Source organism: Mycobacterium sp. 360MFTsu5.1 (assembly GCF_000383495.1).
In the GTDB taxonomy this organism is placed as follows: Bacteria; Actinomycetota; Actinomycetes; order Mycobacteriales; family Mycobacteriaceae; genus Mycobacterium; species Mycobacterium mucogenicum_B.
The window spans coordinates 141355-198518 of record NZ_KB911470.1 but is presented as its reverse complement, the minus strand read 5'-3'; the positions used below and the strand labels follow the sequence as shown (position 1 = coordinate 198518).

Annotated in this window: 59 protein-coding genes (1 of these 59 running past the window's edge); 27 read left to right on the top strand and 32 right to left on the bottom strand. The window is 67.0% G+C overall.

The window, feature by feature from the left end; all coding sequences use genetic code 11:
• On the top strand, positions 1–161 hold the 3' end of the coding sequence (fasR, locus tag H289_RS0121930; protein WP_020102979.1) for an HTH-type transcriptional activator FasR. 517 nt of this gene lie to the left of the window's left edge; only the last 161 of its 678 coding nucleotides appear in the window; its start codon lies off the left edge, out of view; its stop codon occupies positions 159–161.
• A 69-nt stretch (positions 162–230) separates the two neighbouring features.
• Here fasR and H289_RS0121925 read toward each other — a convergent pair whose 3' ends face one another.
• Positions 231–464, bottom strand: a complete 234-nt coding sequence (locus H289_RS0121925; RefSeq protein ID WP_029105576.1) for a DUF3107 domain-containing protein — start codon at positions 462–464, stop codon at positions 231–233.
• A 325-nt stretch (positions 465–789) separates the two neighbouring features.
• Between H289_RS0121925 and H289_RS31010 the strand changes: the two genes are divergently transcribed.
• Positions 790–1737, top strand: a complete 948-nt coding sequence (locus H289_RS31010; protein WP_020102977.1) for a hypothetical protein — start codon at positions 790–792, stop codon at positions 1735–1737.
• Positions 1738–1770: 33 nt separating this feature from the next.
• Here the strand turns inward: H289_RS31010 and H289_RS0121915 are convergent, their stop codons facing one another.
• Positions 1771–2484, bottom strand: a complete 714-nt coding sequence (locus H289_RS0121915) for a ferritin-like fold-containing protein (RefSeq protein WP_029105575.1) — start codon at positions 2482–2484, stop codon at positions 1771–1773.
• Positions 2485–2821: 337 nt separating this feature from the next.
• Between H289_RS0121915 and H289_RS0121910 the strand changes: the two genes are divergently transcribed.
• Both H289_RS0121910 and H289_RS0121905 read left to right on the top strand, forming a co-directional pair.
• Positions 2822–4372, top strand: coding sequence for a DEAD/DEAH box helicase (locus H289_RS0121910; RefSeq protein ID WP_020102975.1), 1551 nt, complete (start codon positions 2822–2824; stop codon positions 4370–4372).
• A gap of 20 nt (positions 4373–4392) precedes the next feature.
• On the top strand, positions 4393–5607 hold the full coding sequence (locus H289_RS0121905) for an Rv3212 family protein (RefSeq protein WP_020102974.1): 1215 nt from the start codon (positions 4393–4395) through the stop codon (positions 5605–5607).
• A gap of 9 nt (positions 5608–5616) precedes the next feature.
• Here H289_RS0121905 and H289_RS0121900 read toward each other — a convergent pair whose 3' ends face one another.
• Positions 5617–6420, bottom strand: coding sequence for a ParA family protein (locus H289_RS0121900; RefSeq protein WP_036421040.1), 804 nt, complete (start codon positions 6418–6420; stop codon positions 5617–5619).
• Positions 6421–6470: 50 nt separating this feature from the next.
• Between H289_RS0121900 and H289_RS0121895 the strand changes: the two genes are divergently transcribed.
• From H289_RS0121895 to H289_RS0121875, 5 genes are all read left to right on the top strand, one after another.
• Positions 6471–7106, top strand: coding sequence for an acid phosphatase (locus H289_RS0121895; RefSeq protein ID WP_020102972.1), 636 nt, complete (start codon positions 6471–6473; stop codon positions 7104–7106).
• Positions 7107–7141: 35 nt separating this feature from the next.
• Positions 7142–8188, top strand: coding sequence for an isochorismate synthase (locus H289_RS0121890; protein WP_051128563.1), 1047 nt, complete (start codon positions 7142–7144; stop codon positions 8186–8188).
• Positions 8189–8201: 13 nt separating this feature from the next.
• The gene (locus H289_RS0121885) at positions 8202–8693 is read left to right on the top strand and encodes a GNAT family N-acetyltransferase (protein ID WP_020102970.1); all 492 of its coding nucleotides are present in this window, start codon (positions 8202–8204) and stop codon (positions 8691–8693) included.
• A 126-nt stretch (positions 8694–8819) separates the two neighbouring features.
• Positions 8820–10946: an adenylate/guanylate cyclase domain-containing protein gene (locus tag H289_RS0121880; protein ID WP_020102969.1), complete on the top strand. Its 2127-nt coding sequence runs from the start codon at positions 8820–8822 to the stop codon at positions 10944–10946.
• Complete coding sequence (locus H289_RS0121875; protein WP_029105572.1) at positions 10946–12343, top strand: mechanosensitive ion channel family protein; 1398 nt, start codon at positions 10946–10948, stop codon at positions 12341–12343. The genes H289_RS0121880 and H289_RS0121875 overlap by 1 nt, the downstream gene beginning before the upstream one ends.
• Positions 12344–12348: 5 nt before the next feature.
• Here the strand turns inward: H289_RS0121875 and H289_RS0121870 are convergent, their stop codons facing one another.
• Together H289_RS0121870 and aroQ are read right to left on the bottom strand one after the other, a co-directional pair.
• Positions 12349–12738, bottom strand: a complete 390-nt coding sequence (locus H289_RS0121870) for a hypothetical protein (protein ID WP_020102967.1) — start codon at positions 12736–12738, stop codon at positions 12349–12351.
• A complete protein-coding gene (aroQ, locus tag H289_RS0121865; RefSeq protein WP_020102966.1) occupies positions 12735–13178 on the bottom strand; it encodes a type II 3-dehydroquinate dehydratase in 444 nt (147 codons plus the stop codon). Before aroQ ends, H289_RS0121870 begins: the two co-directional genes overlap by 4 nt.
• Before the next feature lie 39 nt (positions 13179–13217).
• Here aroQ and H289_RS0121860 point away from each other — a divergent pair, with 39 nt between their 5' ends.
• From H289_RS0121860 to whiB1, 3 genes are all read left to right on the top strand, one after another.
• On the top strand, positions 13218–13613 hold the full coding sequence (locus tag H289_RS0121860) for a YchJ family protein (RefSeq protein ID WP_020102965.1): 396 nt from the start codon (positions 13218–13220) through the stop codon (positions 13611–13613).
• Positions 13614–13665: 52 nt separating this feature from the next.
• Positions 13666–14625 (top strand): diacylglycerol/lipid kinase family protein, encoded by a 960-nt coding sequence (locus H289_RS0121855; protein WP_020102964.1) that lies wholly within the window; start codon positions 13666–13668, stop codon positions 14623–14625.
• Between the two features lie 250 nt (positions 14626–14875).
• Positions 14876–15130, top strand: coding sequence for a transcriptional regulator WhiB1 (whiB1, locus tag H289_RS0121850; RefSeq protein ID WP_020102963.1), 255 nt, complete (start codon positions 14876–14878; stop codon positions 15128–15130).
• Between the two features lie 224 nt (positions 15131–15354).
• On the opposite strand, the gene H289_RS0121845 is transcribed toward whiB1, so the two are convergent.
• Entirely contained in the window at positions 15355–16848 is a 1494-nt protein-coding gene (locus H289_RS0121845; protein ID WP_020102962.1) for a sensor histidine kinase, read from the bottom strand.
• 27 nt (positions 16849–16875) lie between these two features.
• Positions 16876–17091: a biotin/lipoyl-binding carrier protein gene (locus tag H289_RS0121840; RefSeq protein ID WP_036421130.1), complete on the bottom strand. Its 216-nt coding sequence runs from the start codon at positions 17089–17091 to the stop codon at positions 16876–16878.
• Positions 17092–17228: 137 nt separating this feature from the next.
• Between H289_RS0121840 and H289_RS34100 the strand changes: the two genes are divergently transcribed.
• Positions 17229–17303: a 50S ribosomal protein bL37 gene (locus tag H289_RS34100; protein ID WP_085976028.1), complete on the top strand. Its 75-nt coding sequence runs from the start codon at positions 17229–17231 to the stop codon at positions 17301–17303.
• A 54-nt stretch (positions 17304–17357) separates the two neighbouring features.
• Here H289_RS34100 and rsrA read toward each other — a convergent pair whose 3' ends face one another.
• Positions 17358–17669 carry a mycothiol system anti-sigma-R factor gene (rsrA, locus tag H289_RS0121835; protein WP_020102960.1) on the bottom strand — a complete coding sequence of 104 codons (312 nt, stop codon included), beginning with the start codon at positions 17667–17669 and terminating at the stop codon, positions 17358–17360.
• Complete coding sequence (locus H289_RS0121830; RefSeq protein WP_020102959.1) at positions 17669–18295, bottom strand: sigma-70 family RNA polymerase sigma factor; 627 nt, start codon at positions 18293–18295, stop codon at positions 17669–17671. The genes rsrA and H289_RS0121830 overlap by 1 nt, the downstream gene beginning before the upstream one ends.
• A gap of 210 nt (positions 18296–18505) precedes the next feature.
• On the opposite strand from H289_RS0121830, the gene H289_RS0121825 reads away from it, so the two are divergent.
• Both H289_RS0121825 and H289_RS0121820 read left to right on the top strand, forming a co-directional pair.
• Positions 18506–18997, top strand: coding sequence for an aminoacyl-tRNA deacylase (locus tag H289_RS0121825; RefSeq protein ID WP_020102958.1), 492 nt, complete (start codon positions 18506–18508; stop codon positions 18995–18997).
• Between the two features lie 23 nt (positions 18998–19020).
• On the top strand, positions 19021–19869 hold the full coding sequence (locus tag H289_RS0121820; protein ID WP_020102957.1) for an SDR family oxidoreductase: 849 nt from the start codon (positions 19021–19023) through the stop codon (positions 19867–19869).
• Here H289_RS0121820 and H289_RS0121815 read toward each other — a convergent pair.
• From H289_RS0121815 to H289_RS0121805, 3 genes are read right to left on the bottom strand one after another with little or no spacing between them, the layout of a single operon-like run.
• A complete protein-coding gene (locus H289_RS0121815; protein ID WP_020102956.1) occupies positions 19866–20111 on the bottom strand; it encodes a hypothetical protein in 246 nt (81 codons plus the stop codon). The two genes, H289_RS0121820 and H289_RS0121815, sit on opposite strands and share 4 nt — an antisense overlap.
• Positions 20111–20995, bottom strand: coding sequence for an oxygenase MpaB family protein (locus H289_RS0121810; RefSeq protein ID WP_020102955.1), 885 nt, complete (start codon positions 20993–20995; stop codon positions 20111–20113). Before H289_RS0121810 ends, H289_RS0121815 begins: the two co-directional genes overlap by 1 nt.
• Positions 20992–21225, bottom strand: coding sequence for a hypothetical protein (locus tag H289_RS0121805; protein ID WP_020102954.1), 234 nt, complete (start codon positions 21223–21225; stop codon positions 20992–20994). The genes H289_RS0121810 and H289_RS0121805 overlap by 4 nt, the downstream gene beginning before the upstream one ends.
• 31 nt (positions 21226–21256) lie before the next feature.
• Here H289_RS0121805 and H289_RS0121800 point away from each other — a divergent pair, with 31 nt between their 5' ends.
• Complete coding sequence (locus tag H289_RS0121800) at positions 21257–22018, top strand: class I SAM-dependent methyltransferase (RefSeq protein ID WP_020102953.1); 762 nt, start codon at positions 21257–21259, stop codon at positions 22016–22018.
• Between the two features lie 2 nt (positions 22019–22020).
• On the opposite strand, the gene H289_RS0121795 is transcribed toward H289_RS0121800, so the two are convergent.
• Positions 22021–23490, bottom strand: coding sequence for a DUF7059 domain-containing protein (locus H289_RS0121795; RefSeq protein ID WP_020102952.1), 1470 nt, complete (start codon positions 23488–23490; stop codon positions 22021–22023).
• Positions 23487–24269 (bottom strand): SOS response-associated peptidase, encoded by a 783-nt coding sequence (locus tag H289_RS0121790; RefSeq protein WP_020102951.1) that lies wholly within the window; start codon positions 24267–24269, stop codon positions 23487–23489. Before H289_RS0121790 ends, H289_RS0121795 begins: the two co-directional genes overlap by 4 nt.
• A gap of 18 nt (positions 24270–24287) precedes the next feature.
• Between H289_RS0121790 and aroA the strand changes: the two genes are divergently transcribed.
• Both aroA and rsgA read left to right on the top strand, forming a co-directional pair.
• Positions 24288–25562, top strand: a complete 1275-nt coding sequence (gene aroA, locus H289_RS0121785; protein ID WP_020102950.1) for a 3-phosphoshikimate 1-carboxyvinyltransferase — start codon at positions 24288–24290, stop codon at positions 25560–25562.
• A gap of 1 nt (position 25563) precedes the next feature.
• A complete protein-coding gene (gene rsgA, locus H289_RS0121780) occupies positions 25564–26541 on the top strand; it encodes a ribosome small subunit-dependent GTPase A (RefSeq protein ID WP_029105567.1) in 978 nt (325 codons plus the stop codon).
• Here rsgA and H289_RS0121775 read toward each other — a convergent pair.
• The 6 genes from H289_RS0121775 to H289_RS0121750 form a co-directional block, all read right to left on the bottom strand.
• Positions 26538–26993 carry a hypothetical protein gene (locus H289_RS0121775; protein WP_231388097.1) on the bottom strand — a complete coding sequence of 152 codons (456 nt, stop codon included), beginning with the start codon at positions 26991–26993 and terminating at the stop codon, positions 26538–26540. The two genes, rsgA and H289_RS0121775, sit on opposite strands and share 4 nt — an antisense overlap.
• Positions 26994–27001: 8 nt before the next feature.
• Positions 27002–28255, bottom strand: coding sequence for a fatty acid desaturase family protein (locus tag H289_RS0121770; RefSeq protein ID WP_020102947.1), 1254 nt, complete (start codon positions 28253–28255; stop codon positions 27002–27004).
• Positions 28256–28348: 93 nt separating this feature from the next.
• Positions 28349–29491, bottom strand: a complete 1143-nt coding sequence (locus H289_RS0121765; RefSeq protein WP_029105566.1) for a ferredoxin reductase — start codon at positions 29489–29491, stop codon at positions 28349–28351.
• Positions 29492–29602: 111 nt separating this feature from the next.
• Positions 29603–30124: a DUF6912 family protein gene (locus tag H289_RS0121760; RefSeq protein ID WP_155944210.1), complete on the bottom strand. Its 522-nt coding sequence runs from the start codon at positions 30122–30124 to the stop codon at positions 29603–29605.
• 6 nt (positions 30125–30130) lie between these two features.
• The gene (gene ppk2, locus H289_RS0121755) at positions 30131–30964 is read right to left on the bottom strand and encodes a polyphosphate kinase 2 (protein ID WP_020102944.1); all 834 of its coding nucleotides are present in this window, start codon (positions 30962–30964) and stop codon (positions 30131–30133) included.
• On the bottom strand, positions 30964–32376 hold the full coding sequence (locus H289_RS0121750) for a WS/DGAT/MGAT family O-acyltransferase (RefSeq protein ID WP_020102943.1): 1413 nt from the start codon (positions 32374–32376) through the stop codon (positions 30964–30966). Before H289_RS0121750 ends, ppk2 begins: the two co-directional genes overlap by 1 nt.
• A 181-nt stretch (positions 32377–32557) precedes the next feature.
• Between H289_RS0121750 and H289_RS33755 the strand changes: the two genes are divergently transcribed.
• Positions 32558–33058 (top strand): Rv3235 family protein, encoded by a 501-nt coding sequence (locus tag H289_RS33755; protein WP_231388096.1) that lies wholly within the window; start codon positions 32558–32560, stop codon positions 33056–33058.
• A gap of 5 nt (positions 33059–33063) precedes the next feature.
• Here H289_RS33755 and secA read toward each other — a convergent pair whose 3' ends face one another.
• The 3 genes from secA to H289_RS0121730 all read right to left on the bottom strand — a co-directional run bounded on the left by secA (position 33064) and on the right by H289_RS0121730 (position 37566).
• Positions 33064–35832 (bottom strand): preprotein translocase subunit SecA, encoded by a 2769-nt coding sequence (gene secA, locus H289_RS0121740; RefSeq protein ID WP_020102941.1) that lies wholly within the window; start codon positions 35830–35832, stop codon positions 33064–33066.
• 128 nt (positions 35833–35960) lie between these two features.
• Positions 35961–36593, bottom strand: coding sequence for a ribosome hibernation-promoting factor, HPF/YfiA family (gene hpf / locus H289_RS0121735; protein WP_020102940.1), 633 nt, complete (start codon positions 36591–36593; stop codon positions 35961–35963).
• Positions 36594–36936: 343 nt separating this feature from the next.
• Positions 36937–37566 carry a ComF family protein gene (locus tag H289_RS0121730; RefSeq protein ID WP_020102939.1) on the bottom strand — a complete coding sequence of 210 codons (630 nt, stop codon included), beginning with the start codon at positions 37564–37566 and terminating at the stop codon, positions 36937–36939.
• A 93-nt stretch (positions 37567–37659) separates the two neighbouring features.
• Between H289_RS0121730 and H289_RS31005 the strand changes: the two genes are divergently transcribed.
• From H289_RS31005 to H289_RS0121705, 5 genes are all read left to right on the top strand, one after another.
• A complete protein-coding gene (locus H289_RS31005) occupies positions 37660–38493 on the top strand; it encodes a WXG100 family type VII secretion target (protein ID WP_020102938.1) in 834 nt (277 codons plus the stop codon).
• Positions 38494–38495: 2 nt separating this feature from the next.
• Positions 38496–38777, top strand: a complete 282-nt coding sequence (locus H289_RS0121720; protein ID WP_231388095.1) for a WXG100 family type VII secretion target — start codon at positions 38496–38498, stop codon at positions 38775–38777.
• 21 nt (positions 38778–38798) lie between these two features.
• On the top strand, positions 38799–43796 hold the full coding sequence (locus H289_RS31975) for a DUF8616 domain-containing protein (protein ID WP_020102936.1): 4998 nt from the start codon (positions 38799–38801) through the stop codon (positions 43794–43796).
• A gap of 21 nt (positions 43797–43817) precedes the next feature.
• The gene (locus H289_RS30995) at positions 43818–44738 is read left to right on the top strand and encodes an immunity 49 family protein (protein WP_081633494.1); all 921 of its coding nucleotides are present in this window, start codon (positions 43818–43820) and stop codon (positions 44736–44738) included.
• Between the two features lie 132 nt (positions 44739–44870).
• Positions 44871–45995, top strand: a complete 1125-nt coding sequence (locus tag H289_RS0121705) for a hypothetical protein (protein ID WP_020102934.1) — start codon at positions 44871–44873, stop codon at positions 45993–45995.
• 6 nt (positions 45996–46001) lie between these two features.
• Here the strand turns inward: H289_RS0121705 and H289_RS0121700 are convergent, their stop codons facing one another.
• The 7 genes from H289_RS0121700 to H289_RS0121670 all read right to left on the bottom strand — a co-directional run bounded on the left by H289_RS0121700 (position 46002) and on the right by H289_RS0121670 (position 52647).
• Entirely contained in the window at positions 46002–46439 is a 438-nt protein-coding gene (locus H289_RS0121700; protein ID WP_020102933.1) for a QcrA and Rieske domain-containing protein, read from the bottom strand.
• On the bottom strand, positions 46439–47017 hold the full coding sequence (locus H289_RS0121695) for a DUF6529 family protein (RefSeq protein ID WP_020102932.1): 579 nt from the start codon (positions 47015–47017) through the stop codon (positions 46439–46441). The genes H289_RS0121700 and H289_RS0121695 overlap by 1 nt, the downstream gene beginning before the upstream one ends.
• A complete protein-coding gene (locus tag H289_RS30990; RefSeq protein ID WP_155944208.1) occupies positions 47017–47631 on the bottom strand; it encodes a hypothetical protein in 615 nt (204 codons plus the stop codon). The genes H289_RS0121695 and H289_RS30990 overlap by 1 nt, the downstream gene beginning before the upstream one ends.
• A gap of 159 nt (positions 47632–47790) precedes the next feature.
• Positions 47791–49539 (bottom strand): MtrAB system accessory lipoprotein LpqB, encoded by a 1749-nt coding sequence (gene lpqB / locus H289_RS0121685; protein ID WP_196810066.1) that lies wholly within the window; start codon positions 49537–49539, stop codon positions 47791–47793.
• Positions 49540–49547: 8 nt separating this feature from the next.
• Positions 49548–51200 carry an MtrAB system histidine kinase MtrB gene (gene mtrB / locus H289_RS0121680; protein ID WP_029105562.1) on the bottom strand — a complete coding sequence of 551 codons (1653 nt, stop codon included), beginning with the start codon at positions 51198–51200 and terminating at the stop codon, positions 49548–49550.
• Positions 51201–51243: 43 nt separating this feature from the next.
• Positions 51244–51930: a two-component system response regulator MtrA gene (mtrA, locus tag H289_RS0121675; protein ID WP_020102929.1), complete on the bottom strand. Its 687-nt coding sequence runs from the start codon at positions 51928–51930 to the stop codon at positions 51244–51246.
• An 87-nt stretch (positions 51931–52017) separates the two neighbouring features.
• Complete coding sequence (locus H289_RS0121670) at positions 52018–52647, bottom strand: dTMP kinase (protein WP_020102928.1); 630 nt, start codon at positions 52645–52647, stop codon at positions 52018–52020.
• A 98-nt stretch (positions 52648–52745) separates the two neighbouring features.
• Here H289_RS0121670 and dctA point away from each other — a divergent pair, with 98 nt between their 5' ends.
• Together dctA and H289_RS32570 are read left to right on the top strand one after the other, a co-directional pair.
• On the top strand, positions 52746–54134 hold the full coding sequence (dctA, locus tag H289_RS0121665) for a C4-dicarboxylate transporter DctA (RefSeq protein ID WP_029105561.1): 1389 nt from the start codon (positions 52746–52748) through the stop codon (positions 54132–54134).
• A gap of 112 nt (positions 54135–54246) precedes the next feature.
• The gene (locus H289_RS32570; protein ID WP_081633493.1) at positions 54247–54555 is read left to right on the top strand and encodes a YrhB domain-containing protein; all 309 of its coding nucleotides are present in this window, start codon (positions 54247–54249) and stop codon (positions 54553–54555) included.
• Positions 54556–54558: 3 nt separating this feature from the next.
• Here H289_RS32570 and H289_RS0121660 read toward each other — a convergent pair whose 3' ends face one another.
• Positions 54559–54990 (bottom strand): Imm61 family immunity protein, encoded by a 432-nt coding sequence (locus H289_RS0121660; protein ID WP_020102926.1) that lies wholly within the window; start codon positions 54988–54990, stop codon positions 54559–54561.
• Positions 54991–55088: 98 nt separating this feature from the next.
• On the opposite strand from H289_RS0121660, the gene H289_RS33140 reads away from it, so the two are divergent.
• Complete coding sequence (locus H289_RS33140) at positions 55089–55340, top strand: hypothetical protein (RefSeq protein ID WP_020102925.1); 252 nt, start codon at positions 55089–55091, stop codon at positions 55338–55340.
• A gap of 72 nt (positions 55341–55412) precedes the next feature.
• On the opposite strand, the gene H289_RS33915 is transcribed toward H289_RS33140, so the two are convergent.
• Positions 55413–57164: HNH endonuclease signature motif containing protein (locus H289_RS33915; protein WP_502685708.1), on the bottom strand; the 1752-nt coding region annotated here is incomplete at its 5' end.

Sequence of the window (57164 nt, the reverse complement as noted above, 5' to 3'; positions counted from 1 at the left end):
CCCATCGCGCCCGGATGATCGCCGTCGGCCTCGTCGCGATCAGCGTCGACTGTGCCCGCTACTGGATCAACAACGACCGGCCGATCTCGAAGGACGCAGCCGTCGACGGCACGGTGCAGTTCGCCTGGGGCGGACTGTCACACGTTCCACTCACCCGCTGACGCGGCCCGAACAAGAAAACTGCCCCTTTCCGTTGTGGAAAGGGGCAGTTTTCTTGCGTGCGGGCGGAGTCAGTCCTTGCCGGTGACGCCGAAGCCGACCCGGCGGACGTCAGCCGCGCCGATCTCGACGTAGGCGATCTTGGCGGTCTGCACCAGGAACCGGCGGCCCTTCTCGTCGGTCAGCGCGAGCACGCCCTCCTTACCGAGCGCGTCGGTCACCAACTTCTCCACTTCCTCGGGAGTCTGCGCGCTGTTGAGGAACAGTTCGCGCGGGCTGTCGGTGACACCGATCTTGACCTCCACGCTGACCCCTTTCATTCGTTTTCAAGACTTCAGTCGAGCTGCTATCGAACTCTCCTCAGGAGGCTAGTGGACGACGGCGGCCGCGGTGGCCGCGGGCACGTTCGCCGTACGCGAACCACGCCCGGAGGTCACGACGTCGTCACAGTTGTCGGCCCGGAAACACCGCCCGGCGGCACCGCTTTTCGAGGTCGCGACAGGTCGTCTCGGCGCGCTCGACCGAACCGAGTCCCGACCGTTATCCGACGGCCAGCGAGCCGACCTCATCCGTAACTTCCGCACCATTAGCATCGACGAGGTAAGTGATACTCGACCGGGGAAAGTCGCCATGAGCAGGACATATTCGCGATATTCAACACCGTCGGGGGCGTCCACCGGCAGCTACGGGGACACCCCCGACTACCAGGGCTACGACCGCGGCTACAGCTACGGCTCCACCACCTATGGCAGTGGATACGGCAGCACCGACTACGCCGGTGACCGCAGCCACTCGTACGGCTCGTACAGCTCGTACGGCTCGTACGGCTCGGCCACCGACCTGGCCGACCGACCCACACGCGAGCACACCAGCACCTACGGCGACACCGATCGGTTCACCGCGGCCGACGCGGACTACGCCGGTGGTGACGCCGACGCGGCGTACGACTACGACGACGACGACGAGATCTACGAGTACGACGAGGGCATCGACCGGCGCTGGGTGTGGGTGGCCGGCGTCGCCGGCGCCATCCTGCTGGTCGCGGTCATCTGCACCGTCGTGATCCTCGGCGGCGGCGACAGTGGGCCCGTCACCGCGCCGATCACGCCGCCCAGCACGAGCCAGTCGGCAACGCCGACCGCCTCCGCGGCGCCGTCGACCGCGCTGCGCCCCCGCGTGACGGCGGCGCCGCCGACCGCGTCGCTGGCGCCCGAGACCGTCACGACCGTCACCCCGACCGCACCGGCTCCCACGCCGGCCGAGGCCGTCCCGCCGGTCGACCCCGCGGCCGTGCCCGCGGCACCGCTGCCGAACACGGTCACCTACCGGATCACCGGCAACAAGTCACTGCTGGACCTCGTGACGGTGATCTACACCGACGGGCAGGGTGCGCTGCAGACGGACGTCAACGTCGCGCTGCCGTGGGCCAAGACCGTCACGCTGAATCCGGGTGTCACGCTGAGTTCGGTGACCGCCACCAGCGTCACCGGTCAGCTGAACTGCTCGATCAGCGACGGTTCGGGCCAGGCGGTCGCCGTGCAAAGCAACAACACGATGATCACCACCTGCACGAAGTAATCACCACAGCACCGCGGAACCGGGTGTGTGAGCTCAGCCGAGGCCGAGTTCGCGCACCCGGTTCTTGTGTGTCTCCTGCAGGCGCTCGAAGAACTCGGTCATCTGGGTCAGGCCCTCGCCGCTGGACAGCACCAGGTCGACGAGTTCGTCGTGCTCGGCCATCACGAACTGCGCCTGTGTGATGGCCTCCCCCAGCAGCCGCCGCGACCACAACGCCAGCCGGTGCCGCTGCCGGTCGCTGGCGCTGACCGCGGCCCGCACCTCGGCCACCACGAACTGGGAGTGCCCGGTTTCCGACAGCACCGCGCGCACCACGTCGGCGGCCTCGGCGGGCAGCGAACCGGCGATCTCCAGGTAGAAATCGGCCGCCAGGGCGTCGCCGACATAGGTCTTAACGAGCGCTTCGAGCCAGGTGCTCGGCGTGGTCAGCCGGTGGTAGTTCTCCAGTGCCGGAGCGTATTTCGTCATCGCCGGGACGACGTCGACACCGCGGCGCAGCAGCGCCTCGCGCAGCACGTCGAAGTGCCCCATCTCGGCGGCGGCCATGCGTGCCAGGTTGATGCGGCCCGCCAGGTTCGGCGCCATCCGCGCCTCCTCGGTCAGCCGGTAGAACGCGGCGACCTCGCCGTACGCCAACAGGGCGAACAGCTCGTTGATACCGGGATGATCGCCGGACACCGCCGGCTGCTCCGGAGTTGCCGTCTGCTCGGGCAGCGCCTGGGACCTCGAAGGCGACGGGGAAGGCATGGCCCCAACTGTAGACCGCGACTCGCGTCACAGCCGACCGGCGATGCGACCAGCTACAATGGTCTCGGCTGTAGCCAGTTCCGGGCAAGTTCCGGATCGGGAAAAGGTCCGGCGCGGGCAACGCGCGACCGGCTGCGACCAAGGAAATGTGCGTGCACGTGTTGGCCCACCTCCATCCGCGACCGACGCGGTAGACGGTTCTCCAGCTCGCCGGAACACCCGGCTGATTTCGGCAGAACCGCCCCGAGGGCCCAAGTGTTGATCGTCAGACTCGTGCGCGCGTGGACAAACAGCGAGCACTGACTCCGATGACACTGGAAGGCATCCACGCCACCTCATGACCGCATTGACTGCAAAGACAACCGAAGAAAAAACATTCGCTGACCTCGGCGTTCGGGACGAAATCGTCCAGGCGCTCGCCGAAGACGGCAAGGCCCACCCGTTCGCGATCCAGGAGCTGACCCTCCCCTTGGCGCTGGCCGGCGACGACCTCATCGGCCAGGCCCGCACCGGTATGGGCAAGACCCTGGCGTTCGGTGTGCCGCTGCTGCACCGCGTCGCCTCCGATGCTTCGCTGCCGCTGACCGGCACCCCCCGCGCCCTCGTCGTGGTCCCCACCCGCGAGCTCTGCATCCAGGTGTACGGCGACCTGACGATGGCCGGCAAACACCTCAGGGCCGGCGGGTCCGGGGAACGCAAACTCCGCGTCGAAGCCATCTACGGTGGCCGTCCCTACGAGCCGCAGATCGAAGCCCTGAAGCAGGGCGTCGACGTCATCGTCGGCACCCCGGGCCGGCTCCTGGACCTGGCGCAGCAGGGCCACCTGCAGCTCGGCGGCCTGAGCGTCCTGGTCCTCGACGAGGCCGACGAGATGCTGGACCTGGGCTTCCTGCCCGACATCGAGCGCATCCTGCGCCTGACCCCGGATTCCCGGCAGGCGATGCTGTTCTCGGCCACCATGCCGGACCCGATCATCACGCTGGCCCGCACCTTCATGAACCAGCCGACGCACATCCGGGCCGAGGCCCCGCACTCGGCGGCCACCCACGACTCCACCAAGCAGTACGTCTACCGCGCCCACGCGCTGGACAAGGTGGAGATGGTCAGCCGCATCCTGCAGGCCAACGGCCGCGGCGCGACCATGATCTTCACCCGCACCAAGCGCACCGCCCAGAAGGTGTCCGACGAGCTCGCCGAGCGCGGCTTCAAGGTCGGCGCTGTCCACGGTGACCTGGGCCAGATCGCCCGCGAGAAGGCCCTCAAGTCGTTCCGCAACGGAGAAATCGACGTCCTGGTGGCCACCGACGTCGCAGCCCGCGGCATCGACATCGACGACATCACGCACGTCATCAACTACCAGATCCCCGAGGACGAAATGTCCTACGTGCACCGCATCGGCCGCACCGGTCGCGCCGGCAAGACCGGTATCGCGGTCACGCTGGTCGACTGGGACGAGCTGACCCGCTGGACGATGATCGACAAGGCCCTCAACCTGGACTGCCCGGACCCGGCCGAGACCTACTCCCGCTCGCCGCACCTGTACGAAGAGCTGGACATCCCGACCGACGTCACCGGTTCGATCGGGGCCTCTCGGGCCAAGCCCGCCAAGAAGTCGTCTGATCCCGAGGTCAAGCGCGAGTCGAGCGCCGACAAGGACCGCCCGGCCCGCAGCCGCAGCCGGTCCCGCCGCCGCACCCGCGCCGGTGAATCGGCCACGGGTCATGTCGAGGCGTCGGGTGCAGCCGAGGGCGACACCGCCGAAGCCGGTGCGCCGGCCGGCGACAGCCCCGCTGAGTCGAGCCACTCGGGTCGCCGCCGCCGGCGGCGTCGTCCGAGCAAGGCCGCGGCTCCCGAGGCCGCGGCCGTGGCAGCACCTGCCGCCGAATAGCCGCAGGCCGCCCGAGCCCTATGGTCAAACCGGAACGACGTACCAAAGCTGATCTGATCGCCGCCGCGGCCATCGTCGTGGTGGTCGCGGTCGGCGCAGCGCTGATCTGGTGGAACAGCGATGCGCGGGCCACCGTCAGCCGGCCCGCCGACCGTCCCGCACCGGCGTTGCACGCCGCCAAGACGGTGCCCTCGACGCTGCGCGAACTGTGGACCGCGGCCAGCGGCAAGACCACCCAGCCGTCGGTTGTCGGCGGTGTCGTGGTGACCGGCGACGGCGATGAGATGCAGGGCCGCGACCCGGCCACCGGCAACGCCTTGTGGAGCTACTCGCGCGCCCGCGAGCTGTGCGGCGTCACCACCGTGTACCAGTACGCGGTGGCGGTGTACCCCGACGGCCGCGGCTGCGGGCAGGCCAGCGCCATCGACGCGAGCACCGGACGCCGCGGACCCGCCCGCAGCAGCCTCGCCGACGCCGAGGTGAAGCTGTCCACCGACGGGACGACGATCCTGTCGTACGGCGACAGCCGCCTGGAGCAGTGGCGTTCGGACCTGGTGCGGATGATCAGCTACGGCTACCTCGACGCGGTGGTCAAACCCGGCGTCCCGGCCTCTCCCCTGTGCCGCTTGGTATCCGCCGCGGCCAGCTCGGCTTCGGTGGCCGTCATGGAGGCGTGTCCCAAGCAGAACGACCTTCGACTGACGCTGCTCAAGGCCGCCAAGGAAGAGGACCAGCCGGACGTCAAGCGGGTATCGCTGCCCGGCGTCAGCGTGGACTCGGACGCACAGGTCATCGCGGTGTCGGAGACCAAGGTCGCGGTCTACCTGCCGACGCCGCAGCCGTGCGTGAACATCATCGACGAAACCGGCAACACCATCGCCAGCACGCTGCTGCCTCATGCCGCGACGCCGGTGACGGCCACGACCCGCGTCGGCGACGTCGTCACCTGGTACACGGGCGACTCGGTGCTGGTCTTCGACAGCAACGGGCTGCGCTACAAGTACACCGTCAGCGCGCAGGGCGGGCAGGCACCGATCGGTCCGGCCACCATGCTGGCCGGACATCTGCTGGTTCCGGTGACCAGCGGCTACGACACGTTCGACGCGCAGAGCGGCGCCGGCCAGACGCACATCGCGCTCGCCCGGCAACCGGTCAACTCCGCGGTCATCCCGGCCCTGGCCGGTTCGGTGCTGCTGGAGCAGCGGGGCAGCCAGTTGGTGGCGCTGGGTCAGTGACCCGAGGGATCAGACCTCAGGGGTGAAGACGGGCAGCGCCTTGTTCTTCTTCCAGTGCTTGAGCAGTGACTGCGCCAGTTCGCGATAGGCGATGGCGCCCTTGTTCTTCCGGCCCGCGAGGACGGACGAACCCGACGCGCTGGCCTCGGCGAACCGCACCGTCCGCGGGATCGGCGGGGCGAGCACCACGAGGCTGTAGCGGTCGGCCACGTCGAGCAGGACGTCGCGGCTGTGCGTGGTGCGGGCGTCGTACAGCGTCGGCAGCGCGCCCAGCAATCGCAGGTCAGGGTTGGTGATCTGCTGCACGTCGGTGACGGTCCGCAGGAACTGGCCGACACCGCGGTGGGCCAGCGTCTCGCACTGCAGGGGCACGACGACGTCGCCTGCGGCGGTCAGGCCGTTGAGGGTCAGCACGCCCAGTGACGGCGGGCAGTCGATGATGACGACGTCGAACTGGTCGGCGATCTTCGCCAGCGCGCGCTTGAGCGCGTACTCGCGGCCGGCCCGCATCAGCAGCATCGCTTCGGCACCGGCCAGGTCGATGTTGGCCGGCAGCAGCGTCATGCCCTCAGCGGTCGAGACCAGCGCAACGTCGGGTTCCACGTCGCCGAGCAGCACCTCGTGCACCGAGACCGGCAGCTTGTCGGGGTCCTGGCCCAGAGAGAAGGTCAGACAGCCCTGCGGATCGAGATCGACGAGCAGTACGCGCTGCCCCTCTTCGGTCAGCGCTGCACCCAGCGACGCCACTGTCGTCGTTTTTGCGACCCCACCTTTTTGGTTGGCGACCGCAAGTACCCGTGTCACGGTGCCCATCCTGACACGCGGCCAAGTGGCGCCGCTCACCGTGGGGCAGAATCTCGGTCGTGAGTATTGGCGTCGACCCGGCAGGCGAACTGCTGACACACCGGCTCATCCTGCTCCGGCACGGCCAGACCGAATGGTCGCGCAGCGGCCGGCACACCGGACGCACCGACCTCGAGCTGACCGAGGAAGGCCGGCAGCAGGCCCGCAGCGCCGCCTCGGCGCTGGCCGAACTCAAGCTCGACAACCCCTTGGTGATCAGCAGCCCGCGGCAGCGGGCCGTGGTCACCGCCGAACTCGCCGGGCTGGACGTCGCCGAGACCACCGAACTGCTGGCCGAGTGGGACTACGGCGACTACGAAGGCCTGACCACGCCGCAGATTCGCGAGCAGGTGCCCGACTGGCTGGTGTGGACGCACGGCTGCCCCGGCGGCGAGAGCCTGGCCGACGTCAGCGCCCGCGCCGACCGCGCCGTGGCGCTGGCCCTGGACCACATGGCGACGCGCGACGTGGTGTTCGTCGGGCACGGCCACTTCTCGCGGGCCGTGATGACGCGGTGGATGGAGCTCCCGGTGACCGACGGCATCCGGATCTCCATGGCGGCGGCCTCGATCTCGGTGTGCGGGTTCGAGCACCGCGTGCGCCAGTTGGTCGCGCTCGGTCTCACCGGCCACCCCAACCCGTGCCTGCCCGAGTGACCCCGATTTTCGTGCTGGCAGGTCCCGATGGGGTGATGCTGGCGGACGGGCCGGCGCAGGCCTTCCCGAATCTGGACGACGCCCGGCGGGCACTGGCCGACGACGACGTACCGATCCTGGTGGGCGCCTTGCCTTTTGACCTCGACTCCCCCGCCGCGTTGATGGCGCCGGCGACCGTCACATACGCCGACGCGCTACCGTTCACCGATGATCGGCTGCCGGCGGTGCGGATCGCGGCCAGCCTGCCGTCACCCGACGAACACCGGGCCCGGGTCGCCGCCGCGGTACAGGCCCTGCGGGACCCGGCGGCGGGCCTGCACAAGGTGGTGCTGGCCCGGGCGCTCGAGCTCGTCGCCGACGACGCCCTCGACCCCTACGTGGTGCTCAGCCGTCTGGCCGACGACCACAGCGCCACAGCGTTTTTCACCGATCTCAGCGCCGCCGGTGCGCCGTACTCCGGCACCGCGCTGCTCGGCGCGAGCCCCGAACTACTGGTGGCCCGCCGCGGCGATGTGGTGACGTGCAAACCGTTCGCCGGCTCGGCGCCGCGGTCCGCCGACCCCGAGACGGACGCCGCCAACGGCGCCGCGCTGGCGGCGTCGGCCAAGAACCGGCACGAGCACCAGCTGGTGGTCGACATCATGCGCGAGGCGCTCGAACCGCTGTGCAACGAGCTCGACATCGCCGCCGAGCCGCAGGTGAGCGCCACCACGGCCGTCTGGCATCTGAGCACGCCGATCACCGGTCGGCTGCGCGAGACATCCACCACCGCACTGGATTTGGCCATCGCACTGCATCCGACGCCGGCCGTCGGCGGGGTTCCCACCGCGGCGGCGGCGCGGCTGATCAACGAACTCGAAGGCGACCGCGGGTTCTATGCCGGCGCCGTCGGCTGGTGCGACAGCGCCGGCGACGGCCGGTGGGTGGTGTCGATCCGGTGCGGACAACTGTCCGCCGACCGGCTGTCCATCGACGCCCGCGCCGGCGGCGGTATCGTCGCCGAATCGGACCCCGATGACGAAGTCACCGAGACCACAACAAAATTCAGGACGATGCTGACCGCACTGGGGGTAGCGCAATGATGGGACACCACAAATGACGACGATCATCCGCCCGGTGCGGCCCGGCGACGAAGTCGAGATCACCGCGATGATCCACGAACTGGCCGCGTTCGAGAAGGCCGCCGACCAGTGCACCGTGACCGAAGCCCAGATTCGGACCGCGCTGTTCGGCGGCGCCGAATCGGGCCAGGCCGCGGTTTCGGGTCATTTCGTCGAGGTCGACGGCCGGCCCGCCGCGTTCGCGCTGTGGTTCCTGAACTTCTCGACGTGGGACGGCGTGTCCGGCATCTACCTCGAGGACCTGTTCGTGCGCCCCGACTTCCGGCGCCGCGGCCTGGCCCGCAAGCTCCTGTCGACGCTGGCGCAGGAATGCGTCGAGCGCGGGTACACGCGGTTGCAGTGGGCGGTGCTGAACTGGAACGTCAATGCCATCGCCCTGTACGACGAGGTCGGCGGCAAACCGCAGTCCGAGTGGACGACCTACCGGGTATCCGGACCCGAACTGACGGCCCTGGCCCAGGGCTGATCCGGCCGCCGTTGACGTCCCGCGCAAATTTCTTCCCCAATTCCCTTCTGCACGTGGGCCTCGGCTGCCACCATCGGTGTTGATCCGCGGCCCGACCGATGAGGCCGGGCCGGCGAAGGGACGGCAATGCGATTCCAGCGTCGCCAACTGCTGTCCAGGGTGAGTATCCAGTCGAAGCTCGTGGTGATGCTGGTGCTGTGCACCATCATCGCGGCGACCGTCGTCGGCGTCATCGGGTTCCGCGCCGGTCGCGCCTCGCTTCGGGACTCGGTCCTGAACCGGCTCACCGAACTTCGGCAGTCGCAGTCCCGTGAACTCAAGGACCAGCTGTCTGATCTGAAGAACTCGATGATCATCTACGCGCGCGGCGCCCACACCCAGGGCGCGCTCGCGGAATTCACCGCGGGATTCGACGCGTTGGCGGACAAGCCCATCAGTCCGGCGCAGTCGCAGTCGATCACCGACTACTACACCAACACCTTCCTCAAGGAGGTGCAGCAGTCCAGCGGCGCCAAGCTGAACGTCGATCAACTGCTGCCGAGGGACAACGCCCAGCGGTACCTGCAGGCCAACTACACCGCCGTGCGGAAGGACGACGACACCGCGGTCAAGGTCGACGACGCCCACGACGGCAGCATCTGGTCCGCGGCGAACGCCCGCTATCAGGACTTCTTCCGCCAGATCGTCACCCGGTTCGAATTCCAGGACGCGCTGCTGCTCGACAGCCGCGGCAACGTGGTCTACACCGCGTACAAGGACGTCGACCTGGGCACCAACATCCTGACCGGACCATACAGCGGCTCCAAACTCCGTGGCGCATATGAGAAAGCGATGTCCGCCAACGCCGTCGACTACGTCGGCATCACCGATTTCGAGGTGTACCAGCCGGCGGAGAATGTGCCCACCGCCTGGATGATCACCCCGATCGTCACCGCCGGGCGCGCGATGGGTGCGCTCGCCCTGCAATTCCCGGTCACGAAGATCAACCGGCTCATGACGTTCGACCAACGCTGGAAGGAATCCGGCCTGGGTAACACCGGCGAAGTCTTCCTGGTCGGCCCCGACGACCTGATGCGCTCGGATTCCCGGATGTTCCTGCAGGATCGGCAGGCCTACAAGAACGATGTCGTCGCGGCCGGCACCCCGGCCGACGTCGCCGACCGCGCCATCCAGTTGGGCGGCACCACCCTGGTGCAACCGGTGCCCTCGACCACCAACAAGCAGGCCCTGCGGGGCGAGTCCGGAACCCGGCTGGCCACCGACTATCTCGGCCACGAGGTGCTGCTGGCCTACGCCCCCATCACGATTCCCGACGCCGAACTGCACTGGACCATCATCGGCAAGATCGACACGTCGGAGGCTTTCCAGCGGGAGACCGCGTTCACCAGGACCATCGTGTTGACGACGGTCGGCATCATCTTCGCGGTGTGCATCGCCGCGATGTTCCTGGCTCAGCTCTTCGTTCGGCCCATCCGGCGGCTGGAGGCGGGCGCGCAACGGATCAGCGCCGGCGACTACAACATCAACGTGCCTGTCGAGACGCGCGACGAGATCGGCGAGCTGACAGAGGCTTTCAACGAGATGAGCCGGAGCCTGACGGTCAAGGAGGAGCTGCTCGTCGAGCAGCGCAAGGAGAACGCCAAGCTGTTGACGCTGTTGATGCCCGAACCGGTCGTCGTGCGCTACCAGCAGGGCGAGGAGATCGCCCCGGAGGAGCACCAGAACGTCACGGTGATCTTCACCGAGGTCATCGGACTGGACCGGCTGCAGGCGCAGTTGACGTCACAGGGGTCACTCGCTGTGGTCACCGAGCTCGAGCGCCAATTCGACGCGGCCGCAGACAGCCTCGGCATCGAACGCGTCCGCGCGATCCGGAACGGCTACCTGGGCAGCTGCGGCCTCAACACCCCGAGGCTCGACAACGTCCGGCGGACCGTCGACTTCGCCCTGGAATGCCAACGCATCATCGACCGGTTCAACAGCGAGACCGGTAACCATCTGGGCCTGCGTGCCGGCATCGACACCGGCACCGTCAGCAGTGGTCTCGGCGGCGAGTACTCCGTCGTCTACGACATGTGGGGCGCCGCGGTCAACGTCGCGTACCAGGTAAAGAGCGGTTCACCGCAACCCGGAATCGATGTCACCGACCGGGTTTATCAGGCGCTGCAGGCCACCATGACCTTCACGTCTGCCGGCACCATGTCCGTCGACGGGCAGGACGAGCCGATCTGGCGACTGGTGGTGCCGGAATGATCGCCGACGTGCTCACCTCGGCCTGGTTCTACTGGGCCGTGGGCATCGCGGTCGGGTTGCCGATCGGGCTGGTCGTGCTCACCGAATGGCAGCACGCGCTGCGCCGCAGGCACAGCTTCCTGGTGCGGCCGGTGACCGTGCTGCGCAACTACCTGCTGCCGCTGGGTGCGCTGCTGCTGCTGTTGACCGAGGCCCGGCAGATACCGGCCGGAGCGACCTCGGTCCGCACCGTCGCAACACTTTTCGCGTTCGTCGTGCTGATCCTGCTGCTGTCCGGCGTGAACGCCACGCTGTTCCAGGGGGCACCCGCGGGGACCTGGCGCAAGCGCGTCCCGACGATCTTCGTCGACGTCGCCCGGTTCGTCCTCATCGCGGTCGGTCTGGCGGTCATCTTCTCCTACATCTGGGGAGCGAACGTCCGCGGCCTGTTCACGGCGCTGGGCATCACCTCGATCGTCATCGGCCTGACACTGCAGAATTCGGTGGGTCAGATCATCTCGGGCCTGTTGATGTTGTTCGAGCAGCCGTTCCAGATCGGCGACTGGCTGGACACCGCCGCCGCACGCGGCCGGGTGGTCGAAGTCAATTGGCGTGCAGTGCATCTGGAGACCGGCGCCGGAACCCAGATCACCCCGAACTCGGTGCTGGCCGGGGCGTCGTTCACCAACCTGAGCCGGCCGGCCGACGCGCACTCGATCACCGTGACAACCATCTTCTCGCTCGACGATCCGCCGAACCAGGTGTGCGCGTTGCTCACACGCCTGGCCGCAGACCTGCCGATGCGGCGCCCTGACGGCACCGTGTCGTCGACCCCCGCAGGTGGGCTCGAATATCAGACCACCATTCCCCTGCACTCCCCCGCCGACGACGGAGAGACGAAAAAGCTCTTCCTGCAATGGGTCTGGTATGCATCCCGGCGGGCCGGCCTGCACCTCGACGAGGCCGAGGACGTCTTCTCGACGTCAGAACGGCTGGCCGCGGCCGTCGCCGAAGTCGTCGCACCGACCCTGCGGCTCAGCGCCGACCAGCAACGCGAACTGCTGGGCGCGGCGAACCTGGAACGCTACGGCATCGGCGAACTGGTCCAACGGGTCGGCGAGGTACCCGAACGCATGACGTTCATCCTGTCCGGACGTGTTCAGCTGACCGCCGGTGGTGACGACGGCTCGGAGACCTTGATCGGAATCCTCGAGAACGGCAGCTATCTCGGCCAGAGCACATTGACCCGGCAGCCGGTCATCGGCAATGCCCACGCCCTCGACGAAGTCACCGTGGTGCACGTCGAACGCGACCACATCGAGACGGTGGTACAGCGGAATCCGGTGCTGCTACAGGAATTCGGCCGGATCATCGAAGACCGCCGGGCCCACGCCCGGCGCCTGCTGAGTGCCGACTGAAACCGTCACTCCCGCTTCGAGATCCACTCCACCGTGGACGGGCTGAACAACAACCCCAGCGTGACGATGGCGACGAGCCCGACGACGATGGCGTACTGCAGCTGGCCGGATTGGAAGACGTACCAGGCGACGCCGAGCAGCAGGAGGTTGGCGAACACCCCGATGCCGCGGCCCCACCGGCGCCCGGTGATCAGTGCCCAGCCGCCGGCGAGCACCGCCCCGCCGATGCACACCAGCCAGATCGCATTGCCGTAACCGTTGACGATGTGCTGGTCGGCGCCGGCCAACCCGCGCACCACGTACACCGCGGCCCCGATCAGGCCGAGCGCACCTTCGGCAGCCACCAGGAACCCGGCCCGGCGCACGGCCGGCGGATGGATCGTCGGATCACTCACTGCGACAACCGATCTGCCAGGTACCGCACCGCGAGCTCGTAACCGATGGGACCGGCGCCGGCGATCACCGTCTCGGCCACCGCCGACACGTAGGAATGGTGCCGGAAGGCCTCGCGCTTGTGGATGTTGCTCAAATGCACTTCGGCGACCGGCAATTCGGCTGCGGTGAGAGCGTCGGCGATGGCCACCGAGGTGTGGCTGTAGGCGGCGGGGTTGATCACGATGCCGACGCAGTCGGTGCGCGCCGCCTGGATCGCGTCGACCAGTTCACCTTCGTGGTTGCTCTGCACCGCGCGCACGGAGAAGCCCAGTTGCGCCGCGAGATCGGTGACGGCCTGCTCGATCTGCGCCAACGTGGTCGAGCCGTAGATTTCCGGCTGGCGAGTGCCCAACAGGTTCAGGTTGGGCCCGTTGACGAGGAGCAGGCGGCGATCGGTCACCCACTCACGGTACCGGCTGCGAACAGGCAGAATTGTCCGGTGCCGACCAACAATCCACCGTGTCGCTGCGATACCGGGGCCGAGTACGCCGCCTGCTGCGGCCCGCTGCACCGCGGCGAGCGTTCCGCTGCCACCGCGGTGGCACTGATGCGTTCGCGGTTCACCGCGTTCGCCCTCGGTGAGGTCGGCTACCTGCTGGCGACCTGGCATCCGGACACCCGACCGGCAGACCTCGATCTCGATGGCGCCGTTGTCTGGCGCCGGCTGCAGATCGTCGACACCGAGGCCGGCGGTGCGGACGACCCGACCGGCGTCGTGCAGTTCCGCGCGCAGTACGTGCGCGACGGCAGCCGGCATATCCTGCACGAGCGCAGCCGATTCACCCGCGGCGACGACGGCGGCTGGCTGTACGTCGACGGCGACTTCGTGGACTAGCCGCCGGGCGACCGAGTTGCCGACGGTCGCGGCGCGGATAGGCTCGTCACCCGTGCGTGCCGTGCTGATCGTGAATCCGAACGCAACCTCGACGACCCCGGCAGGCCGGGACCTCCTTGCCCATGCGCTGGAGAGCCGCGTCGACCTGACCGTCGCGCATACCGACCACCGCGGCCACGCCATCGAGATCGGGCACCAGGCCGCCGCTGACGGCACCGACGTGGTGATCGTGCACGGCGGCGACGGCACGGTGAACGAGGTGGTCAACGGCATCCTCGGGCACGCGAACGGCGTGCCGGGCGCCTCGAACACAGCCGTCGGTGTGGTTCCCGGCGGCTCGGCGAACGTCTTCGCCCGGGCCCTCGGCATCAGCCCCGACCCGCTGGAGGCGACGAACCAGCTCGTCGACCTGCTCAGCGACTACCGCCGCGGCGTGCCCTGGCGGCGCATCGGGTTGATGGACTGCGGTGACCGCTGGTCGGTGTTCACCGCCGGCATGGGCGTCGACGGCGAGGTCGTGGCGGCCGTCGAGGCGCAGCGGGCCAAGGGCCGCAAGGTGACGGCGTCGCGGTACATCCGGGTGGCGATCCGCGAGGCCGTGGGCAGTGCCCGCAAGCCCCCGCGGCTGACGCTGCACCTGCCGGACCGCGAGCCGGTTACCGGGGTGCACTTCGCGTTCGTGTCGAACGCCAGCCCGTGGACCTACGCCAACAGCCGACCGGTCTGGACCAACCCCACGACGACGTTCGAAACGGGGCTGGGTGTGTTCGCAACCACGAGCATGGGCATCTGGGCGAACCTTCGATTGCTACGACGGATGCTGTCGCGTACGCCACAGATCGAGGGTCCGCACCTGATCCGCGATGACGACCTGCCGTGGCTGCGCGTGACAAGTGACACACCTATCGCGTGCCAAATTGACGGAGATTTCGTTGGCCTGCGCGAAAGCATGACGTTCACGTCGGTTCCCGCGGCTCTGAATGTGGTCGCGCCCCCAGCAAAAGCCCAGTGACCAGCGATCTTGATAACACTTTGCAAAATTTAGGGCGCAGGTGGGCCAAGTGTAGTACAACTGGTTCAGGGGCCTGCCAACGCGGGTCCGCAGTGACATTGCCCACGAGTTAACGCGCCGCTATTGACATCTGTCCAGCCTGTGAAAACATCAGATGCAACAGTGCAGAAACATTTCGTGTGCACCCGTTAACAGCCGAAGTGAAAAAACATTGCGCGCTTTGCTGCGCGCCCAGTGAGGAGTGTTGACCATGGATTGGCGCCACAAGGCGGTCTGTCGCGACGAGGATCCGGAACTGTTCTTCCCCGTGGGAAACAGCGGCCCGGCCATCGCTCAGATCGCTGACGCGAAGCTCGTGTGCAACCGCTGCCCGGTGACCACCGAGTGCCTGAGCTGGGCACTCGAGTCCGGCCAGGACGCGGGTGTCTGGGGCGGCATGAGCGAAGACGAGCGTCGCGCGCTGAAGCGTCGCAACGCCCGCACCAAGGCCCGCACCAGCGTCTAGCCACGGCATTCGAAAAATGACCCCGGCGACGAGCCGGGGTCATTTTTTGTGCCACACGGTGCCGCGAGCGTGCCGTCAGATCGCGGATCTGCCGAAGATCGCGATCTGTGTGCACGCTCACGGTAGGTGACCCAGACGCGAAATAGCTTGTGCTGCCGGGCTATTGCGCTGTGCCTACTGCGCGGCCCGGCCGCTGTGCCTACTGCGCGGCCCGGCCGCTGTGCCTACTGCGCGGCCCGGCCGCGGCGACCGATCGGGACCCGCAGCACCACATCCGTGCCACCACCCGGCGCCGCATCCATGCTCAGCGTCCCGTCGAGAACCGACGACACCTGCGTCTGCACGATCTGCAGCCCCAGCCGGTCCGAGTTCTCGAGGGTGAAGCCTTCGGGCAACCCGTGCCCGTCGTCGTGGATCACCACATCGAGCCAGCGCGCCGACCGGTCCGACTTGATGGTCACGCTGCCCTGCTCGGTGGTCGGATCAAAAGCGTGCTCGATGGCGTTCTGCACCAGCTCGGTGATCACCATGATCAGCGCGTGCGCGCGGTCGGCATCCAGGACACCCAGATCACCCTCCCGCCGCACCCGGATGGGCGCGCCCAGCGACGCCAGGTCGTTCATCATCGGCAGGATGCGGTCGATGACCTCATCGAGGTTCACTTCCTCGTCCACCGATAGCGACAGGGCGTCGTGCACCAGCGCGATCGACGACACCCGGCGCACCGAATCCAGTAGCGCCTCGCGCGCCTCGGCGTTGTTCATGCGCCGGGACTGCAGCCGCAGCAATGCCGCCACCGTCTGCAGGTTGTTCTTCACCCGGTGGTGAATCTCACGGATCGTAGCGTCCTTGGACAGCAGCGCGCGGTCACGCCGCTTGATCTCGGTGACGTCGCGAACCAGCACCGCCGCACCCACGGCCTGCCCGCCCACGGACAACGGGATGGTGCGCAGCAGCACCGCGGCGCCGCCGGCATCGATCTCCATGCGCATGCTGGAGCCGCCCGCCAGCAGATCCCGGACGTGGTTCGCCAGTTCCTGCGCGTCGAAGGGATCGGAGATCAGCGGACGCGTGACGCTGATCAGGTTCTGCCCGTCCAGCTCGGTGGCCAGCCCCATGCGGTGATAGGCCGAGATGGCGTTGGGGCTGGCGAAGGTCACGACGCCATCGACATCCAGCCGGATCAGTCCGTCACCGACGCGAGGGCTGGACCGCGACATCGGCACGTCACCGACGTTCGGGAACGTCCCCTCGGCCAGCATGCGCAGCAGATCCCGAGCGCAGTCCAGATAGGCCCGCTCGAGTGGCGCCACCTTGCGGCGGTCGGCGAGCGCGGTCTGGTGCGTGAGCACCGCAACCACGTCATTGCCGTAGCGGACCGGGACGGCTTCCAGGTTCAGACGCGAATCACCTTGTACCGCAGCGCTTTCAGCTCCCCGGCCGATGAGCCCGGTCTCGAAGGCCGCCGTGACGGCGGGCATGTCCGCGGCAGAGTTGATGGTCCCGACGGCGTCGGCGAACAGCACCGTCAGCGCGGTGTTGGGCCGAATCTGGGCCACGCACACCAGTGCCCCGTCGTCGCGCCGGACCCACATGAGGTAATCGGCGAACGACAGGTCGGAAAGCAGCTGCCATTCACCGACCACGGCATGCAGGTGGTCGACCGCATTGCCGGGCAGGACAGTGTGCTCGGCGAGCAGATCACCGAGTGTGGACACGTCGCGTTATCCCGTTCTGGGGCTTGCCTAGCCGATGACGGCGATGAGATCGCCGGCCTGGATCACGTCGCCGACAGCCACGTTGACGGACGTCACCGTGCCGGCGACCTCGGCCAGCACCGGAATCTCCATCTTCATCGACTCGAGGAGCACCACCGTGTCACCCTCGCCGATCTGGTCGCCCTCGCGAACCACGACCTCGAGCACACTGGCCACGATTTCAGCGCGAACGTCCTCGGCCATCTTCACCCCACTCGTCTATGTATCTGCACACAGGCGGTGCCTGCGGCCTCTATTGCACCACAGCACCACGGTTTGCAATTGGGTGGCGTGGCCGTGCGACACTGTAGGGCGAGCAACCGAACCTTTGGAGGACCATCATGGCCAAGCGTGGCCGCAAGAAGCGTGACCGTAAGCACTCGAAGGCCAACCACGGCCGGCGTCCCAACGCCTGACCTACGCCTTCAAAAACCGCCCGGCTCCTGACGGAACCGGGCGGTTTTTCGTTGTCAGCCTCTGACGATGGTCGTGCGGCTGATCTCGAGCTTGAGGCGCGCTCGCAGGCCCTCAGGGGCCTTCTCGCCGCTGCACTTGGTGGCGATCAGCGCCTTCACCCGCTCCTCGATGCCGTACTGGCGCAGGCAGGTGGGGCATTCCTCCAAGTGGAACCGCAGCTTGTCGCGCGTCTCCGTGGTGCATTCCCCGTCGAGCAGCGTCCATACCTCGGCGATCACCGCGGCGCATTCGGGATGCTCTGGGTCGACCGGGCCGATCGGCGGCTGGAAGTCGTGCCCCTCGGGGCGGGTGAACTCGTCGCCCATCAGGACACCTCCTGGGTGTCGAGGCTCTCTCCACGGAGGAAGCCCCTGTCCCGGGCGACGCCCGTCAACAGTTCACGCAGCTGCTTGCGGCCACGGTGAAGCCGGGACATCACCGTCCCGATCGGGGTATCCATGATTTCGGCGATCTCCTTGTACGGGAAGCCCTCGACGTCGGCGTAGTACACCGCCATCCGGAACTCTTCTGGCAACGCTTGCAACGCCGCCTTGATTTCAGTGTCCGGCAGCGACTCCAGCGCTTCAACCTCAGCTGACCGCAGACCGGTCGACGAGTGCTCGGCGTTAGACGCCAGCTGCCAGTCGGTGATCTCGTCAGTCGGGTATTCCGCCGGCTGCCGCTGCTTCTTGCGGTAGCTGTTGATGTACGTGTTGGTCATGATCCGGTACAACCACGCCTTGAGGTTCGTGCCCTCACGGAACGAGTGGAAGGCCGAATAGGCCTTCACCATGGTCTCCTGGACCAGGTCCTCGGCGTCCGCAGGATTGCGTGTCATGCGCAGCGCGCCGCCGTAGAGCTGATCGAGCAGCGGAATCGCATCGCGCTCGAACCGCGCCGTCAGCTCCGCGTCGCTCTCGACCGCGGAACCCAGCCCGTCGATGTCGGTCATCGTGATCGAGACCGTCCCTTCTGTCGCGGCGCCACGCAACAGGTCCGGTAACTCGACCGGACGTTCCAGACATGCCGTTGGCACCTGTGTCCCCTTCCGTCCGATCCTAGAGGCTGCGACCGACAAGTTCGCGAGCCATTAATTGACCATGCTGACGGGAGTAACAGCACCGCACCACACAGTTGTTCCCGGCCTCTACGCTTGCCAGCCATGGCGAGCGCGGCAACCCCGGCGATCAAGGCCCTGCAGGCCGCGGGAATCAGCTACGAGATTCGGCAGTTCCGGCACGACCCGCGGGCCACGTCGTTCGGCGACGAAGCGGTCACCGAACTCGCCGCGGACGGTTTCGTCGCGGCGCAGATCTTCAAGACGCTGGTGCTGGCGATCCCCGGCGGCCTGGCCGTCGCGGTACTGCCCGTGCCCGACAAGCTGTCGTTCAAGGCCGCCGCGGCAGCGCTCGGCGTGCCCAAGGCCGAGATGGCCGAGCAGGCCGCCGCGCAACGCGCCACGGGCTACGTCGTCGGCGGCATTTCCCCATTGGGTCAGCGCAAGGCACTGCCGACGGTCGTCGACGAGTCGGCGCTGAGCTGGGACCGGGTGCTGTGCAGCGCGGGCAAACGCGGATTGGACCTCGTGCTGGCCCCTGCCGACCTGGTCACGGCCACCTCGGCGGTCACTGCCGAGATATGTACTCCGCGGTAAGTCCGGCGGCATAGGGTGTGCGCATGACACTGTCCGGGAAGACCATGTTCATCTCCGGTGCCAGCCGTGGCATCGGCTTGGCCATTGCCAAGAAGTTCGCGGCCGACGGCGCGAACGTCGCGTTGCTCGCCAAGACCGCCGAGCGCCATCCCAAGCTCGACGGCACCGTCTACACCGCGGCCAAGGAGATCGAGGAGGTCGGCGGCCAGGCGCTGCCGATCGTCGGCGACGTCCGCGATCCCGACTCGGTGACTGCCGCCGTGGCCCAGGCCGTCGCGCAGTTCGGCGCCATCGACGTCTGCGTCAACAACGCCTCGGCCATCAACCTCGGCTCCATCGAGGAAGTCCCGATGAAGCGCTTCGACCTGATGAACGGCATTCAGATCCGCGGCACCTACGCCGTCTCGCAGGCGTGTATCCCCCACATGAAGGGCCGCGAGAACCCGCACATCCTGACGCTGTCGCCGCCGATCCGGATGGAATCGGAGTGGCTGAAGCCGACCGCCTACATGATGGCGAAGTATGGAATGACGTTGTGCGCGTTGGGTATCGCCGAAGAGATGCGCGAGGCCGGCATCGCCTCGAACACGCTGTGGCCGCGCACCCTGGTCGCCACCGCCGCGGTGCAGAACCTGCTCGGCGGCGACGAGGCGATGGCCAAGGCCCGCAAGCCCGAGGTGTACTCCGACGCCGCCTACGCCATCTTCAACAAGCCGGCCCGCGAATACACCGGGCAGAGCCTGCTGTGCGAGGACGTGCTGCTGGACTCCGGCGTCACCGACCTGTCGGTGTACAACTGCACGCCGAATGCCGAACTCGGCGTCGACCTGTGGGTGGACACCCCCAACCCGCCCGGATACACCGGCCCCTAATCGGTGGCCGGGCAGATCTCGACACCGGTGACCATGGGCGGCCACGCCACCGTCACCTCCACGAGAGCGGCCAGCGGCGCGATCGCGGGAAACGCCCGGTCCCACTGTTTCTGCACCTGCTGCACCGCATGCGGGTGCAGAAACGTCCAGGCCATCCCGACAAGCAGGTACGGCAGCGCCATCCACAGCAGGAATTCGGCCATCGCACCGACGCTGACCCGCCGGCTGAGCAAGCGCCGCATCAGATCAACGCCCCATCCCGGCGAATCTGCCTGCGTACGTAGGCCAGCAGCACGTAGCTACCGGCCTGCCGGACGAACAGCGGCAGGAACCGGTTGACGAATGCGACGAGCCGGAACAGCGTCTCGAACAGATACTGGCGGCCGCTGCCCCACGACATCCGCATCGCATCGCGGAACACCGGCGCCAGGAAGCCGCCCGTGAGGAACGCCAGCAGCGGCCGAAACGGCAGGGCCAGAACCGGATTGATCATCTTGAGCCGCACCAGATCGGTCAGATAGGCGCGGACGGCGTCGTCCATGGCGACCTTGGCGCAGGCCGCGGTCCAGTAGTCGTCGAACTCGGCCCGGGTCGCGGGCCACTGGTCGTCGGTGACCTGCAGCGTGGTGCCGAGCGGGGCGGCCGACCGGTAGAACTGTTCGGCCAGTTCGGGTGTCAGCTCGCCGCGCAGCAGTTGGTAGACGTCCTCCATGCCGACGAACAGGCACGCGGCGACCCACATCTGCAGGTCGCGGTCAAAAGCGTTGTAGCGCACCGGGCTGTCGGGGCCGGACTGCACCTGGCGGTGCGCGGTGTCGACCGCCTTGCGCATCGCCGCCCGGTCCTCGTCATTGCCGAGGATGGCCACCGCGAGGTACTGGAACGTGGTGCGGGCGCGCTTCCACGGATGTTTGAGCAGGTTCCCCGAATCGACCTTGCTCTCCACCACGCCGTGCCCGACGCCCGGCCACGACAGCTGCATGATGACGTTGGCGGCGCTGGCGGCCGCGCCCCAGAAGTCGGCGGCATCGGCGATGGTCACCGGGTACTCGTCCCAGCGCGACGTGCGCCGCCGAATCTGGATGCGGCAGTCCGCGAGGGTCAACGCGGGTGAATCGCCCGTCATGGCAGGCACATGTTCGTCAGCAACAGCATCGGCCAGAACACCACCGTCCGAGCGAAGACCAGCACCCGCTCGAGACCGTGCGCCGCCTCGAACGCGCTGGTGTGGGTCACGGCCCACAGCACGCCGAGCACCAGATACGGCGCGGCGAGCATGGCGGCGGTGCCCAGCCACTCCGCGATCGTCATCTCGAAACCGAATATGCCCGGAGCACGTTCTTCGTCGTCGGTCATGGTGCTTTCAACCTAGGCATACAGTGGCCGCATGTCGACGTGGTCAGTCGGACGGTATGAGGCCGTCGCCGAGTTCATCGCACCCATCGCCTTCGAGGTGGTCGACGCGGTGCCGCATGGGCCCGGGACCGCACTGGTCGATCTGGCCTGTGGGACCGGTAACGCGTCGCTGTATGCGGCCGGCCTCGGCGCACAGGTCACCGGTGTCGACATCACGCCGGAGCTGCTCGCCATCGCCGCCGCCAAACCCGGCGGCGACGCGGTCAACTGGGTCAGTGCCGACGCGTCGGCGACCGGACTGCCCGACGCCTCCTTCGACGCCGCGGTGTCCAACATGGGCGTCATCTTCGTCGAACCGACCGCGATGGTCGCCGAGCTGGCGAGGCTGCTCAAACCCGGTGCTGCCCTCGGATTTTCGACATGGGTCAAGGCCGGTGACAATCCGTTCTTCACCCCGGTCGTCGAGGTGCTGGGACAACCGGAGCCCGGCCCGTACTCGCCCGATCAGTGGGGTGTACCCGAGCTCATCCATGAGCGGCTGGATGCCGATTTCGCCGACGTCGCGATCGAAAACAGCGTGCTCGTCTGGCAATTCGGCTCGGTGGCGGACGCCCTACGCTTCGTCACCGACGAATCCCCCATGCACGTCACCACGTTGACCTATCTGGACGACGAGACCCGGAGCCGACTCATCGCCGCTTTCACCGCGGCGTTCACCGCGCACGAAGCCGCCGACGGCACCGTCGCCTTCGACGCGCCGTACGCGGTGATCACGGGACGTCGCCGGGGCTGAATTCAGTTGGCCTGATACAAGATCCCGCGGGCGATGGCCTCGCGGATCTCGGGTAGCGCCGCCTCGGCGAGCGCGTCGGCGTCGACACCGTGATGCGCGGCGAGCAGTCCGATGAGCGTGCCCAACGGCACCTCGCCCCGGCAGCCGGCCAGCAGCGCGGTGAACACCTCGTCCACCCCGAGGACCGCGCCCGGCCCGCCGGGACGACGGACGGCGCACCCGATCTCCTGCCAGCCGTCCGGACCCGGCAGTGAATGCTGTTCCAGCAGTACCGGAGCGGTCGACAGCCGGGCGGCCAGCAACGCCTCGTCCGAGGTGTCGCGCAGGTAGGCCCGACGGGCGAAGAACGCCTCCACCTCGACACCCGTGATGGGTTCGTCGGTGATCTCCTCGAGGATCTGTTCAGGCGCTTCACCCGGACGCGGCACGCGCAGCGAGATCAGCCCCATGCCGATCCCGGTGATGCCCTCGGCGTCGAACCAGTCCAGCCAGTCCGCGCCGCGCTGTGCGATCTGTTCCGCGGACTCGCCCGCGTCGGCCAGCCACAGCGACACATAGCTGACCGGGTCGGCCAGTTCCCGTTGCACCACCCAGGCGTGCAGCCCGGTGCCGGCCAGCCAGTCCTGCACCCGGGCCCGCCAATCGTCATCCCGGACAATCCAATTGGCCATGATCTGGGCGGTGCCACCGGGCGTCAGGTAGTTGCCGACGTTCTCGATGATGGTGCGGCACAGCCCATCTCCGGCCACGCCCGAATCACGGTAGATGTAGTCCTGGGCCCCCGCGCCCACCACGAACGGCGGGTTGGACACGATCAGGTCGAACCGCTCCCCCGGCACCGGCTCGAACAGGCTGCCGGCCCGCAGATCCCAGGACATCCCGTTGAGGCCCGCGGTGGCCCGCGCCAGCGTCAGTGCCCGCGGGTTGGTGTCGGTGGCCACGATGTCGGCGCAGTGCCGGTTCAGGTGCAGTGCCTGGATGCCGCAGCCGGTGCCCAGATCGAGCGCGCGTTGCACCGGGGTGCGAATCACGGCCCGGGCCAACGACATCGACGCGCCGCCGATGCCGAGCACATGCTCGTGCTCGACCGGCCCGCCGCGCAGGGCGGCATCCTGGTCGGAGACGACGAAATAATCGCGAATCCCGTCCGAATGTGGGCGGATGTCGAGGGCCGCCCGGACCGTGTCGTTCACCTCGAGCACGCCGGCCGCCGCCAGCTCGTCGAGGCCGGCCGACGGGAACGCCGCCTGCACCGCGTCCACCGGTTCGTCGGTGCCGAGCAGGAACAGGCGCACCAACGTGGCCAGTCGGCCGCCGTCTGCCGTCGCCCGCAGCGCCGGCCACCACACGCCGCGACCCATCGCGGCGTTCGCGTCGTCGCCGAGCAGTTCGGCCACCCCGTCGGTGGTGTATCCGGCCGAGCGCAGATCAGCGCCGAGGGCTTCCACCAACAACGGGTCCAGTGCGGTCAAAACAGGGTTCCTTCGGGTTCGTTCTTCGCGGGCTCGATCAGTTCGGGGCCATTGTTGCGAATGCTGTTGACCAACTTGGAAACCTCGCGGGTGACGATGCGGTCCAGGTCGCCGTGCCCGCGCAACAGCCCTTCGTCGATGGGCGCGTCGGGATCCAGCCAGCGGTCCCAATCGGCGGCGCTGATGGTCAGTGGCATGCGGTCGTGGATGTCGGCCAGTGGCCCGACCGACTCCGTCGTGATGATGGTGCAGCTGACGAGGGGAAGACTGTCTTTGGGCGCGCCGGCGGGCCGCCACGTCGTCCACAGGCCGCCCATGAACAACAGCTCGTCGTCGGCGGCATGCATGTAGAACGGGGTTTTGGTCGCCTTCTTGCCGTCGGCGGCCGGGTTGGGCCGCCACTCGTACCAGCCGTCCATCGGGATGAGGCAGCGCTTCGATTTCGCCGAACCCCGGAACGCCGGTGACGTGGTCAGTGTCTCGGCGCGTGCGTTGATCAGCAGCGGCCCCTTGGTGTCGGGCGCGCCGTCGGCCGTGGTCTTCACCCACGGCGGGATCAGGCCCCAGCGCATCGACCGGATCCGGCGGGTGGCCTCGTCGTCGGGTTCGGTATGCCGCCGCACCACGGTGCTGATGGTCGTGGTCGGCGCCACGTTGTAGTTGGCCTGGTCACCGCCGTCTTTCGCGGCCTCCGAGGCCTTGGCGGCGGTCTCGTCGAGCGCCTGGATTTTCTCGGCCAGCAGCGCCGGGTCGGTGGTGACTGCAAATCGCCCGCACATACCAGGCAGGATAGGGGCATGGAACTCTGGCCCGCACCGTCGGTGACCGGTCCGGTGCAGGCCACTGTCACCGTGCCGGGATCGAAGTCGCAGACCAATCGGGCGCTGATCTTGGCGGCCCTCGCCGCCCCCCAGGGCACCTCCACCGTCAGCGGCGCACTGCGCAGCCGCGATACCAACCTGATGATCGGCGCGCTGCAGGCCCTCGGCGTGACCATCACCGGCGAGGACACCGAGCTGACCGTGGGCGGGGCCGTCTCCCCTGCCGGCGACGTGCGTATCGACTGCGGGCTGGCCGGCACGGTGCTGCGGTTCGTCCCGCCGGTGGCGGCCTTGGGTACCGAGACGGTCGTCTTCGACGGCGATGAGCAGGCCAAGACCCGCCCCATCACGCCGCTACTCGACGCGATGCGCGGCCTCGGTGTCGACATCGACGGCGACGGCATGCCGTTCACCGTGTCGGGCACCGGCTCGGTGGCCGGCGGCGAGGTCCGGATCGACGCTTCGTCGTCGTCGCAGTTCGTGTCCGGACTGTTGTTGTCGGGAGCCACTTTCCGTGACGGTCTTACGGTCATCCACACCGGTGCGACGGTGCCGTCGCAGCCGCACATCGAGATGACCATCACGATGCTGCGCGAGGCGGGCGTCGAGGTCGACGACAGCGAGCCCAACCGCTGGTACGTGGCGCCCGGCCCGATCGCGGCGCGGCACTGGGCCATCGAACCCGACCTGTCGAACTCGGTGCCGTTCCTGGCTGCGGCCGCGGTGACGGGCGGCACGGTGCGGCTGGCCCACTGGCCGCAGCAGAGCGTCCAGCCGTCCGGTGACATCCTCGAGCTGCTGGGCAAGCTGAATACCGATGTCCGCGTTGTTGATTCGCATCTGGAGGTCCGGGGCGCGCAGAGCTACCCGGGCTTCGAGGCCGACCTGAAGGCCGTCGGCGAGCTGGCGCCGTCCATGGCCGCGCTCGCCGCGCTGGCCAGCCCGGGTTCGGTGTCGACGCTGTCGGGCATCGCGCACCTGCGTGGTCACGAGACCGACCGCCTGGCCGCACTGACCAACGAGATCAACGGGCTGGGCGGCCAGTGCCGCGAGACCGACGACGGTCTGGTCATCACGGCCGTGCCGTTGCACGAAGGCAAATGGCGGTCCTACGCCGACCACCGGATGGCCACCGCCGGCGCGATCATCGGCCTGCGGGTGCCCGGTGTCCAGGTGGAGGACATCGCCACCACGGCCAAGACGCTGCCCGACTTCCCCGGTATGTGGGCAGACCTGCTGGCCGGGAAATAGCTTGCGGGAGTACGACGAATCAGATGTCCGAGTGCGCTCGGGCAAGGGTTCGCGTCCCCGCACCAAGAACCGGCCGACCCACGCCGACGCCGAAGCGGCCATGGTCGTCACCGTCGACCGCGGCCGCTGGGGCTGTGCGCTGGACGGCAATCCGGACCACATCGTCACCGCGATGCGGGCCCGCGAACTGGGCCGCACCCCGATCGTCGTCGGCGACTCGGTGGGCATCGTCGGCGACCTGTCGGGCAAGCCCGACACCCTGGCCCGCATCGTCCGCCGCGACGAACGCCGAACCGTGTTGCGCCGCACCGCCGATGACACCGACCCCACCGAACGGGTGGTGGTCGCCAACGCCGACCAGTTGTTGATGGTCGTCGCCCTGGCCGATCCCCCACCGCGCGCCGGGCTGGTGCAGCGCGCCCTGATCGCCGCGTATGTCGGCGGGCTACGGCCGATCCTGTGCCTGACCAAGAACGATCTGGCACCGGCCGAACCCTTCGCCGCCGAGTTCGCCGGCCTGGACCTGACGATCATCACGGCCGGCCGCGACGATCCGCTCGACGCCGTCGCGCCGCTGCTCGAAGGCAAGGTCACCGTGCTGCTCGGCCATTCCGGCGTCGGCAAGTCGACGTTGGTGAATCGCCTTGTGCCCGAGGCAGACCGGGCCACCGGCGAGGTGTCGGGCGTCGGGAAGGGCAAGCACACCTCGACGCAGTCGGTGGCGCTGCCGCTCGACGACGGCTGGGTCGTCGACACTCCGGGCATCCGGTCCTTCGGCCTCGCGCACATCCAGCCCGACGACGTGCTGATGGCGTTCTCGGACCTCGCCGAGGCCATCGAGGACTGCCCCCGCGGCTGCGGGCACATGGGGCCACCGGCCGACCCGGAATGCGCGCTCGACACGCTCACCGGCCCGGCCGTCGACCGCGTCGAGGCGGCCCGTCGTCTTCTCGCGGTGCTGAACGAGCCGACGTACTAGCGGGCCACCAGCATCGTGGCGCGGTAGTCCGGCAGCGCGATGGTGCCCGGCGTCTCGGGATACGGGTCCAGCGACCGCAATTCGACGGTGTACCCGCCGACCGTCTCGGTCAGGTGGGTCTGTCCCGGTGCGGGATTGGTGTTGAACTCCAGCGTCGTCGGCTGCCGGCCGTCGGGTGTGACGATGACCGCGATCCGGGCCGCGCCCGTCCAGACGCATGACACACGCGTCGGGCAGCGCGAATCATCAAGTACCCGATCGAATTTCAGCCGCAGCCCCGCGCCGTCGACCACCGCGTCCTGCCCACCGGCCAGGACGAACTCGTGGCCGAGTTGCACGGTGGTGGTGTCGGGCCGAGCCTGCCCGGGCGAGCAGGCGACGGCGATCGCCACCCCCGGCACGACCAGGAAACGCGAAAACCCCCAAAACCTGGTGGTTTTGGGGGTTTTCACCGAACTTGCTAGGCGGCGGCGCGCTTGGCCCGACGGCGACCACGCACGGTGGCGATGGCCGTCTTCAGACCGCGCTTGTTGCCGGTCGCCGGGTCGACGGCGCCGAAGCTCTCGTCGAGCTCGACGAACATCCGCTCGCTCCGGGTCTCCGGGGCATCGTCGACGGTGTCGATCAGATACTTGTCCGGCACCGACAGCTTGGCGATGGTGCGCCACGTCTTGCCGTACTGCACCAGGAAGTTCCCGGTGGTGTAGGGCAGGTCGTACTTCTCGCACAGCGCCCGAACGCGGATCGAGATCTCGTACAGCCGGTTGCTGGGCAGGTCCGGGTACAGGTGGTGCTCGATCTGGTGGCTCAGGTTGCCGCTCATGAAGCGCAGCACCGGACCCGAGTTGAAGTTGGCACTGCCCAGCATCTGGCGCAGGTACCACTCGCCCTTGGATTCGCCGACCATGTCGGTCTTGGTGAACTTCTCGGCGCCATCGGGGAAATGGCCGCAGAAGATCACCGCGTTGGCCCACACGTTGCGGATGACGTTGGCCAGGAAGTTGGCCTTCATCGTCGACTTGAACGTGGCACCCGGGGACAGGGACGTGAGCGCGGGGTACGCGACGTAGTCCTTGGTCAGCTGGTGCACGGCCTTGGTGCTGAACTCACGCACGCGAATCATGGTCGCCTTGCGGTCGTCACGGCCCTTGAAGATCTTGCCGAGCTCCAGGTGCTGCAGACCGACACCCCACTCGAACAACAACGCCAGGACGGTGTTGAACCCGAGGTTGAAGAGGTGGTGCGGCTTCCACCTGATGTCACGCGTGACGCGCAGCAGGCCGTAGCCCACATCGTCGTCCATCCCGAGGATGTTCGTGTACTTGTGGTGCATGAAGTTGTGGGTGAATCGCCAGTGCTTGGAGACCCCGTTCATGTCCCACTCCCACGTCGAGGAGTGAATCTCGGGATCGTTCATCCAGTCCCACTGGCCGTGCATGACGTTGTGGCCGATCTCCATGTTCTCGACGATCTTGGCCACGCCCAGGGTGCTTGCCCCGGCCCACCAGTACGCCCGCTTCGAGCTGCGCAACAGCAGCAGGCGGCCGGCCACTTCGAGAGCACGTTGTGCCGCGATGGTGCGGCGGATGTACCGGGCGTCGCGGACGCCGCGGGATTCTTCGATGTCTTGCCGGATCGCGTCCAGCTCAACGCCCAGAGCCTCGATATCGGCTTCGGTCAGGTGCGCGAACTCAGGTACGTCAGTGACTGCCATATCGACCTCCTTCCAGTTACCTACGCTAGCGTAACCTACTCAACCGTAGGTTGCTAGACAGCAAATTCTATATTTCCCAGATCTGCGGTTTTGTTAAATATCCAGCACGCAGTCGCCGGCCGCAGCCGAAACGCACGTCTGCACCCGGCTTCCGGGTTCCCGTTCCTCTCCGGTCCGCAGATCCCGCGCGTGGCCCTCCAGCAAACCCACCACGCAGGACTGGCAGATACCCATCCGGCAGCCGAACGGCATCTGCACACCGGCCTGTTCGCCGGCCTCCATCAGCGATGTCGCCGCGTCGGCGACGACGGTCTTTCCGCTGCGCTCGAACGTCACCGAACCACCGGTGCCCTCGACCGCAGCCCGCGATGCCGCGAAGCGCTCCAGGTGCAGCCGCACCCCGAGTCCCGCTGCTTCGTATTCACGCTCGGCGTCGTGGAGCATGGCCTCCGGGCCACACGCCCACGCTTCGCGCGTCCGCCAGTCGGCGACTTCCTCGTCCAGCTTGGACAGGTCCAGGCGTCCCTCGGTCCGGGTGGCCCGCACGCGCAACTGGTAGCTCGGGTGATCCTTGGCCAGCTTCGCCAATTCGTCGGCGAAGATGACATCGGCCGCCGTCGGGGCCGAGTGCAGGTGGACGATGTCGGTGATCTGGTCCCGGCGCGCCAGGGTGCGCAGCATGGACATCACCGGGGTGATGCCCGACCCCGCGGTCAGGAACAGCACCTTGCCCGGCGCGGGGTCTGGCATGACGAACTCGCCCTGCGGCGCGGCCAGCCGCACGATGGTGCCGGGCGCCACGCCACCGACCAGGTGGGTGGACAGGAAGCCCTCGGGCATGGCCTTGACCGTGATGGTGATGGTGTGGTCACCGCGCGATTCCACAGGGCTCGAGGTCAGCGAGTACGAACGCCACCGCCAGCGGCCGTCGACCAGCAGGCCGATGCCGATGTACTGACCCGGGTGGTAATCGAAGGAGAAACCCCAACCCGGCTTGATCACCAGGGTTGCCGAATCCTCGGTTTCCCGTCGGACGTCGACGACCTTGCCGCGCAGTTCGCGCGCCGACCACAGCGGATTGACCAGTTTGAGGTAGTCGTCCGGCAGCAGCGGCGTGGTGATGCGCCCGACGAGGGTGCGCAGTGCGTGCCAGCCCGGCCGCTCCTTGGCGCCGGCAACCTTGGGCCGCACCGTGTCGACCACATTCGCCGAGACCTTGATGGTGTTCTTGGCCACGTTCACTCCCGCTCAGGTGGTCACTACTGATCGCGTCCCGACCAGCTCGTCCTAACCTACGGTACCGTAACCTACGCGCAAGTAGCTACCCCTGCAGGCCAGGCGCAAGGGCTACAGCAGCTCCAACAAAAACGGTAACTCCTGAGCGGCGTACCACGCCAGATCATGATCCTGAGCATCTCCGACAGTGAGCTCGGCGTCCTCGTCACCGAGGTCGGCGGCGTCCACGACGGCCACCGCAGCAAGCACCGCCGGCTCAGCCGCCGAGTTGTCGACGTACGCCGCGATCACGTCGGCCAGCTTGATGGGCCCGGCCAGGCGCACCACCGCGTCGTCCAGATCGGGGCGCACCGTCACGTCGTCGGCCTCGGCCACCAGTACCGCGCGCCGCGGCGGCAATCCGGCTTCCTCGCCTGTCCCTTCGCCGACCCCCTCGCCGGCCAGCAGCCGCAGCGACGCCAGCGCCGCTTCCTGCAGCGCGATCTCGCCCAGCTCGTCCTCGTCGCCGTGCGCGTACGCCTCACGCAGGGTCGGCGTCACCGCGAACGCGGTACCGCTGCGGGCCGGCATCACCCCGTCTGCCACGAGTTGCGTGAGCATGGCCAGGGTCGCCGGAATGTAGACGCGCACCAGGGCACTCTAGAGGGATTTCTCGGGATCGCCCATCAGCTCGGCCACGTGATCTGGCACATAGGTGGTGAGTTCGCGCGACGGCCGGACGTACGTCCCCGTCACCACCGGACGCTCCGGCAGCTCGACCTTCGCGTGGTCGACCGCGGTGTACGGGATCGTCGACAACAGGTGCGCGATCATGTTCAGCCGCGCGTGCTTCTTCACGTCCGATTCGACGACGAACCATGGGCTCTGCGGGGTGTCGCAGTGGACCATCATCTGGTCCTTGGCCCGGGAGTAGTCCTCCCAGCGGTACACCGACTCGAGATCCATGGGCGAGAGCTTCCACTGCCGGACGGGGTCGTTCAGGCGGGACCGGAACCGCTTGAGCTGTTCCGCGTCGGACACCGAGAACCAGTACTTGCGCAGGATGATGCCGTCGTCGATCAGCATCTGTTCGAAGATCGGGGTCTGCCGCAGAAACAGTGCATGTTCCTGCGGGGTGCAGAACCCCATCACCGTCTCCACGCCGGCCCGGTTGTACCAGGACCGGTCGAACAGCACGATCTCGCCTTTGGCCGGCAGGTGCGCGATGTAGCGCTGGTAGTACCACTCGCCCCGTTCCCGGTCACTCGGCGCGGGCAGCGCCGCGACCCGGGCGATGCGCGGACTCAGGTATTCGGTGATGCGCTTGATGGTGCCGCCCTTGCCCGCGGCGTCGCGGCCCTCGAAGACGATGACGATGCGGGCGCCGGTGGCACGTACCCACTCCTGCAGCTTCACCAGCTCGGTCTGCAGCCGGAAGATCTCGGCCTCGTAGACATCGTTGGGGATCTTGCGGGTCCGCTTTTTCGACGTCATCAGCGTGCCGCCTCCCGCAGCTCGTCGAGCGCTTCGCGCAGCAGGCTGGGAAAAACGTCGACGTCACTCATGGCCTCACGGTCGGCGTTGATGCCGTAGTAGAGGCTGCCGTTGTACGATGTGATGCCGAGCGCCAGCACCTGATTGTTCAGCAGCGGCGGCACCGCGTAGGTGTCCAGCAACTTGGTGCCCGCGACGTACATCTGCTTCTGCGCGCCCGGCACGTTGGTGATCAACAGGTTGAACTGCCGCGCCGGGAAGCTCGTCGCGACGCGGGTGCCCATGGCGTGCAGCGTCGGCGGTGCGAAACCCGACAGCGTGACGATGGTGCGCGCGTCGACCGGGGTGGTCGTGGTGGCCTGCGTCTCGGTGGCGTGCGCGATCTGGGACAGCCGCACGAGCGCGTTGTTCTCACCCACCGGCAGGTCGACCAGGAACGGCGTCACCTCGCTGATCGCCTGCCCCGGGCCGGCAGTCTCGAGGTGGTCGGTTTCGGGGTACACCGACATCGGCGCCATGGCCCGCACCGTCAGGCCCGTCGACACCGACTGACCGCGGGACATCAGCCAGTTCCGCAGCGCGCCGGTCACCACCGACAGCACGACGTCGTTGACGTCGCACTCGAAGCGCGTCCGCAGCTGGCGGTACTCCTCCAGCTCGTGCTTGGCGACGGTGAACCGCCGGTTGCGCGACACCGTCGCGTTCAGCGGGCTGCTCGGTGCGGTACCCCGCACCAGCGTGCGCGCCATGTCGATGACCCGCCGGCCGGCCTCGACGAACTGTTCGGTGCTCGAGATCATGTCCGCCGCCGCCGACTGCACGGCGGCCAACTGCGCCGTCGGGCGGGTGACCCACTCCCCGATTGCGCCCAGCAGCAGCGAGGCGTCGCTGGGCTCGCGGCCCGGGATCCAGATGTCCTCGCCGAACTCGGGCGGCTTCTGGGTCCGGTCGGCGATGACGTGCCCGATCTCCAGCGCCGTCATGCCGTTGACGAGCGCCTGGTGGGTCTTGGTGTAGATCGCCAGGCGATTGTCGGAAAGCCCTTCGACAAGGCACATCTCCCACAGTGGCCGCGTCTTGTCCAGCGGCCGCGAGCCCAGCCGGGCCACCAGATCATGGAGCTGGGCATCACTGCCCGGAGACGGCAGCGCCGAGCGCCGGATGTGATACGTGATGTCGAAGTCGCGGTCGTCGACCCAGACCGGCCGGGCCAGGCCAAGGGTGACCTCGCGGACCTTCTGCCGGTAGCGCGGGATCTGCGGGAGCCGGGCCTCGACGGTCGCCAGCAGCGTCTCGTAGCTCAGGCCGGCTCGCGGTCGCCGCAAGATGGACAGCGTCCCGACGTACATGGGTGTCGATGAGTCTTCCAGCCCGTAGAACGACGCGTCCGACGCCGACAACCGGGTCACCATGCAGCCGCTCCCCCTTCACCTCCTGAACGACCCCGTCACGGTATCCCCGGGACCGGTCCCCCGCAGCACCGGATCGGCGAATTGGCGTCGAGCACCTGGTGAAACCGGTGCGATGATTTACCCGTCTGCGACTCTCCAGCAGATGCGTCTCATGCACCTGACCGACCGCTGGAGAGATTTCATGACCGCATCGACCCGCATCGACGTCGACCTGACCGCGCCGATCGTCGACTACGAGCCCACGCCGATCGAGACGGGCGCGACGGTCCGGGCGCCAAACCGGCTGCAGGTGGTGGCCGATCCCGAACCCGGCCGCGTCACCGAATCCCCCGCCGAATCTCGGCTCGAGGTCACGCCACCCAGCGCCGCGCTGATGTTCGCCGACGCCGCACTGCGCCGGGTCCTGGAGGTCAGCGACCGTCGCCGGCCGATGGCGCAGCTGCGGCCACTGGTCACCGCCACGCTGTTCGACGCCATGTCGTCGTGGCCCAGCCGCACCCGGACCGACGGCACGGCCGCGCTACGCCGGGTGCGGCTACGCACCGCCCGCGAACAGGACGGGCTGCCCACGGCTGTCGAGGTGTTCGCCACCTTCAGCCGCGGACCACGACTGCACGCCGCCGCCGGGCGCATCGAAATGCTCGGTGGGCGTTGGCAATTCGTGGCCCTGCAGCTGGGTTGAGCGGGTTACCGCCGCTTCTGCTTGCGCGCGGCCTCGCGACGTTCCCGGCGCGAGCCCGGGCCGGCCGCGTGCCGGCCACCTTCGCGACGAACCTCCGCGGACCCGTCCTCGGCCGGACCGCTGTAGGTCATGGCCGGAGCCTTGTCCTCAATTCCCTTGGCGCGCAACGCGGCCGGCGCGGCCTGCTCTTGCGCGGCGTTCTGTTCGGCCTCCGCGGCGAACTGCGCGAGCCCCTGCGGCGCGGCGACCGGGGCCACCTGCGGCGCCTGCTGAGCCTCGACCTGCACGTTGAACAAGAAGCCGACCGACTCCTCCTTCAAGCCTTCGAGCATGCCCGTGAACATGTCGAAGCCCTCGCGCTGGTACTCGACCAGCGGGTCGCGCTGCGCCATGGCTCGCAGACCGATGCCTTCCTTGAGGTAGTCCATCTCGTAGAGGTGCTCGCGCCACTTGCGGTCGATGACGTTCAACAGGACGCTGCGTTCCAGCTGCCGCATGGCACCGGGACCGGCGATGGCCTCCAGGTCGGCCTCGCGCTTCGCGTAGGCCTTTTCGGCGTCGGCGATCAGCGCGTCGCGCAGCTCGTCCTGGGTCAGCTCGCCCGGCTCGCCGACCGCGTCCGAGTCGATCAGGTCGTGGTAGTCCAGGCCCACCGGGTACAGCGTCTTGAGCGCGTCCCACAGCTTGCCCAGGTCCCAGTCCTCGGCGTAACCCTCGGCGGTGGCGCCGTCGACGTACGCAGTGACGACGTCGACCAGCATCTTGTGGGCCGTGTCCTGCACGTCCTCACCCTCGAGGATCGCCTTGCGCTCGCGGTAGATGACCTTGCGCTGCTGGTTCATCACCTCGTCGTACTTGAGGACGTTCTTGCGGACCTCGAAGTTCTGCTGCTCGACCTGGGTCTGCGCGCTCTTGATCGCGCGGGTCACCATCTTGGCCTCGATCGGCACGTCGTCCGGCAGGTTCAGCCGGGTCAGCAGCGCCTCGAGGGTGGCGCCGTTGAAGCGGCGCATCAGCTCGTCGGACAGCGACAGGAAGAACCGGGACTCGCCCGGGTCGCCCTGACGGCCGGAGCGGCCGCGCAGCTGGTTGTCGATACGGCGGGACTCGTGCCGCTCGGTGCCCAGCACGTACAGGCCACCGACCTCGCGAACCTTCTTGGCCTCTTCCTCGACCAGCTCCTTGACCTTGGGCAGCTCCTGGTGCCAGGCCGCTTCGTACTCTTCGGGCGTCTCGACGGGATCCAGGCCGCGCTTGCGCAGGCGCGCGTCGGCGATGAAGTCGACGTTGCCGCCCAGCACGATGTCGGTACCACGACCGGCCATGTTGGTGGCGACCGTGACGGCCTTCAGCCGGCCGGCCTCGGCGATGATGCTCGCCTCCTGCTCGTGGTACTTGGCGTTGAGCACGTTGTGCGGGATGCGGCGCTTGGTGAACTGCTTGGACAGGTACTCCGAGCGCTCGACGCTGGTGGTACCGATCAGGACCGGCTGGCCCTTCTCGTAGCGCTCCTGCACGTCGTCGACGACGGCGATGTACTTCGCCTCTTCGGTCTTGTAGATCAGGTCGGACTGGTCCTGGCGGATCATGGCCCGGTTGGTGGGGATCTGCACCACGCCCAGCTTGTAGATCTCGTGCAGCTCGGCGGCCTCGGTCTCGGCGGTACCGGTCATACCGGACAACTTGTCGTAGAGGCGGAAGTAGTTCTGCAGCGTGATGGTGGCCAGGGTCTGGTTCTCGGCCTTGATCTCGACGTGCTCCTTGGCCTCGATGGCCTGGTGCATGCCCTCGTTGTAGCGGCGGCCGACCAGCACGCGGCCGGTGAACTCGTCGACGATGACGACCTCACCGTCGCGGACGATGTAGTCCTTGTCGCGCTGGAACAGTTCCTTGGCCTTGATGGCGTTGTTCAGGTAGCTGACCAGCGGCGAGTTGGCGGCCTCGTAGAGGTTGTCGATGCCGAGCTGGTTCTCGACGAACTCCACGCCCGCCTCGTGCACACCGATGGTGCGCTTGCGGATGTCGACCTCGTAGTGGACGTCCTTCTCCATCAGCGGCGCGATGCGCGCGAACTCGGTGTACCAGTTGGACGCGCCGTCGGCCGGGCCCGAGATGATCAACGGGGTACGGGCCTCGTCGATGAGGATCGAGTCGACCTCGTCGACGATGGCGAAGTTGTGGCCGCGCTGCACCATGTCGTCGACCGAGTGCGCCATGTTGTCGCGCAGGTAGTCGAAGCCGAACTCGTTGTTGGTGCCGTAGGTGATGTCGGCGTTGTACGCGGCACGACGCTCTTCCGGCGTCAGTTGCGACAGGATCACCCCGACCTCCAGGCCGAGGAAGCGGTGCACGCGGCCCATCCACTCGCTGTCGCGCTTGGCCAGGTAGTCGTTGACGGTGACGACGTGCACGCCCCTGCCCGACAGGGCGTTCAGGTAGGCCGGGAGCACACAGGTCAGGGTCTTGCCTTCACCGGTCTTCATCTCGGCGACGTTGCCGTAGTGCAGCGCGGCACCACCCATCACCTGAACATCGAAGTGACGCTGGTCCAGCACGCGCCAGGCCGCCTCGCGGGCGACGGCGAAGGCCTCGGGCAGCAGGTCGTCGAGCGACTCGCCGTCGGCGATGCGCTTCTTGAACTCTTCGGTCTTGCCGCGCAGCTCGTCGTCAGACAGCTTCTCGACGTCATCGGACAAGGTGTTGACATAGTCGGCGACCTTTTGCAGGCGCTTGACCATGCGGCCTTCACCGATGCGGAGCAACTTCGACAGCACGCTTTTCCCCTGTGGGTCTGGAACGGATATACGTCAGCGGGTTAGACGTGACCATCGTAGGTGACCGGGGGAATCGGCAGATAAGAGTGCGCCCCCGGCGGTTCGGCCGGGGGCGCAGCACTGGAAACTCAGGACAGGCGGATCAATCCGTAGTCGTAGGCGTGTCTGCGGTAGACCACCGTCGGCCGATCGCTCTCCTTGTCATGGAACAGGAAGAAGTCGTGTCCGACCAGCTCCATCTCGTACAGCGCGTCGTCGACCGTCATCGGGTTGGCCGGGTGCTCCTTCACGCGGACCACCTGGCCCGGAACGTGGTCATCGACCTCGGCGGTGGCCGCCTGGTTCGGCACCTCGGGCAGATCCTCGGGCGGGACGATGGACGTCGCTTCGGCCAGACCCACCGGGGTCTTGTCGCCGTAGTGAATCTTGCGACGGTCCTTGCTGCGCCTGAGCCGATTCTCGAGTTTGCCGACGGCCGATTCGAGGGCCGCGTAGAAGCTGTCCGCGCAGCCTTCGCCGCGAACGACCGGCCCGCGCCCGCGTGCCGTGATCTCGACATGCTGGCAGTTCTTGCGCTGGCGCCGGTTCTTCTCGTGGTCGAGTTCGACGTCGAAAAGGTAGATGGTGCGATCGAAGCGCTCCAATCGAGCGAGCTTCTCGGAAACGTAGATGCGGAAGTGTTCGGGGACCTCGACGTTGCGGCCCTTGACGACGACGTCGGCGTGCGGTTCGGGCGCAGGCTCGGCATCGTCGGCAAACATGGTCGAGCGGGCAGAATCCACGGATTGGGTTGTCATGCTTAGCAACTCGCTTCTCTCTCGCAGTGCACGTGTGTCTCTTCTTGCACACGGTCTGAACTACGCGCCGAGCGGGTCTGCAAGTCGCCGCAGCCCGGCGCAAGGTGTTGAGTACTCACCTCCTACCGCTGTCAGCGATTTGGTACCGAGTGAATATGTCGGTACCGCCGTGAGGCTTCACGGGTGGTTGCAGCCGACGGTAGTCCGAGTTCACCTAGTCGTGCCACCGATTTCGCATACCGGTTTTGAGAACTTCATATCGAGTTGATGTAGGTACTGCTCCGGCCGTGTCGCACCGCCCAGAGGCTCACGCGTGCGCTATTGCGAGCACCGCCGCCACCTGCGTTCCGGATGTTTGCAGGACCCGAACCGCCTCGGCTGCCGTCGTACCCGTCGTCACCACGTCGTCGAACACCACCACCTCCCCGCGCACCGGAGAACGCAGCCGCACCCGGCCCCGGATGTTGCGCTGTCTTTGTGCGCTGGAGAGTCCGACGGAGTCTCTGGTGAAGGCCCGCATCGCCAACGCCGGTTCCACCGTCACGCCCGGTAGACCCGCGGCCGCGGCGCGGGCGATCTTCGCGACGGGGTCGCCGCCGCGGCGTCGGGCGGCCAGGCTCCGGGTCGGCGCGGGAACCACCGTCAGCGGCGGCACGATCAGGCCCCAGACGATCAGGGTCCGCATCGCCGTGGCGACCGCGTCGGCCAGCGGCCCGACGAGGTCTGTTCGGCCGTGTTCCTTGAGGCCCACGATGGCCCGTCGTCTGGCCCCGGCGTAGCGCCCGAGCGCCAAGACCGGAACCCCGGGGTCCTCCCGCGGCGAGACGACGTGCGGCTCGTCGGGGCGGACGGTCAGTTCCGCCGCGCAGGCCGGACACCAGCGGGTCGACGGCGCACCGCAGCCACCGCATTCGACGGGCAGAACCAGGTCGAGCATGGCGCCAGCATTGCGCGGGGGTACGACACCAGTTGGTGCCGGTTCACCCCCGCTTCTGGCCATATGCTGGGAATCAGCTGAATGGGGGGGTACATGGGGCGGCTCGAAGTTGAGGTGTCGGCGTTGACGGCTGCCTCGCAACGGTTCAAAGACGCGGCGCAGCAACTGCAGGACGCGCTGTCCAGCGTGGATTTGGAAACCACCCAGTTGTTGGGGTCGGGCTGGAAAGGTGGCGCGGCAACAGCTTTCGGGACGGCATGGGACGGCTGGCACAACGGTGCGGGCCAGGTCGTGCGCGGGTTGCAGTCGATGGGCGACATGCTGTCGCTGGCCGGCAAGGAATACGCCAAGACCGACTCCGACAGCGCGGGAGCGTTGCGATCGGCAATGGGAGGCGGCGGTGGTGCTGCCGGCGGCGGTGGTTCCGGCAGTGGTTCGGGCCCCAGTGCTGGTTCCGGTTCGGGTGCAGGTGCGGCCGCGTCTGGTAGTTCGTCTGGCGGCGCTGGTGGAGCCGAGCAGTTGGCGAGTCTGGCCCAGCAGATGGTTGGCGCGCTGGGACAGGTCGGCCAGGCGGCCGGCGGGTTGTCCGGGGCCGCCGGCCAGGCCGCTCAGTTGGCCACCGGGATCGTGCAGGCCGCGACCCAAGCCGCGGCGCAGGGCCAGCAAGGTGGCGCGGAGTCCGCCGGCAAGGATGCTGCCGACGAAGGCAAGGCCGGTGAAGACGAAAACGACAGGGACAAGGACAAGGACGAGAAGGACAAGGCCGAGGACGATCGCGACGGCGAATCCGAGGGCGCTGCAGGGCCTTCGGATGAGCAGCCTGGATTGAAAGCTCCCGTCGTCGACGGCCCGCCCGATGTCACAACGCCCGTTGAGTCACATCCAGTCCGGCCGCAGACGCGACCCGCTGACGGCCCGGAGGTGTGAGCGTGCTTGTCGTCGATTTCGCGGCCATGGAGGGCGCGATCACCCATCTGGAGCAGTTCGGGAAAACCGTCCAAGAAGTCTTGGAGGACGTCGACCAGGCGATGGCGGTGTTGCACGCGACCTGGCATGGCGAGGCCTCGGACGCCCAGGCCCAGTTTCAGCAGCAGTGGGAGGACGGCGCACGCCTGATGAACGAGCAGCTGACGAAGTTGAAGGGCGTTCTGGCCGGGGCGAAGAAGAACTACACCGACGCCGCCTCCCGAAACGGAGAGATGTGGGATTAGTCGCGGTCGACGGGGGATGCGGTGCCCGGCCGCATTGAAGTTGAGCCCGATGCGCTGATCGCCGCGGGTCAGATTGTGCTGGCAGCCGGCGAGCAGTTGGGTGCGCTGTCGGAGGCAGTAAAGCCCATGGTCGCCGAGGGTTTGGCCTCGGGCTTCGACCTCGCTGGCTTCAACATGGGCGTGCAGTACGGGCGGCAAAGCCAGGAGTTCACCAACACGTTGGCCACCGCGGCGAACGCGTTCAAGAGTGTCGGCTACCGGCTGATGGCATCGGGCTACAACTACCGCAATGCTGATGAGGCGTCCACGATCGGCGGGCCGGGGCCTTCTGGAGGGCTGGGCCCTGCGCCGCAGGAATCCCACCCGGGGCAGGCCGCGCGAGTGCCGCAGAACTTGCTGGTTCCACCGCCGCCCAAATGGAACCTGATCACGATGTTCCTGCCGCTGAATATGTGGCCCAACGGTCATGCCGGATTGATGAAAGTCACTGCTGCGCAGTGGCGCAACTTCGCCAACGGGTTCAAAGTCTTCGAGTCCATGCTGGCTGCACCGAAGACAGTGGTCGGCGCCCAGCACTTAGACGAGTCCGGAAAGATGACGGAGGCGCTCAACAAACTCGGCACCAACATCACCGCCTTGACGGAAATTTCCGACAACGTCGCCAAGGCGGTCGAGGATTACGCCAACGAGGTCCAGGAAACCCAGAACGCGATCCGCAGAATTCTGAATCGGATGTCCCTGAGCGGTCTGTACGACGCCGCGAAAGACATCCTCACCGGTGACGGCATGAAACTCGTGCGGGAGGTCGCCAGCGACATCAAGGCGTTGTGGCACAACTTTCAAACCATCGTCAAAGCAATCACCGGACTGCTGGGTGAAGCGCTCACACTGCTCGGTGAAAAAGTCGAAGAGTTCCAGAAGCTGATCCGCCCGGTGCTGATCGCTGCGTTCGGCGAGGACATCGGCGGCGCGTTGGCCGAAGGGGTCAAGTTCTACACCGATGTGCAGGTCGGCCTGATATCAGGGCTGGTCGGGACCGTCTCAGGGCTTGTGTCGCTGGCAGATTTCGACACCTGGAAAGGGATGTACGAAGTCGCCACGATGATCGCCAAAGATCCGTCCAAGACCGACGACGTGCTCATCGCGATGGGGAAACAGTTTGTCGCGTGGGACAAATGGTCGGGCGATCACCCCGGGCGGGCGTTGGGTGAAGCGGGTTTCAACATCGGGTCGTTGTTCGTTCCCGGCGGAGCACTCAGCAAGACCGGGTCGGTGGCCAAGGGCGCAAAGCTCGCCAAAGATCTGGCCAGCGGGGAACGGAAGCTGTCCGACCTCGCCAAGTTCGGATCCCGCGGCCGCGGCTCGGTCGACGCGGGGGACTCCCCTGGCCTGGAAGGCCTTAGCGATCTCGGCAGCCGCACCCAGGCCCCGCGCTTTGACGCCGGGGCGATGCCTGAGATCGGAGACGCCCCGCGGCCACCCTCGATCGGTGACTCACCTGCGGGTACACCGCGTGGGCTGGGTGGGCCACCAGACCCACCCGGTCCCGATCACACCCCGGTACGGCCCGGCGGGGACGGACCCGGCCAGCATTCGGGCCCGCAGGAACACACATCGGGGCCCGCCGATGCTGGGCCGTCCCGCAACGAAGGGCCCCAATCATCTGGTGGGCCATCACATTCCGGAGACGGTCCGCAGTCGAACAGTGGCCCTGGCACCAACGGTCAAGGCTCCCACGGCCCCAGCTCTGACGGTCCGCGATCGAGTGAACCACCCGCCGCCGGCCACACCCCATCGGATGCGTCGTCGGGGCCGTCGCAATCGCAGCATTCCCCGCAAACCTCCACGGACACAAGCGCACACGACCAGAGCAACAATTCGCCGGCCCACGATCAGCGGGGCGGCCACGACACGGCCGGCTCCAACGACACCGGCGGCCACACGCCAAACGACACCGGACACCGCAGCGACGCCGATAGCCGCCCCAGCGATCACACCTCCGGTGCGGAACGCCACTCGGGCGGCGGTGAGCATCCCGCTAGCGGCGAAAATCATTCCCCCACAGATCATTCCCGCACCCACGACTCGCCCACCACCGATGGTGCGCACCGCACCGATCACACCGCGCCGTCGCACCTTACTGACGCTCCCGTCCACCGCGATACGGGCACCAACGCCTCGACCAACTCACTGGCCAACGCGATGAACATGGGCGGCCCCATCGGACCCATGGGCCACCATTCCCCCGGTGGCCACAGCTCGAGCCCGACCAGCAGTCACACTTCCACCCCCAACGCGGAGCGACCCGCGGGGTCCCCCACTCCACGCGATACCCCAGCGAAAAACTCGCCGCCGCAGCGGCCACCAGAACGAACCGCCGCCGCCGGTCCAGCACGCGACACCAATCCCAGCCCTCCGGTGAAACCCACTGCGGCACAAGGAGAATCACACGCTCCCGAGCGCAAGCAGCCTGGTTCCGAGCAACCTCAGCGACCGTCGGCTCCGTCAGAGCCTCATCACGATTCAAGCCCGCGCACCGATCAGGGCGCGCAGAACCCGCGGCCCACCGCTGAGCACCCGCAACCCACGCCAAGCGGTCCCCACACTGAGGATCACGCTCCGAACGGAACACCGAGCCACGCCGGCGACCGATCCGACGCGCCACGGCCGGACCCGGTTGATGCGGTGATGCCGGTGCTCGACCGGCACGGCGTGACCCTCAACGAGTTCATCGATTGGCAACGAACGGCCGCGGTCGTCGGTCGCGAACACCTGGCCGAGCACTTCAGTCGTGAGCAATTGCAGGTGATGTACGAGGCACGGATGGCCCATCCGCATCCTGGCCCCAACGACACCATTCAGAAGGTCGTCGGCGACAGCGTGGTGGACTCGATCTTGAATCAGGTCCGGAACCCCGGTGCGCCTTACAGCACGAACCCCAACTACCACGCCAATGACGTTGGCGGGTGCGTCTCCGTGCGGTCAGATGCCGATGGGCTACGAACCCCGTCTGACCTGCTACACGGCCTGCGTCTGGACTATGGGGAATGGTCGCCCTATGAGGTATTCACTACCACCGATCATGCTTACGTCATTGAAGGCCGCACCCGAGCGGGTGAGTTCTCAGTTCCAAATGGTCACGTCACCGCCCATCTCGGCATATCCGACGAACTCACCCGCGACTTGAGTAGCGGAATGCCACCGCACACTGGCACCGGGTATACCGGCGCAGAACATGGCCTCAACCCCGAATACCAACTCACACGCGGCAAGTGGGAGCCCGGAGCGACGCTCGTCCGCATCGACCCAGACGGATCGCGCCATCCGGTCGCGGCGCTCGACGAATCCGGCAAAAACTGGGTATCTACCAAGGAACCCGGTGATCACGTCGTCGATGGTTGGCCACAGCACAAGGGCGGCGACTGGGTCTTCCCGGATTCCACGCAGCACGGGCCACACCCAGAACCGCCCGATGCGACGCACCGCAGTCCCGAACTGGGCGACACTGGGCCACCTCCTGATCGACATTCCAGCACGGGGGCCCCAGATGCGTTCCGACACTCCGCTTTCGAGACCCCCGCGGGCGCCGCATTCTTCGACCCGGCGGATTCACACATGCGCTCGGCGGCCGGCGATGTTCCGAGATTCCCCGGTGAGTTCACCGTCGACGTACACGGCGATCACCACAGCGTGTCGGTGTACGACAGCGCCGGTAATCAGCATCGACTCTCGCCACACGATTTCGCCGATGCGATACGTAACAGCGGATGGGATGGGCAGACGCCCATCCGACTGATGTCCTGCGACACCGGCGTGGGAAATCACTCGTTCGCCGCTAACCTGGCCCGTGAGCTCGGTGTGCGCGTCACGGCACCGGACCGGCCGGTATGGAGTTATCCCGACGGGCGCCCACCAGTGGTCACCGGTTTCGATCGCGGCCCCGACGGCGAACGCGTGCCGCGAATCCCACCCGATGGCAGTTGGCACCAATTCGAGCCCGACGGCACCACACGGCAGGTACTCGACTCGCCAGAACCGCAGCACGTCGAGGCGGACGGTCATCACGCCGACGAAAGTCCCGACGGCTCAGACCCACAGAGCCGCGCCGGGCGCGAGATCTCCGACGATCCGATTGATGGCCTGGAGGGGCGGCACCCACCAGCCAGCCTCCAGGAAAAGGTCGACGATTCCCGGTATCGGGAGAAGTATTACGACGAGGTGCGCACTCGCGATTCGCTGCGTGACGACAGCGCATCCACCGAGCCGGAATACCGGCGCAGAAACGAGAACCAACTCGACTTCGACGGAGACCAGGTACCGCTGATCCGCCGCGACGAAGGCGGCGCTCCGGTAGCGGTGCCAGACGGCTACGAGCGCGCAATCTTGGCAGACGGCGAGACGCTTCTTCATGAAGCCACTCCACAAGAACGCCATGACGCTCAAGGATTGATCGACCGCCGCGAAGCTGCCCGCGAACACGTTGTCGCAGCGGATGCCGCGTACCAGGCAGAGCGAATCAGCGGTGTCGAGGCGTCCCCCGAGACGATCAGTGAACGTCAGGCCGCATTCACTGAGCAGACCGCCGCCGGTGAGGCGTTGGGCGAGCACGCGGCCACCCATGCCATGGAGAACAGATTCCCTGGCAGCCAGTTCGACGTGACACCACTGCAGGAAGGGCAACGGGGCCCAGCCACTTTCGACCACGTCTACGAAGTTCGGGACCGCGAGAGCGGCGAGACACGCGTGGTCGTCGTGGAGGCCAAAGGACCCAGCGGACACCTTGGCACCCGCCTAGGCTTCGACGGGGTCAGCTACCAGCAAGGACATCGCCAGTATGCCGCGAGTGTCATCGATGCAATGAGGAACCATGGGCCGGAAGGACGACAATTGGCGCGTCGCCTGGACGCAGCATTGCAGACCGATGCGCTCGATTACTATTTGGTAAGAGCACGGGTGGATATCACCCCAGGTGGCGCCGAGTACGGCGGATTCCGCATGGACCGATTCGCGTTGGACTAGAACGGGGCGAGTGAAATTGCGATGCTAGTGATTAATCGGCACCAGATCGATCTGGATGACATTGAACAAAGAATCCAGGAACTGTTTGAAGACATCGATTTCACCCGAGGTCTGATCGAAGCGAAACCTCAATTGACGGAGCGGCTCTTTACCTACTCCAGCTGGATCGCGAATTATTCATCGGTCGAAGATCCGGACGCAGCACTCCTACGCATCTGGGATGCGACGTGGATGGCGATGCAAGCCGGCTCAGCGATGTTCCTCAACGCAAACAACAAGGACCGCGACATCGAGTTCACGCTCGGCTTCGATGACAAGGTCGCCACCACCGGCACCGGTCCGAACTCCAGCGCGACAGCCGGAAAATGGCTCGCTGCAATGTACTTCGCGATCGCCTGCCGCCGAGACGACCGCATAACATCCCTCTGCGCAACTCCCGTCGAGACGCTGCGAGCCGCCGGTGCGGCGTACGACGAGTACATCTACGACTGGGTGACCGCATTCCAGAAGTTCTTCCGCCGCGACGACGACGTTGTTCGGGCGATCATCACCGCAATGGAGGGCGCAGACCCGGAACGCGTGAAAATTGCCAAACCAGAACTACTGTTGCTGCTGTTGTATCCCCCGATCGAATTACTGTATTGCGTCACCCAGGGCAACGCCGAAGAATTCAACACCCGGCTGGCTCGGGCAATCGAAGACCACAAGAAGTTCTGGTCAAAAACCGCCGACAGACGCCGAGACGTCGAGGGGTTCATCGCGTGGGGTCCACTGGCGATGGCGTGTATTGCCCACGACATGGGCATGGCAATTACCGTCGAAACGCCGTACCTACCGAAGCACCTCATACTCGGCAGCCGCGCAACCGAATCACAATTCATCAGACAAAGCCGCCAACGCCGTGAATCATCCGCCAACGGACCGACCGAAGGAGACATCTAGGTGACAAAAGCCTTATCGGTCTCTCGGCCCGATCCCGCTGCCCCAGAGGGAGTTTCGCCCGACGCTTCGCTCCCCCGGCTCTCACGCGAGGACGCCGCACGGGTCGCCGACTATCTCGACGCCGGTGCGGTCGTGGCACGCACCACCGCACGGGCCATCGACCCCTGGTTGAACCCGCCGGCCGCCCAGGTGCCATTGACCAAGCGCACCGACGGCGTCTGGCGCTGGGACGACGAAGTCAGTTACTACGTCCGCAACTACGGGCTCTCCCCCGGCGCCGAATTCCTCAACTACCTACACCAACGCAACTTCACCCCACCCACCGTCAGCCCCGAACAAGTCAGCGCCGTCATCGACGAACTCTTCGGCAACCCGACCCAACCGCCACAACCGCTACTCGCCCTCGACGGCACGCAACTACTGCCATGCGGTTACTACTGCATTTATCAGGGCCGCGCGTTCCACTGCGACCAGTACCGCCAACAAGTCCGCTTATCGGTAGATCCCGGAGAATCGATACCCGATGGATTCGAACCGAAAGATGACCGCAATGCCGGACCGCCGGCAATCGCCTACAAAACCGTCCCCGTCGCTGATATCACCGCCTTCTACCGCGCAATCACCACCTGCTGGTACAAAGGCGACCCGTTCTCGGTCGGGACGATTATCGGTACACGGTTTTACCTGAGCATCGGCGGCGGGCGCCGCGAAAAACTCGTGCGTCCAGAGCCACCTCATCCCACCATGAACGAGTGGGCTCAATTCCCCAATGCAGAGGTCCTCGGTATGGGGGAAATATCTGCGCAGATCGACATCATCGAAGCAGCCCGACTCACTATGGCGATCGTGCCCTATCGCGTGGATGGCGATTACCTCCTACCGGTCCACAACCCCACCAGAGGCCGCTACGCGGTACCGAAAGCCGACGAAATCTTCTACTTCCCCTCACCTCAAGACAGCCCCTACCTCCCCGCCAACGACGCCATCACCACCATCACCGCCTACCTCGCCGCCCACGACCCCAACTACCCCACCACCGGACTCACACCCCAACGACTACGCGACGGATGGCGCCTCAACCCCACCACCGACGTACCGACGATCTACTACATCGCCGACGACAAACACATCATCACCGCACCCGCCACCGCACCAACCACCCACATCGACAGCCAACTGTCCGCCGAATTCCGCAACCGCCACCCCATCGTGAACCCACCACCAGCCCACGACACCGGCACCGACATCTTCGACTGAGCCAAGTCAGCCCAGCACGATCGAGTCCCCTTGGACCTTGACGGCCTTGGCCTCGAGCGGCTTCTTGGCCGGCCCCTGCGCCACCGTCCCGTCGAGGTTGAACTTGCTGCCATGGCAGGGGCACTTGATGGTCCCGTCGACGATCTCGCTGACGGTGCACCCCTGATGCGTGCAGATGGCCGACATGCCCTTGAACTCGCCCGCCGTCGGCTGCGTCACCACCACCTCGCCGACGATCACGCCCGAGCCCACCGGCACCGCCGAGGTCTTGACCAACCCGCTGTCAGCCGCCGGCGTCGTCCCACCGCCGGGCGTCGTGGCCGGGGTCTGGCTGGCGGCGGCGGGCGGCTTGCCGTAGGTCTGGCATCCCGCTATCACCGTGGCGCCCAAGGCGATTCCCGTACCGGCCAGCACCTCGCGGCGACCCAGCTTGTCAGCAGCCATCAGAACTTCAACCCCTCTCCGACGAAAAGCCACAGCGCCGAGGTCAGCCAGAGGTACACCAGGCTGGTGAACACCGCCCCGCCGAGCACTGGGATCGCCCAGCCCGGAAGACCTTTGCGCGTCAACAACAGCATCTTCGCGACGAACGCGCCGTAGAAGAAGCAACCCAGCAGCGAATGCGTGAGCACCCGGACATCGGTCGTCTGGAAACCCACGGCATACAGGCAGTGCACCGCGACCGGGACGGTGGCCAGCACGGCCAGCCGACCCGACCACACATGTGCGGCACCGATCCACGTCGGTGCCTTCACCGGCAGCCTGCCGTACATCACCAGGGCCGAGAACACCTGGAACAGGCCGAGAGCCGCGGCCAGCGTGGCCAGCCACGCCTTCGCGTACAGCCCACTCGAGAAGCCGGCGAAGTTGACCGAAAAGAACTTCGGTTCATGGACCGATCCGAACACGCCCAGCCCGACCGCCACCACGGCCCCGATCAACAGAGCGACGACGAATCCAGCTCCGCGCGAGGGGATTTGGGCGCGCTGCGTCGGCGCGTCCGCCGCTGGGTCAAATGCCATCACTGTCGCCCTCCACGCGCTTGGCGTCCGAGGTCAGCGTGGGGGCCGGTGACGTCGCACCGTCGGCCGAACGCTGCACACCCGTCACCGCCTTGTCCGCGCCGACGATCCAGCTGTTTCGCACGCCGTTGTTTCTGGCTCACGTACAGGCCGGCCGGTGGCTGCACCGCGAAAGCGGTGAATGGCCAACTCTTTTCGCCGATCGTCAAGGTGCCCGCCACGCTCTTGCCGTCATGGCGGCCCTCGAGATGGCTGGTCTTGTCCTTGCTCGTCAGGTTGACTACACCCGCATCGGCCGGCCCGCTCAGCCAGGTTTCGACGGCCTTGCCGTCGCACGCGTAGGCGCGGGCGGCCGCGCCCTTGACCGAGATGTCCAGTGTGATCACGCCGGCCTTGGTCTCGACCTTGCCCTGGTAGTCGGCGGCGGCCGGGAAGGGCACCGCAGCTGGGGTGGTCGCGATGGGCGGTGCGGCCTGACTCGTGGGCGGCGCGGCCTGGCTGGTCGATGGCACCGGTGCCGCTGGTTGCGACTCCTTGGACACATTCACGGCATAGATCCCGATGCCCAGGGCGGCGACCGCGCCCAGGGTAACGAGCGGACCCGCTACCTTCATGTTCACTCCTCATCGGCTGTGAACCCGATGGCAACAATGATCCACCCGCGGTGACACGCGCTCATCAGATTCGGTGAGATATCGGGCCAATTTCAGTTAACGATTGGCCGACTCAACCGGAACAACGGAGCCGAGTCACAGAAGGTTCAAAGCGACTTTTCAGCCGGGGAGCACGGGCAGTGCGCCCGCGACCATCAGCGGCCGGACATCGGTCCACATGAGGTTGTTGTCCGCTGCCGAACCCGACAACTGGAGAACGCCGCGTTGGTCGGCGAGGTACACCGTCGAGGTGTTCGCCGCGACGGTGGACACCGGGACCACCAGGTTCCGGGTGGGTCCGTCGGAGTTCACGCCGTCAAGGTTGACGTACGACACGGGGTGCGCGCCGTCGGTACGGGTCACCACGATGTCGTCGCCGGTGCGCCAGGACAGCGACAAGGCCGTATTACCCAGGCCGTAACCGAGGCGGCGTGGATAGGTCAGCGCGAGCTGTCCGCCCTCACGCTGCTCGACGCTCGCCAGGATCACCTGGCCATTGATCACCATCGCGGCGCGGGTGGCGTCGCGCGACAGCTGCAGTCCACTAATCGGCCCGGGGAACTTGGTGGCCACCGCCGACGAGTCGACGGGGATGCGGGCGGGTTGGCCCGACGCCGCCTCCTGGATCGCGCGCACGACGTTGGTGCCGTCGACCACGATCCAGATGGCGTCGTCGAGCGACCAGCTGGGACGCGACAGCGTGTGCGCGTCGAGCGCCTGTGCGGCGTCGCCGTTGACCGGACCCACCCACAGGGACTGCGCCATGTCCGGGGCGCCCGGCCGCAGTGTCACCACCGAGGCGACTTCCTGGCCGCTGCGCGACAACGCCGCCGAGGTCTGGCCCGGCAGTTGGCCGAACGCGCCGGCAACCCGCGGCGCGTTGTCACCCTCCAGCGACACCAGCGATCCCCCGGCCAGGGCATGCAAGCCGGCCGCGGCGCCGGGGTCGGCACCCGGATCGGTGGCCGCGACGTCGGAGGTGTTCCAGCCTTCGGCGAAGCGGTCGTCGAGGGCGGCGCCGTCGGCGTTGATCACGTACGGGCCATTCACCCCGGCCCGGAACAGCGTCCAGATGATCTGTGCCGCAAGCAGTTGCCGGCTGTGCGGGTCGGTGGTCGACAGGCTCTCGAGGTCGATGCGGGCGCCACCATAACCGCGTCCGACACCCGTCTTGCCGCCGTCGGCCCGGGTCACCGGGCCGCGCAGCCGCAGCGGTGCGGCCATCAGATTCCGTACGCTGCTTGCCATCTCGGGTCGCGGCCCGGACAGCAGCTTGGTGACGAGTTCGGTGGCGAGTTGGTCGGGGTCGGACACCGCGACGTAGCGCGGGTCGGGCACGACGGTCTTGCCGGTCGGGTCGACGAAGTACAACGTGTCCCGCTTGTAGGTGGACTGGAACTGCTGCCAATCCAGGAACACGCCGTTGGGCAGCTTGTCGATGCGCCAGCCGCGCGGCGTCTTCACCAGGTCGATGGGTCCCGGGTCGGGCAGCGCGCCCTCCCCCGTCTCGAACACCCCGACGTCCGACAGCGAACCCAGGATGTCGGCGTGCATGGTCACCGAAACCTTGTCCGTGCCACGGGTTTCCACGAACACGACGCGGTCGATCAGCAGGGCGCTACCGGCGTCGTCCCACGACCGGGATGCCGATTCGGTGAGGAACTGGCGCGCCGCCAGGTGCCGGTTCGCGGGATCGGCGGTGGCTTTGAGGAATTCGCGCAGCAGCAGGTCCGGGTCCATACCGGGCGACGGCGTCGGCAGGTTGCGCGGGGCCGGCCGGTCGACGGTGCCCACGGCCTGTGGCGCCGACGAACTGGGTACGCCGGCGCACCCCGTCAGGACCAGCATCAGCACCGCGCAGAGTGCCAGTGCCCCTTTCACGATGCGTCCCCCGCGGGCAGTTCCCCGGACGAGAGAGCCGTAACCGATTTGGGTCCAGTGGGTTTGAGGGGCAGCGGGCTGGTGGTCACCTTGTGACCGCGCACCAGCGGCAGCGTGAGACGGAAGCAGGCGCCGTGGCCGGGTTCGCCCCAGGCCTCCAACCGCCCCTGGTGCAGGCGCGCGTCTTCGATGCTGATGGCCAGGCCGAGGCCGGTGCCGCCGGAGCGCCGCACCCGCGAGGGGTCGGACCGCCAGAACCGGCTGAACACCATTTTCTCCTCGCCCGGTCGCAGACCCACGCCGAAATCGCGGACCGTCACTGCCACGGTATCCACATCGGCGGCCATCTTGATCTGAACGGGCTTCTTCTCCGCGTGGTCGATCGCGTTGGCGATGAGGTTGCGCAGGATGCGCTCGACGCGGCGCGGATCCACCTCGGCGATGACGGCTTCGTCCGGAAGATGCACGGCGAGTTTGATGTTCGCGTCGTCGGCGAGGTGGCCGACGTTGTCGAGCGCGCTCTGTACGGTGTCACGCAGGTCGACCGACTCCACCGACAGCTCGGCCACACCGGCGTCGTGCCGGGAGATTTCCAGCAGATCGGCCAGCAGTGTCTCGAAGCGGTCGAGTTCGTTGACCATCAACTCGGTCGAACGCCGCAGCGCCGGGTCGAGTTCCTCGCTGTGGTCGTAGATCAGATCCGCGGCCATGCGCACCGTGGTGAGCGGCGTCCGCAGCTCGTGGCTGACGTCAGAGGTGAAGCGGCGCTGCAGGTTTCCGAACTCTTCGAGCTGGGTGATCTGCTTGTGCAGGCTCTCGGCCATGTCGTTGAACGACACCGCCAGGCGCGCCATGTCGTCCTCGCCGCGTACGGGCATGCGCTCGGTGAGGTGCCCCTCGGCGAACCGCTCGGCGATGCGCGACGCCGACCGCACCGGCAGCACGATCTGCCGGGCCACCAGCAAGGCGATGGCCGCGAGCAGGCCCAGCAGCACGATGCCACCGGTGGCCATGGTGCCGCGCACCAGCGCGATGGTGCTCTCTTCGTTGCTCAGCGGAAAGATCAGGTACAGCTCGAGGTTGGTGACCTGTGACGACGTCGGGCTGCCGACGATCAGTGCGGGACCGGAGAACCCGTCGGTGTGCACGGTCGCGTACTGGTAGCTGACCTGGCCGGCTTTGACGAAGTCGCGCAAGGAGTTCGGAATCTCCCCCACCGGCCCGGCCGACGTGGCCGCGCGCGGGCCGTCACCCGGCACCACCAGCACCGCGTCGAACGCACCGGCCAGCCGCGAGCCCGAATCGACCTTGCGGTCGATGAGGGTGTTGCGCGCCAGCTGCAGGCTGCTGTTCAGCGAGCGCGTCTCTTCGCCGCCGACGATGCCGCTCACCGTCGTTCGGGCGTGCTCGACCTCTTCGGTGCCGGCCCGGACCTTGGCTTCAAGAATGCGGTCGGTGATCTGGCTGGTCAGCACGAAACCCAGCACGAGGATGACCGCAAGGGACAACCCCAGCGTCAGGGACACCACACGCAGTTGCAGTGAGCGACGCCAGGCATAGCCGACCACCCGGCCGACAGCGCCCAGCCCGCGCACGAAAGCGCCCGAGCCGAAACCGCCACGGATACGCCGTCGGGATCCCCAGATCACCGGCGCCCTACGGTCTCAGGCTCGGGCTTGACGAGCCGTCCGATCACGGCGGTCCGGCCTTGTATCCCACTCCTCGAACGGTGAGCACCACCTGCGGGTTCTCCGGGTCCTTCTCGACCTTGGCCCGCAGCCGCTGCACGTGGACGTTCACCAGGCGGGTGTCTGCCGGATGGCGGTAGCCCCACACCTGTTCGAGCAGCACGTCACGAGTGAAGACCTGGCGCGGCTTCCGGGCGAGCGCCACGAGCAGGTCGAACTCCAGCGGAGTCAGCGAAATCTGCTCGCCCTGCCGGGTCACCTTGTGGGCCGGCACGTCGATGTCGACGTCGGCGATGGACAGCATCTCCGCCGGCTCGTCGTCGTTGCGGCGCAACCGCGCGCGCACCCGCGCCACCAGCTCCTTCGGCTTGAAGGGCTTCATCACGTAGTCGTCGGCGCCGGACTCCAGGCCCAGCACCACGTCGACCGTGTCGGTCTTGGCAGTCAGCATGACGATCGGCACGCCCGAGTCGGCGCGCAGCACACGGCACACGTCGATGCCGTTCATTCCGGGCAGCATGAGGTCCAACAGCACCAGATCCGGGCGCAGCTCGCGGACCGCGGTCAGCGCCTGGCTGCCGTCACCGATGACGGCGGTGTCGAAGCCTTCGCCCCGCAGCACGATGGTGAGCATCTCGGCCAGAGATGGGTCGTCGTCGACGACCAGAATGCGTTGCCTCATGGCGTCCATGGTGTCACCACATCGCGATAAAGCTGTGATCTCCGATGGGTGTTTTGCCTCCAACCTGACAACTTGCTGGTAGGGGCGGCGGCCGAATCACCCCAGCAGCCGGCCGGCCAACTCCCCCGGGTCGACGTCCGGAGCGACCAAAGCCCAACGGCCGACCCAGTTTTCGGCCGCGAGCGCGGTGTACACCGCTGCGGTCCGGCCCTGCAGGCCACCGTCGCGCTCGTAGGCGTCGCGGGTTCGCGTCACATCCTGAGCTTCCCGGCGCGCCGCCCTTTCCGCGGCAAGGTCGGTCGGCACATTCAGATAGAGCTGCCAATCCGGCACCGGCAGCGCCAACCGCTCGAACTCCAGCTCCCGCACCCAGGCCACCACCTCCCCGCCCGCGCCCTGATGCAGCCGGGCCGCGCTGTAGGCCGCATTGGAGGCCACGTACCGATCGAGGATGACAACGTCGTGAGTGCTCCTCAGTTCCGCGATCTCGGCCTTGGCGCCGGCGCGGTCGAGCGCGAACAGCATCGCCATGGCGTACACCGACTCGGCGAGGTCGCCGTGCCGGCCATGGAGCGCCTCGGCCGCGATATCCGCCTCGACCGAGCGACCGTAGCGCGGGAACGCCACGGTGGTCACCGACTTGCCGCGGGCCTCGAACTGCGCCCGCAGCCCCTGGGTCAGCGTGTTCTTCCCCGCACCATCGACGCCTTCGATTGCGATCAGCACGTGGCGAGACTAGTTGCTGGATTCGATATATCTGATGCGCGACGTCACAGAAACATCGCAGAAATCACGTGGTGACGCCCGCTCAGTACTTTCGCGCGATGGCGACCACCATGCAACCGCCGAAAAGCGAGATGATCCGGCTCGCGAACAAGCCACCTTGGTACAAGTCGCTTTTCGTGCAGCTGCTCGTCGCGATCGTCGCCGGCATCCTCGTCGGCTGGCTGCAGCCGAAGGTCGGCGCCGACCTCAAGCCGCTCGCCGACGGCTTCATCAAGCTGATCAAGATGCTGATCGCGCCGATCATCTTCTGCACCGTCGTGCTGGGCATCGCACACGTCGGCGACCTCAAGTCGGTCGGCCGGATCGGCGTGAAGGCGTTGATCTACTTCGAGGCGGTGACCACCTTCGCGCTGCTCTTCGGGCTGGTGGTCGGCAACATCGTCAAACCCGGCGCCGGTTTCCACGTCGACGCCGCCACGCTGGCGAGCGGGGCCGACGCGATCGCAAAGAAGACCCAGAACAAGGAACTGCCGCACACCGTCGATTTCCTGCTGAACATCATCCCCGAGTCGATATTCAAGGCGTTCACCGAGAACAACCTGCTGCAGGTGCTGTTCTTCGCCGTCTTGTTCGGGCTCGCGTTGGCGAAGTTCGGCGAGAAGGGCCCGCCCGTCGTCCTCGAGATCGTCGACCACCTGAGCCACGTGTTCTTCACCGTCATCGGCTGGGTGATGCGACTGGCGCCGCTCGGCGCCTTCGGAGCGATGGCCTACATCATCGGCCAGTACGGCATCGGCTCCCTGAGCAGTTTCGCCAAGCTGATCGGCTGTTGCTATCTCGCGGCCGCGCTCTTCATATTGGTGCTCGGGGCCGTCGCGAAGGTCTTCGCGGGGGTGAACTTGTGGAAGTTCGTCGTGTACATCAAGGACGAGTTGTTCCTTGCGCTGGGCACTGCCTCCACCGAGGTCGTGCTGCCGCGCATCATGGCCAAACTGACCAATGCCGGATGTTCGCGCACCACCACAGGACTGGTGGTGCCGACCGGGTACTCGTTCAATCTCGACGGAGCGACCCTCTATCTCTCGATCTGTGTGCTGTTCCTGGCCCAGGCGCTGGGCGTGAACCTGAGCCTCGGTGAGCAGATCACCGCGGTGCTGGTGCTGATGCTGACGTCGAAGGGCATGGCCGGAGTTCCCGGGTCGTCGTTCCTCGCGCTGTCAGCGACCGTCGCCGCCATCGGCCACGGAGCCATCCCGGTCGCCGCGGTGGCCCTGCTCCTGGGCGCCGACCGCATCATGGACTCGATGCGCGTCTCGGTGAACCTGCTGGGCAACTGCGTCGCGACGTTCGTGGTGGCCAATTGGGAAGGGCAGCTCGACAAAGACCGTCTGCGCAAGGTGCTCGACGGCCAGGACGTTCCGCCGCTCGAAGAGCCTGACCCTATTGGGGATGCGGCTGCAGGCGGTCCTTCTAAGTCCGCGACCTGATCGATATACAGCTCAGGGTCCTTCCCCGACTTGTCTGCGGCTTCCGGGCGCGAGGTAGAGGCAAGCGCTACGTTGAATGGCGTGCCGCACATGCGATCAGTCGTGACTAAGCATGGCTGAAATCGGTATTGATGCTGGGCGAGCCAAGGTCATCGCGGAAGCAATTCTCGCCGAAAATATGACCAACGGAGGCGTGCCCTGCGTACTGGTCGGAGAACCCGTCGACTACGAATTTTGGTGGGTACAGGGATACCAAAGTCGAGCATTCATCGAAGATGATGACGCGAACGCAGTTCTCGCCGGCAACGGACCAATAGTCGTTCCGAAGGACGGCTCGGCACCATTCCAGCTCTCAAGCGCACTGCCCGCCGCGGTACAGATGGAACGTATTCGTGCGGCACAGCCGGACTCCGGTGCGTGATTCTCACGCCTGCATGAGGGCTGCGACGTTGCCCAGGCCCTTCCCTGCGACGTGGGTGTACCGGCCCGCATCGGACTCATAGGTGAACACAGCTCTGCGGCCGGCGACTTCCACAGACCACCCAGAAGCGTCATGCTTCGGCCTAAAGCCCTCGGCCGCGCCGGCTGGAAAGATGTCCCCCAACCCATGATCAGCGCGCCAAATGCTCCCCAAACACATCAGGACGTATGCGTCGGCGTCCGAAAGACTGTCGAATCGACCGCGCGTCGAGGCATTTCCGCGATCTGTTTTCACTACGAGATACCCGGTGCCATCACGCCGGACTTCATATCCGATCTCCATACCGGCCCAGCCGTGGACGACCCGGGTGTCCGAGGCATGAAGCAGCATCCCTGCCCTTGCGGCCCACTCCGACAATAGTTCGGTGTCCTCCACGAGCCCATTCTGGCGAATTGTGTCAACCGCCGACCGTCCCGCTATGGACGGACAACGACCGAGCCGCCGCGACCAACGATGACCCAAGGAGAACAAACGTGACGCTCACCGAATTGGCGAGGGCTCTGGAATCAATCGGGGTCTCACCTAAGACCGTCGCGCTCGGTGGACATGCGGACTACGCGTGGTCTGTTGAGCAATCACCTGAAGGCAGCTGGGAAGTGTATTGGTACGAGCGAGGCACCAAAAACGGTTTGGTGCAACTTCATACGGAATCGGATGCCTGCTTCCAACTCCTCGGACGCTTGGCCTACAGCCAGCTGCTGGCTGGCGTCATCGAGGCGAAGTAGCCCTCCTATCCGCACGTGACAAGCGTGAATACCCCTGAAAGTCATGCCTTTTCAGGGGTATTCATGCCGCACTCAGAGTGGCGGCGGGATGTCTTGTTGCTCTGCTGATTCGGCGGCCGCGGCAGCCTCGGCGGCTTCCCGTTCTTGGCGTTCCTTGCGTTGGCGGTCGAAGGCTTCTCGGGCGGCCTCGTGCTCGTCGATGTCGGCTTGGTTGAGGGCGCGTTCGTAGGCGATCTGTTGGGCCTGGTTTTGGGCGCGGGTGCGGCGGCGGATGGGCATCATGATGCCCCGGCCGGGGGCCGGTGGGGTGTCCAGATCGGGGGCGTCCGGCGGCAGTGGGTTCGGTAGTGGGGTGTCGGTGATCGTGCGGGGGAACAGGATTCGGCTTTCGGGCACGCTGGTGTAGGTGTGGCCGGTGGGTGCGGTCCACACGATGGTGCCGTCGGGTTGTTGACGGTCCTGCCACCCGTCGGGGCCGCCGTAGAACGTTTTGAGCAGGTGGTGTTTGCGGCATTTCGGGCTCAGGTTGCCCGGATGGGTCGGCCCGGCCGGCCACGGGATCGTGTGGTCCACATCGCAGTGGGTGGCGGGCTGGTCGCAGCCGGGGAACATGCATGTCATGGCCCGCATGCGGACGAACTCATCCATCGCGACCGAGGGCCGGTACCGCGGCACCCCGTCCAGATCGGCGGCCGAGGCGACGGTGCGGACCTTGGCGCCGCGGGCCACCAAGTCCGCGAGCACCGCCGGTGGCACCACGCCACCGCCGAGGACATAACCGACCGGTGTGCGTACAGGGGCAGGGGGTTTAGCGGGAGGTGTGATGGGAGCGGGACTGGGCGTCGCATGAGCTCCAGGGGTGGGCGTCGCGTCGCTGGCCGGTTCGAACGCGGGAGGGGGCGGGGTTTCGACGGGCCGCGTATCGGCCGCCGGTGCCGGCCCGGGCGTGGACATGGGCGCCATGGCATCCGCCGGCGCGGGCTCGGGTTCGGCTGTGAAGAAATGCTCGGGCGCAGTCTCGGGTGTGAACACCGGCTGAGGCGGGGCAGGTGCAGGCGATACGAGCGGCACCGCCGGATCCCCGTGCAGCAGCGGGTCAGCCACCGGGACCGGCAGAGAATCGGTGAGCACATGAATCATTACCGCGGTGGCCCGCGCATCCGGTCCAGCCGCCGGGCAGTCGGGATTACCGCACTGGCAGGCCAGCCGATCCCCACGAGCCGCCAGCACCCCCAGCGCATCGGCACGGCGCTGCCCGAAAGTGCGCGGATCGTTCTCACACACCTGCCGAGCCATCTCAGTCAGCACCCGATCCAGCAGCTCGGCATCGGTGGCCAACAGTGCACCCCAGATCGACGCCACCCCGGTCTCATCATCAGGCTTGCCGATCCCGACCCCGCGGCGGCGGGCCGCCGAGCGCACCTTGATCACCGCAGCCGGATCGAACTTCTGCACCCAGCCGTCGATCTTGCGTTCAATCTTCTTGCGGGACAACCCCGCCCACTCACACAACGCCCCCGCCAGGGCGGCATCAATGACAGCGAGAGTGTTGAGGTCCTCCACCAGGCGGGTGCGCCAGCAGATCAGCGACACCGTCCGCGCCGACACGCCACCGTCGGCGAACACCGCCGCCACCCGAGGTAGGCGGAAGCGCAACGCGACCGCGATCGACAACTGCCCCGACGCTTCGCGCTTCCCCAGCCCCAGCGCCGCTCCGACTTCGGCGACGGCAGCATCCCAGCCATCGCACGCCCACCACTGCCGGCCATCCTGATCGTCGACACGCAACATCGCCAGGTCGGCAATGGCCGTGAACTTCCCCGA

Coding starts and splice junctions, on each gene's coding strand:
- H289_RS0121825 (WP_020102958.1), top strand. CDS start 18,506: ATGGCGAGCGCGGCAACCCCGGCGATCAAGGCCCTGCAGGCCGCGGGA.
- H289_RS30995 (WP_081633494.1), top strand. CDS start 43,818: ATGCTAGTGATTAATCGGCACCAGATCGATCTGGATGACATTGAACAA.
- H289_RS0121905 (WP_020102974.1), top strand. CDS start 4,393: ATGGTCAAACCGGAACGACGTACCAAAGCTGATCTGATCGCCGCCGCG.
- H289_RS0121805 (WP_020102954.1), bottom strand. CDS start 21,225: ATGACCGACGACGAAGAACGTGCTCCGGGCATATTCGGTTTCGAGATG.
- H289_RS0121695 (WP_020102932.1), bottom strand. CDS start 47,017: ATGGCATTTGACCCAGCGGCGGACGCGCCGACGCAGCGCGCCCAAATC.
- H289_RS0121790 (WP_020102951.1), bottom strand. CDS start 24,269: ATGTGCGGGCGATTTGCAGTCACCACCGACCCGGCGCTGCTGGCCGAG.
- H289_RS0121810 (WP_020102955.1), bottom strand. CDS start 20,995: ATGACGGGCGATTCACCCGCGTTGACCCTCGCGGACTGCCGCATCCAG.
- H289_RS32570 (WP_081633493.1), top strand. CDS start 54,247: ATGGCTGAAATCGGTATTGATGCTGGGCGAGCCAAGGTCATCGCGGAA.
- H289_RS33755 (WP_231388096.1), top strand. CDS start 32,558: ATGACCGCATCGACCCGCATCGACGTCGACCTGACCGCGCCGATCGTC.
- H289_RS31005 (WP_020102938.1), top strand. CDS start 37,660: ATGGGGCGGCTCGAAGTTGAGGTGTCGGCGTTGACGGCTGCCTCGCAA.
- H289_RS0121915 (WP_029105575.1), bottom strand. CDS start 2,484: ATGCCTTCCCCGTCGCCTTCGAGGTCCCAGGCGCTGCCCGAGCAGACG.
- H289_RS0121750 (WP_020102943.1), bottom strand. CDS start 32,376: ATGGTGACCCGGTTGTCGGCGTCGGACGCGTCGTTCTACGGGCTGGAA.
- H289_RS30990 (WP_155944208.1), bottom strand. CDS start 47,631: ATGAAGGTAGCGGGTCCGCTCGTTACCCTGGGCGCGGTCGCCGCCCTG.
- H289_RS0121815 (WP_020102956.1), bottom strand. CDS start 20,111: ATGCGGCGCTTGCTCAGCCGGCGGGTCAGCGTCGGTGCGATGGCCGAA.
- H289_RS0121840 (WP_036421130.1), bottom strand. CDS start 17,091: ATGGCCGAGGACGTTCGCGCTGAAATCGTGGCCAGTGTGCTCGAGGTC.
- H289_RS0121820 (WP_020102957.1), top strand. CDS start 19,021: ATGACACTGTCCGGGAAGACCATGTTCATCTCCGGTGCCAGCCGTGGC.
- mtrA (WP_020102929.1), bottom strand. CDS start 51,930: ATGGACGCCATGAGGCAACGCATTCTGGTCGTCGACGACGACCCATCT.
- dctA (WP_029105561.1), top strand. CDS start 52,746: ATGGCGACCACCATGCAACCGCCGAAAAGCGAGATGATCCGGCTCGCG.
- H289_RS0121880 (WP_020102969.1), top strand. CDS start 8,820: ATGCGATTCCAGCGTCGCCAACTGCTGTCCAGGGTGAGTATCCAGTCG.
- H289_RS0121900 (WP_036421040.1), bottom strand. CDS start 6,420: ATGGGCACCGTGACACGGGTACTTGCGGTCGCCAACCAAAAAGGTGGG.
- H289_RS31010 (WP_020102977.1), top strand. CDS start 790: ATGAGCAGGACATATTCGCGATATTCAACACCGTCGGGGGCGTCCACC.
- ppk2 (WP_020102944.1), bottom strand. CDS start 30,964: ATGACGTCGAAAAAGCGGACCCGCAAGATCCCCAACGATGTCTACGAG.
- H289_RS0121770 (WP_020102947.1), bottom strand. CDS start 28,255: ATGGCAGTCACTGACGTACCTGAGTTCGCGCACCTGACCGAAGCCGAT.
- aroA (WP_020102950.1), top strand. CDS start 24,288: ATGGAACTCTGGCCCGCACCGTCGGTGACCGGTCCGGTGCAGGCCACT.
- H289_RS0121910 (WP_020102975.1), top strand. CDS start 2,822: ATGACCGCATTGACTGCAAAGACAACCGAAGAAAAAACATTCGCTGAC.
- H289_RS0121890 (WP_051128563.1), top strand. CDS start 7,142: ATGCTGGCGGACGGGCCGGCGCAGGCCTTCCCGAATCTGGACGACGCC.
- H289_RS0121830 (WP_020102959.1), bottom strand. CDS start 18,295: ATGACCGACATCGACGGGCTGGGTTCCGCGGTCGAGAGCGACGCGGAG.
- H289_RS0121730 (WP_020102939.1), bottom strand. CDS start 37,566: ATGCTCGACCTGGTTCTGCCCGTCGAATGCGGTGGCTGCGGTGCGCCG.
- H289_RS0121885 (WP_020102970.1), top strand. CDS start 8,202: ATGACGACGATCATCCGCCCGGTGCGGCCCGGCGACGAAGTCGAGATC.
- rsrA (WP_020102960.1), bottom strand. CDS start 17,669: ATGGGCGACGAGTTCACCCGCCCCGAGGGGCACGACTTCCAGCCGCCG.
- hpf (WP_020102940.1), bottom strand. CDS start 36,593: ATGTTTGCCGACGATGCCGAGCCTGCGCCCGAACCGCACGCCGACGTC.
- whiB1 (WP_020102963.1), top strand. CDS start 14,876: ATGGATTGGCGCCACAAGGCGGTCTGTCGCGACGAGGATCCGGAACTG.
- H289_RS0121800 (WP_020102953.1), top strand. CDS start 21,257: ATGTCGACGTGGTCAGTCGGACGGTATGAGGCCGTCGCCGAGTTCATC.
- H289_RS0121700 (WP_020102933.1), bottom strand. CDS start 46,439: ATGGCTGCTGACAAGCTGGGTCGCCGCGAGGTGCTGGCCGGTACGGGA.